This window comes from Devosia sp. LC5, from assembly GCF_000735585.1.
Classification (GTDB): Bacteria; Pseudomonadota; Alphaproteobacteria; order Rhizobiales; family Devosiaceae; genus Devosia.
Map to the genome: position 1 here is coordinate 1 of NZ_JNNO01000018.1, position 56,012 is coordinate 56,012.

Consider the following 56,012-nt stretch of genomic DNA (forward strand, 5'->3'; position numbering starts at 1 on the left):
GGTGGCGGGGCTGTTGAGCGTGGTCGATCTGCCCGAAGTGCGGCGCAGTTTTTATCTGCTGCGGCACAAGGAGCGCTATCGCACCAAGGCGGCGGAGGCGTTTCTGGCCCTGGTTGGCAGCGCGCAGGCAAACGGCTAGGAAGAGCCATGACCTCATCTCACTCACCCATGGATCTGGCGCTGGCTTTGGCCGAGGAGGCCGCTGCGCATGGCGAGGCGCCAGTGGGCGCGGTGGTGATGGAGGGCGATGTGGTGCTCGCCGCCGAGCGCAATCGGATGAAGGCGCTGAACGACCCCACCAGCCATGCCGAAATGCTGGCTATTCGCGTGGCTTTGGCCAAGCGGGGCAGTGGGCGGCTGGATGGTTGCGATCTCTATGTGACGCTGGAGCCCTGCGCCATGTGTGCGGGGGCGATTGCCCATGTGCGGCTGCGGCGGGTCTATTTCGCGGCCGAGGACATCAAAGCGGGAGCGGTGGAAAATGGCGTGCGGCTATTCGAGCAACCCACCTGCCACCATCACCCCGAAGTCATCGGCGGCATCGGCGCCAGCCGGTCGGAGGCGCTGTTGCGCGACTTTTTCCGGGGACTGAGAAGCGAGTAAGCCCGTCATCGCTCTAGCCCTGCGCCGTTTGGCGCGCTATTGGCAAAGCCAAGACCATTCGGAGCCCAAGCCCATGATCATCGAGCCCAAAATCCGCGGCTTCATCTGCACCACCGCGCATCCCGTCGGCTGCGCCACCAATGTTCAACGCCAGATCGACCATGTCGTGGTCAAGGGCGAGATCCCATCGGCCCGTCGCCGGGTGCTGGTGCTGGGCTGCTCGACCGGCTATGGGCTGGCTTCACGCATCGTCACGACCTTTGGCAGCGGCGCCGATACGATTGGCGTCTCGTTTGAAAAGCCGCCGGCGGAAAACAAGACTGCCAGCGCCGGCTGGTACAATAACCGCGCCTTCGAGCAGCGCGCCAAGGCCGCGGGCCGGCTGGCGCTGACCATTGAAGGCGATGCATTCTCAGACGCCATCAAGGCCGAGACGATTGAAGCGATCCGCAGCAATCTCGGCCAGGTCGATCTGATCGTTTATAGCCTGGCCTCGCCCGTGCGCACCGATCCGGCGACCGGGGAAACCTATCGCTCGGCCATCAAGCCCTTCGGCGCCGCCGTTGCCGCCAAGACGCTCAATACCGCCACCGGGGAAGTCTCCGAAGTGGTGATCGAGCCGGCGACGGACGAAGAAGCCGCCGCAACCGTCAAGGTGATGGGTGGCGAGGACTGGCAGCTGTGGATTTCGGCCCTGGCCGATGCCGGCGTGCTGGCCGATGGCTTCACCACGCTCAACTATACCTATCTGGGCAGCGAGCTGACCTGGCCGATCTACCACAAGGGCACGCTGGGCGTGGCCAAGGCCGATCTCGACCGTGCTGCCGGGGAAATCCGCGGCCGCTTTGGGGACACGAGTGCCTATGTCGTGGCGCTCAAGGCCGTGGTGACCCAGGCCAGTTCGGCCATTCCGGTGGTGCCGCTCTATGGCACATTGCTGCTCAAGGTGATGGCCGAGATGGGCCTGAACGAAGGCACGATCGAGCAGATCGACCGCCTGTTCCGCACCAAGCTGGCCGATCCGGTGATCGACGAAGCGCACCGCCTGCGTGTTGATGACTGGGAGCTGTCGCCGACCGTGCAGGCCGAAATGGTCCGCCGCTGGCCGCTGCTGTCGACCGAGACGCTGCCGGAGCTGGCGGATCTCAAGATGTATCGCGCCGAGTTCTTGAAGCTGTTCGGCTTTGGGCTGGGTGGGGTGGATTACACCGCGGATGTTGATCCGCGCGAGGTATAGGGCGGGTATCCTACCGTTCTATTCCAATCACCGGCTCTCCCTCGGGCTCGACCCGAGGCCTGCAAGGTTACGCACCATGCCCGGCGCAAGCTGTGAGGGGCCCTCGGGTCGAGCCCGAGGGAGAACGGTGGGTGGGGAGAGAGTAGTGGGAGTGTACGGGGGAGCGGGCACCCCTCAATTGCTCTCGATTACCGGCACCTTGCCCTGGATATAGGCCTCGATTTTCGTCTCCAGCATCCGCTTGAAACGCTCTTTCTCCGGCTCGGCATTGGCGACGATTTCGCGGACGCGCCAGAATTCCAGCGCGCCGAAATTGGTGACGTGGGGGCGGATATAGATGTCGGGGGGATAGGCCGCCATCATATGGGCGGTCAGCGAATGCATCATGATCTGGGCTGAGCCGAACCAGACGTCGAGCGGCTTGTGATCGGTCTTGGCAATGCCTTCGGACGGGTCGCCATTGACGTCGATGCCGATCAAAAAGTCGGTGTCGATATCGGCCTGGTCGAGAGGCAGCGGATTGACCACACCGCCATCGACCAGAATGTGGTTGGCATAGACCACGGGCCGGAACAGGCTCGGAATGGCGATCGAACCGGCGATGGCGGGGCGCAACAGGCCGGAATTGAACACGACCTGATGCCAGGACTGGAAATCGGTCGCCACCACATAAAGCGGGATCTTGAGGTCTTTGAACTCGCGCGGAAAATCGGCGGGGGTGAAGGCATCCACCACATGAGTGGCGTCGAGTTGCATCGAAATGCCGTTCTTGAGGATGCCGCTAATGCCCCGTATCTGGGTGGCCCAGAGCTTGCCGGCGATGATCTTCATCGTGCCCAGCACATTGAAGGAATGCTCGCGCAGCTCGGCACCGCTCATGCCGGCGGCCCAGCCGGCCCCGATCAGCGCGCCGATCGACGTACCCGAAATGACCGCAGGTTTGATCCCCAGCTCGTCCATCGCCTCGATATAGGGAATATGCGTCAGCCCGCGCGCCGACCCACCGCCAAGGGCTACTCCGATGCGTGGTCCGGCTGCCGTGCTCACTCTTGCCCGCTCCTTGCCATCGGGGCGAAGCCTGCCCGCCAGCGCCTTGCCCCGGATTTGCAGCGGGGTCAGCGGGCGTCGCGGCGGCATCTTCCCGGATGATAGATAGGGTAGGTGGAGCGGATTGCGAAAGAGTTCACGCCGATATGGTGGATTCCCTGGCAATTTGCCGCCAGCCGATATCCCGGCGGCAAAAGCCTTCTGGCCAAACAATCTGGTCCACGCCTGCGTAAGCACGCTGCTGCGCCTCTTTTACGGTCGAGCCCAAAGCGGTGACATTCAGCACGCGCCCGCCGGCAGCCAGTAAACGCTGGCCATCGCGGCGCGTTCCCGCATGAAAGACATGCAGGTCCGGTGTATTCAGGCCCTCGGCGTTTTTGATTTCGCTGCCCTTGCCGTAATCGCCGGGATAGCCATTGGTCGCCATGATGACGGTGAGCGCATATTGGTCTTTCCAGACCACGTCCTGCCCCGCCAGCGTACCCGTAGCAGTGGCAAACAGCAGCTCCAGCAGATCGCTCTCGAGCCGCATCATCATCACCTGCGTTTCGGGGTCGCCGAAGCGGGCATTGTATTCGACCAGCTTGGGACCGGTTTCGGTGAGCATCAGGCCGGCATAGAGCACGCCCTGATAAGGGGTGCCGCGCGCCGCGAGGCCGCGTACGGTCGGCTCGATGATGCGGGCTATGACGTCGTCATATTGCGCGCGGCTCATCACATCGGCCGGCGAATAGGCGCCCATGCCGCCGGTATTGGGGCCAGTGTCGCCATCGAATGCCCGCTTGTGATCCTGTGCGGTGGTCAGCGGCAGGATATTGGTGCCATCGCAGAGCACGAAAAGGCTGACTTCCTCGCCCTCCATGAATTCCTCGATCACCACTTCGGCGCCTGAAGCGCCGAATGCCCCGGCAAAGCAATCGATCACGGCCTCTTCGGCTTCCTCCACGCTCATGGCTACGGTGACGCCCTTGCCGGCGGCCAGGCCATCGGCCTTGATCACAATGGGCGCGCCATTTGTGTAGATATGGGCCAGCGCGGCGGCTTCGTTGTCGAAGCGGCCATAGGCGGCGGTGGGGATATCCATCTCGTCGCAAAGCGCCTTGGTGAAGCCCTTGGAGCCTTCGAGCTGGCCTGCTGCCTTGGACGGGCAGAAACAGGCAAAGCCGGCGGCGCGGATGTCATCGCCGAGGCCGGCGACGACCTGGGCATCGGGACCCACCACGACGAAGTCGATCTGGTGTTGGTGGCAGAGGGCAATCACGGCGTCATGGTCGGTGATGTCGACCGCTAGGTTTTCGGCCACTGCGTCAGTGCCGCCATTGCCCGGCGCGATGAACAGCTTGGTGAGCTTGGGCGACTGGGCGATTTTCCACGCCAGGGCATGTTCGCGCCCGCCTGAACCAATGACCAGAACCCGCATGCTTTGCCCTCCGCCGCTCTTGGCGGGGTGATGCACGAGATAGAGCGGGGAGGCAAGGGTTTTGGGTTTTTGGTACTCAATCCATCCCAATCACCGTTCTCCCTCGGACTTGATCCGAGGGAGAACGGTGGGTGTTGTGGGATTGGGGCAAGCCCCGGAACTACATCTCGGCTTCTTTGAAAATCCGGGTCAAATCGCCATTCCACTCGCCGTGGAATTTCTCGAGCCAGCGTTCGGCGGGGGATTTGGCGAGGCGGATGGTTTCTTCCAGCGGGGCCAGGTGGATGGTTTCGTCCTGGCCCTTGGCGTTGCGGCGATTGCGGCGCACAAGGCCCGCCTCGGCAATGCCGACGGCCTGGGCGGCCACATCGTAGAGGTTGGAGCGGTCATGCGGGGTATTGAGCGCCAGGCGCGGGACTTCGCGGCGCATATGCTCGCGCTCTTCGTCGGTCCAGGGCTCGATCAATTCATAAGCGGCTTCGAGCGACACATCGTCATAGAGCAGTCCGACCCAGAAGGCCGAGAGTGCGGTGACCGACTTTTCGTCGCCCATATCGGCGCCGCGCATTTCGAGGAACTGCTTGAGGCGCACTTCGGGGAAGATGGTGCCCAGATGGTAGTTCCAGTCGCGCCGTGTCGGCTTTTCGCCGGGCAGTTGCGGCAGCTTGCCCTCAAGGAAATCGCGGAAGCTCTCGCCGGCGACGTTGATGTAATGGCCATCACGGAGGACGAAATACATCGGCACATCCAGCGCATAATCGGCATATTGCTCGAAGCCGAAGCCTTCTTCGAACACGAAGGGCAGCATGCCGGTGCGGGCATTGTCGGTATTGAGCCAGATATGGCTGCGGAAGCTGAGATAGCCACTGTCCTTGCCATCGGCGAAGGGCGAATTGGCAAACAGCGCGGTGGCCACCGGCTGCAGGGCCAGCGAGACACGGAACTTCTTGACCATGTCGGCTTCGCTGGAAAAATCGAGATTGGTCTGCACCGTGGCCGAGCGGAACATCATTGATGTGCCGAGCGTGCCGACCTTGTCCATATAGGGCGCCATGATGCCATAGCGCGATTTGGGCATGACCTCGATTTCAGGCACGCTCCAGAGCGGGGTGACACCCAGGCCCAGGAAATGAATGTCGAGCGGGGCGCCGACCTCGCGGGCAACGCGCATATGTTCGGCAGTCTCGGCGGCGGTGGCATGCAGGTCCGGCTGCGGGGCACCGGACAGCTCGAACTGCCCGCCCGGCTCCAGAGAAATGCCGCCGTGAGTCTCCATATCCCAGAGGCCGATGGGATTGCCTTCGTCGAAAAAGGGCTCCCAGCCGGTGCGTTCTGCAACGCCGTCGAGCAGCGCGCGAATGCCATTGGGGCCTTCATAGGCCACCGGGCGGAGGGGATTGGTGTGGAACACGTGTTTTTCGTGCTCGGTGCCGATGCGCCATTGCTCGGCGGGCTTATTGCCCCGCGCCATGCCGTCGATGAGGTCGGCCCGCGATTCAATCAGGGGCGAATATGTGTCGGCGCCGGCCATTAAAGTCCTCTTGCGATGAGGGGGTCATTGTTGGGCGCGAACATAGCGAGGCGCAAGCCGAAAGCAATCGGCTTTTATCGCCAATCACCGATGGTCGCTTGAATCACGGCCAAAGCTGCCACCGCAGCGGTATCGGCACGCAGTATGCGGGGGCCGAGACTGACCGGAATGACGAAGTTTTGAGCGCGCAGCTTGATGCGCTCGTCGTCGGAGAAGCCTCCCTCGGGGCCGATCAATACGCCAATGGGCTGACCACGCAGCGCGGTGAGGGTCTCAAGCGGGGAGGCGGAGGCGGCGCTTTCATCGGCCAGGATCAGCTTGCGTTCGCCCTGTTCAGTCGCCCAGCCATCGACCAGACGGTCCAGCGTGATCTCGGCGGCGACCCTGGGAACGCTCAGCACTTCGCATTGCTCGGCGGCTTCGATGGCATTGGCCACCAGCTTTTCATGCTTGAGGCGGCTGACCTGGGTGAATTTGGTCAGGACGGGCTGGATGACGCCAGCGCCCATCTCGACGGCTTTTTGCACCACATAATCGAGCCGCTCGGTCTTGAGCGGAGCGAAACCATACCAGAGATCGGAGATTGGGGTCTGCGGGGCGATCTGTTCGACCAGATCAAGCGTCACCGATTTTTTGGAATCGCTGGCGAGGCGGGCCAGCCACGCCCCGTGCCGGCCATTGAACAGCACGACTTCATCGCCCACGCTTCTGCGCAAAACGGCGGCGAGATAGAGCGATTGGTCCTTGCCCAGGGTGAGTTGGGTATTGGCGGCAAGGTCGGGTTCGATGTGCAGGCGCGGCAGGGAAGCGTGGGTGCGGGGCATGGGCAGAGTGGCAATGTGCCACGACCTCGTGGTTCGACAAGCTCACCATGAGGTCTACTCTAAACGCGGCGAACGCAGTAGACCTGCAACGGAGTTAGCAACAGACCTCATCCTGAACCTTCTGAGCGTGTCGAAGGACGAAGGAGGCGGTCGTGGCACAGTGTCGAGAGCTGCGATGACCAATACTGACCAACCAAATTCCGCAACCGGCGCTGTGGCCGATGCAGAGGCCGGCAATTGGGTGGATCGCTATGCCCCCGACTGGCTCAAACCCTATGCGCGGCTGGCGCGGTGGGACCGGCCGATTCCGTTCTGGCTGCTGTTCTGGCCCTGCGGCTGGGGGTTGGGATTGGCTGCCGTGGCCAATCCGCAGCGCGGCTTTGACTGGATTGCCTGCATCCTGATGATCGTTGGGGCCCTGCTGATGCGCGGCGCCGGCTGCACGTTCAACGATATCGTGGACCGGGACATCGACATGGCGGTTGCCCGCACTCGCTCGCGCCCCATCCCCTCCGGACAGGTAAGCGCCAGAAGCGCACTGGTATTTCTGGCGGCGCAAGTGTTGTTGGGCGCCATTATCCTGTTTCAATTCAATCGCTTCACTGTCATCGCCGGGGTCGCGTCCCTCGTGATCGTGGTGATCTATCCGTTCATGAAGCGGGTTACCTGGTGGCCCCAGGCCTTTTTGGGCCTGGCCTTCTCCTATGGCGCACTATTGGGTTGGAGCAGCCAGACCGGCGGGCTTTCCGTGCCGATCCTGCTGGTCTATTTCGGCAGCATTCTTTGGGTCATCGGCTATGACACGATCTATGCGCTGCAGGATATCGAGGATGATGCGCTGATCGGGGTTAAGTCCACCGCCCGCCTGTTCGGCAGCAAAACGCAGCCCATCGTCGGTGGATTTTATGCGGCCGCCTATGTGCTGTGGCTTGCGGGGGCGACCATGGCGGGGACGGGCCTGCTGTTCGCGCTGCTCTCGCTGATCGCCGCCGGGGTGCTGGCCTGGCAGGTCTGGACGCTTGATGCCAATGAGCAAGGTAACCCTGTGGCCCGGTTCCGGAGCAACCACTATGTCGGTATCACACTGCTGCTGGCGCTGCTGGCGGAGTGGGTTTGGTAGGTTTGGGGGGGCTTCAGGGAATATGCAGTGATCCAGCGGCTCCATCGTCCCCTCGCCCCTCAGGGGAGAGGGACAGGGTGAGGGGTGCGATGCTGGTACATTGTAGAGTGTTGCAGCATCGCACCCCTCACCCGCCGGCTTCGCCGTCGACCTCTCCCCTGAGGGGCGAGGTGAGGCCCGTGCCATTTGCGATCGTTCCGACGAAGGGCACAACCTACCCCGCAACCACCGCACCCAAACGGCCAAAAAACGACAAAGGGGTTAGCCGCACCACTGGCTAACCCCTTTTGTCGTGCTTTGGAGGCAAGAAATCAGTTGGCTTCGCTCTGGCCGGGTTTGCGGCGGTTGAGGAAGCGGGGGCGGCGGTTGGCGTCGGCGGCGAGTTTGCGGCGGCCGGCCGAACTGCCCAGCATGACGCCGTCGACCTGCTGGCTATAGGGCATGTATTGGCCATCGCCCGCCTTGATGAACAGCGGCAGGCGCAGTTTCTTGCCCCAGTTCTGCCATTCGGCGACGACGTTGTGATTGCCCTGTTCTTCGAACACGCGGTAGTTCAGCTCGCTATCGGAATGGACCAGCTCGATCGAGCTCATCAGCACGCCTTCTTCGGAAATCGCGGTCGCCACGGCCACGCCGATGAATTCGGTGACGGGCACCTTGATCTTGATCGAGACGCCACTCTGTTCGAGCATTCTGCGAACGGTGACGGTTTTGACCGGATCCTTGGGACCATTGTCATTGGCGGCCACGAAGCGGCGATCTGCTATTGCCGGCTTGCCGAACGCCAGAACGACCGATGAACCTTCCATCGCCACGCCATGAACCATTTTTGTTCCGCCTTATACCTGTCAACTTCAAGAGCTGTTTTTTGCGCTCTCTTTTATGACCCCACCTTAGCGCGTCCCCTTACCTGCCTCCTTAATCGGTTCGGTTAAGTTTATCTTGTTTTCCGAGAGGGTTAGCAGGACCTGACTCGGTATAGGGAGCGATTAACCGATTGCGGAACGGGGTTGTTAACCAGCCCGATTTGGGCGCCCGGACCGCCAATTATGCCGCCGCGCTAAGCACTTATCCCGGGCGCTCGAAGCAATGTGTTCGCACTGGCCTTGTTCAAAACCGGCGGCCAGCCTAAAAGCGCGGGGAAAATGACCCTTGCTCCCAGCATTTATAGCGACGATCTCGAATTGCTCCGCTCTTCGGCGGTGGCCGCAGGTATTATTGCCAGCGGCTTTTTTCGTCGCGATGTAAAGAGCTGGACCAAGGACCATGATTCCCCGGTCACCGAGGCCGATATATTGGTCGACCGCTATCTGGCCGCGTCCTTGCTGGCCGCGCGGCCCCATTATGGTTGGCTCAGCGAAGAAACCGCTGACAATCCATCGCGGCTCGAATGCGAGCGGGTTTTCGTGGTTGATCCCATCGATGGCACGCGCGGCTTCCTGCGCGGAGAGGATAGCTGGACGGTGTCGCTGGCGGTGGTCGAGAACGGCGTGCCGGTGGCTGGGGTGGTTTATGCTCCTGTGCGCGACGAAATGTATGATGCCCTTAAAGGCGGCGGGGCGCGGCTCAATGGCAAGCCGATTGCACGCAGCCGCCGGGCTGGCGCGCCGCCGTTGATCCCGGCGCCAGGCGCAGTGCATCAGGAAATGCAATCGTCGGGCCTGCATTATTCCCGCGGGCCGATGTATCCCTCGCTGGCCTACCGGCTGGTGCAGGTGGCGACCGGCAAGCTCGATGCGGCCGTGTCGCGGCGGGGCAGCCAGGATTGGGATATTGCGGCCGCTGCATTGATCCTTGACGAAGCCGGTATCGGCTTTGCCGATGTGTGCACGGGGTTCCCACAATTTAACAAGCGAGATACGCGCCACGGAGCGCTTGCGGCGCTTGGCGACATGAGCCTAAAACCGCTCGTGCATGCGGCACTGATCAAGGTTTATGGCTGTCCGGCCGAAACCGAGGTGCCGCAGGAAACGACACTGACCTGACGGAGCGCCAAATGGCCGAAACACAAGAATCCAAGCAACTTCTGCACCTCGTTATCGGCGGCGAACTGTCCAGCATCGAGGACGTGACCTTCGCCGATCTCGACAAGGTCGACATCGTCGGCGTCTACCCCAATTATGCTGCAGCCTTTGCGGTGTGGCGGCAGAAGGCGCAGCAGACTGTCGATAGCGCCCAGACCCGGTATTTCATTGTGCATCTGCACCGGCTGCTCGATCCGGAGACGGATAAGAAGTAGGGGGCAAGAAGGGTGTGGTTTGCGCCATGCCCATTCCCCCACAGTGTCATTCCCGCGAAAGCGGGAACCTCCGTTTAGCGAAACAGGGGTTCCCGCTTTCGCGGGAATGACACTGTGGGTGTGACGCGTGCAGAGCTTTCCTCGTGTCGGTGAGGGGGCCTACTGCTCCATCAGCCGATCCAGCACGGCGTGGATTGCGCCAGGCCCGCCAATGCGCTCGCGGCCGATATTGGCCAGCCGCCGGCGTTCGCTGTCGTCTTCCAGCAAATGGCGCAGGGCCGCGCCGATGGCTGCCGGTTCCGGCGGCACGACCGTGCGGGCCTCCCCGAACAGCATCTGCTCATCGGTGAAGCGCGAGCGCCGGTCGCGGGGATTGACCACGGTTATGGCGGGCTTGCCCAGCCCCAGCGCCTGTACCGTTGCGGTGCCCGCTTGCGACAGCACGAGATCCGACGCCGCCAGAAGATTGCCCATGGCGCCGCCGCGGGCCATGTGAATGGTGAGGTCCCCATCCGACAGCTCGCCCATGTCGTCCGGTTCAGCGCTCAGCATCGAGGTGCGGTGCAGCCCGGTCTTTTTGGCGAGGTCATCGACATTGATGCTACCGGCGACGGCGAGGAAAATATCGGGCCGCAATTCGGGCGGCAGGGCGCGCAGGCCATCGACCTGCAGCGCAAAGCTCTCGGCCGTCAGCGCGCGGCTGCCCGGTAACAGCGTGACCGCATTTGGCCTGGTACGGCGGGAGCGGGCGTCGTAATCCCCGCTCGGAATGGTATCCATCATGATATTGCCGGCACAGCGGGCATCGACCCCGATATGCTCCAGCGTGCGGGCCAGATTGTCACTGCGGCAGAACACGGTCGCACAAGCCCGCTTGATGGCCCAGCGCTCGGGGCCGGAGTAAAGCCGGGCGGCGCCGGTTTTGTAGACATCGAGATAGATCAGGTCGCGATGGCCGGTGCCCAGGCACGCCAAGACCCCGACCATATCCCCGACCACGACGACGCGATCATATTTGCCGCGCATCTTGCGCAGGAAGGAGAGGGCGGGGGGCACGGTGCGCAAGCCGCCAGAGGCAAGGTCCCGCCGCAGTGAGCCCTTCACATTGCGCCAGCCCTCCGAAGCGAGACTAGCCCGTGGCCCGACAATGCGGCACACATTGGCATAGGCATTGCCTGCCCCGATCATCGGATAGGCTTCCGCTTCGATCCAATCAGGCAGACGCGCAATTGTGGCGGCGGAGATCCAATCCTCGCCGTGCCCATTGGAAATAAATAGATATCTGAGGCGGACTGACGCTTCCGCCACGATCAGGCTCCGTTGCCGTACCGCTCGAACGCCGCATGGGCGCTGGCCGCATCGGCATAGGCCTCCTGCCGGTCGACGTTCCAATAGGTCAATTCGTCGATGGGAATGGGCTTGCCGGAAATGGCGCAGCGCACAAAACTGCCGGGCTTGAGAACCACATAGTCTCCATCGAGATAGCGGATCACCGCTTCTGAGGGCACAAAGCCCTTGTCGAAAATGTTCATGGCCGATTTCCTGACAGTCTGTCTCTGGATATAGCGATCAAATTGCCGGCTCAAAAGAGGCTTTCCTGCGTACCACCATCCGATGGCGGACGCGGTTTCTTTTTGATGACCGGGCTGCCCGCTATTGTAGCCCCCACCGCACCGTCGGCAAACTCGATCGCCACCGCATCGCCGGGCGACAGCGCCGCCCTGTCCTGCACCAGATTGCCAGCCTCGTCCTTGATGACGGCATAGCCACGCGCCAGCACGCTTTTATAGCTGAGCGAGAGCAGGAGTTTGGACGATTGGCTGAGGGCGGAGCGGCGGCCGGCCATGGCCTGGTTGACGCTGGTGAGCAGATTTGCTGCCAACGGCGTCAATTGGCTGCGCGAATGGCGCAATTCGGCCCGCAGGGCATTGGGCGAGAGCTTGGGGCCGATGGCCTCGAGCAAGGCGCGCTTGCGTTCCACGAGGCGCAGCGCGGCATTGGCCAGCCGTTCGGCGCGGGGATCGTGGGTCAGCCGGGCACGTTCCACGGTTTTGCGCAGGCCCGCATCGCCGCGCAGGGCGAGATTACCCAGCCGCTCGGCCATTTCGAGTTGGCGGCGCGCCAGCAATTGCGGCACCAGCCGCGGCTCGATGCGCGAAAGTTGCACGCGCTGGGCCTGCACCGAATGGCGCAAGGCCGCGCCCAGATTGCTCGCCGCATGATCGAGGCGTTGGCGTTGGGTGGCGACGAGATCCGCCGGGCGGGGAAGCCCGGCCGTCGCCGCCCGCAACCGGTCGCGGGCGCTCAGCGTCAGCCGCCGCGCGGCCTGCCGCTGGCGGCCGCCCAGATCGTCGACATAGCCGATCAGCTCGGCCCGCACCGGCACGGTCGCCTCGGCGGCGGCGGTGGGGGTGGGCGCGCGCATATCCGAGGCGTAGTCGATCAGTGTCGTATCGGTTTCGTGGCCCACGGCCGAAATGATCGGAATGGCGCTGGCTGCAACCGCACGCACCACGGCTTCTTCGTTGAAGCCCCACAGGTCTTCGATAGAGCCGCCGCCGCGCGCCACAATCAGGATATCGGGGCGGGGAATGGGGCCATTGGGCAGCAGCGCATTGAAGCCCTCGATCGCATTGACCACTTCGGGCGCGCAGGTGTCGCCCTGTACGCGCACGGGCCAGACCAGCACATGGCTGGGGAAGCGGTCATTGAGGCGATGCAGGATATCCCGGATCACCGCGCCGGTGGGCGAAGTGACGACGCCGATGATGCGCGGCAGATAGGGTAGGTCGCGCTTGCGCTCGCGCGCGAAGAGCCCTTCGGCGAGGAGCTTCTTGCGGCGCTCTTCGAGCAGCGCCATCAGGGCGCCAGCGCCGGCCGGCTCGATATTGTCGATGACGATCTGGTATTTCGAGGAGCGCGGGAAGGTGGTCAGCCGGCCGGTGGCGATCACTTCGAGCCCTTCCTCGGGCTTGAAGGTCAGCTTGGCATAATTGCCCTTCCACACCACCGCGTCGATCGAGGCATTCTCGTCCTTGAGCGTGAAATAGGCATGGCCCGAGGAGTGCTGCCCGCGATAGCCGGAGATTTCCCCGCGCACCCGCACATGCCCGAATTCATCCTCAACCGTGCGTTTGACCGCCTGGGCGATCTCGGAAACGGTAAATTCGGCAGCATTGGTGAGGGCATCGGACATGCCACTCTGGTGCGGCAATTGGCGGAGGAGGTCAAGGGTCGCGTCATTTGGCGCGATGCTCTCCACATCCACAATTCTCCCTCGGGCTTGACCCGAGGGTCGCTCGCCGCTTGTGCCGGGTTGGGAGGGGCCCTCGGGTCAAGCCCGAGGGAGAATTGTGGGGAGGAGGGATATGGACCTGATAGGCCGTTGGATATGCGGCTACTCAGCCGCCTCGGCATGGGCGGGGGCGGGCTCCAGATTGCCCATGGACTGTACGATGTGGTTGGCCAGGGCGTCGTAGATGCCGCCATAGGCGTGGCTGGCGCGCATCAGGGCGATTTCGGCGTCGGCCAGGCGTGGCAGGCCCATATCTTCGCTGATCACGCGCATGCCCGGCTGCATGGCACTTTCCGGCAGGAAGCCCACGGCCAGGTCCGACAGCACCGCACTCGAAATGGCGGTGGCATTGGAGGAGGTATAGGCGACGCGATAATCGGTACCGTCGCGGTTCAATGCCTCCATGGCGCTTTTGCGCCAGATGCAGCCCGGCGAGCCGCAGGCAATGGCCAGGGGTTCGCTGGCCAGGGCCCGCCCACCATGGCTGGCCACCCAGTACATTTTCTCGGTGCGGAACAGTTCGCCGTAATTCTGCTCGGTGCCCTGGGTGAAGACGATGATGTCATATCGCCCCGATCGCATGCCCGAGAGCAAATCTTCGGACGCCATGCAGGCCACATCCACCGCAATCTTGGGATGGGTGCGCTGGAAGCTGGAGAGGATGACGGGCAAGAGGCGTACGGCGTAATCGTCCGGCACGCCGAAGCGGATCTGACCGGCCAGGTCCCCATCGGAGAAATGGTCGAGAATTTCGGCATTGGTGCGCAACATGCGCCGCGCCCGTGCATAGAGCGCTTCGCCCTGACTGGTCAAAGCGACCGTGCGGCCGTCGCGCGTCAGAAGCGGCTGGCCCAGCCGCTCCTCGAGGCGCTTGATCTGCATGGATACGGCCGACTGGGTCTTGTTCACCCGGCGGGCCGCCTCGGTGAAACTGCCGCAATCGGCAATGGCGCAGAAGCTCTGCAATTGGTCCAGATCGAGAGGGGCGGTCATTCCGATACCTCATCACTCAAATTGATAGATCGGATGAAATCTATTTGTTAGACGAATGGAAGTCCAGTGCGCTATTACATCACTATCGACGCGAAACGACACCGCGCCAGCCTCGCCGGCCTCCCTTCGGCAAAACCACATCTTGGAGACTTTTCATGGCTCTCTCGCTTTCCGGCGAGCGGTCAGTCGCGGCCGCCACGCCCTTTCGTCCCTTTGCCGCATTCATGCGCTGGATCGCCAAGGCGCAGGCAGCCCGAACCCGCCGGACCGCGCTGGCGAGCCTGCTTGAGCTGGACCATGCCCGGCTCAATGACCTGGGCATTACCCGCCAGGATGTTGTTGATGCCATGCACAAGCGCGGTCCGGCAGCAGGCCTGGCGCTCAATACGGCGCGCGCCAGCAACGCCCGGCGCTAGGATCGCGTAAAACCTGTTGCCATGTTTCGGACCAAATCTGAGCGGCAACAAGGAGATGGGGGTATGGGGTTCTGATTCCGTTTGAACCCGCGGTCCCCTGAAATTGCCTTTGCGCCGGCTACCCATGCGGCCGGCGCTATTCTGTTGGTACGGTCATTTCCTTTGGAGTGCGCGTGCCATCTCCCGGGCCGGTTTTGCCACCGGTCCCGTTTCCTGATGACTTGCCGGACAGTGCCGTGGCACTTGTCCGGCTTTTTTGTTTTAGGGATTGATCAGCCGAATTTGACGCCGATTTCGGTCGCGGTCTTCCAGGCGGTGGTGCAAGCATGCTTGCGGCCGTCGTCCATGACGAGTTCGAACGTGTCGGGAATGCCGATAATACTGGTGACCTTAAGCCGCGCGCCGGTTTCGGAAAGATTGCGCACGGTGCACTGAAAGGTCGAGAAACCGTCATTGATGACGATCTTGCCGCCCTTGAGCACACGCTGGCGCGGGGCGGCACGCTGTTCTTCGGTCATTCAAAACTCCAGATCAGGGGAGCTGGGCAAATCCGTCTTTGAAGCCGTTGAGCGACACCGGAATGCCGATGCCTTCCTCGGGGGTCTTGAACACCACGAAAATGGCGTCCTTGCCATTGGATAGCGTCTCGATCAGGCTGTCGTCCAGCACCACTTCGGCAACACAGCCATTGGGCAGGCAGCGCACGAAGGCAACGCGGCCCATATCCTTGCCATCGACATTAAGGCCCAGCCCATTGGGCAGCAGCACGCCGAGCGGGGCCAGGACACGCAGCAGGCGCGCTTCGCGGTCGGCGGTGCGCAGCACGATGACGGAGAGGCCCACATTGGGCTGATCTTCGGCCATCACATTCTGGATGATCGCGCATTGCTCAAAGCTGGCGCCTGGCGGGGTATCGCAGCTCATCTGCCAATCGCCATACTGAGCCTTGACCACACCCTGGCCCATGGAACTGCCCGCCGCGCCGGCAAGGGCGAGCAGGGCAAGGCCGCCAACGGCCAGACGCTTCAAATTCGGCTTCACTCTGTCACTTCTCCTGAACGAATCGGGCGTCCGCGTGAGGTTGTTCCTGTTTCCAACAGGGGAGGGTGCAAGTCAACCAAAGCCCGGATTCATTGGGAATATGGCTGCAAAACTGCGGCAAGGGTGAGGCGTTCTTGCGCTGAGGGGGAACATTATGACGCAGCGAGCGGCTCAATCGGGCCAATAGACTCCGTCATTCTGATGTGATTTAGGTCTGCGCAGAGTTTTTGCGCTCCGAGGTTGAGTCGGGGCGGCGTAGCTATGCCGCTGTTTTTTACCCCTCAATTCTTGGCGCGTGCGCACCAACGGCAGTCGATTAGGGGGTTAAGTGGTGACCGGACAGTTCTTCAAAGGGATGGGAGCCGTGTCGGCCGCCGCCATGGCGCTGATGCCTGCCCTTGCCGTTGCCCAGGAGGCAACGGGCGAAGCGGGTTTTGCGGCGGGACACCCTCTGCCCGGCCAGTACCATCTGCAGCGGTCGGTGACCCCGATCATGGATTCCATCACCGCGTTCCACGATGGCATCCTGATGTGGACGATCAGCCTGATCGTACTCTTCGTGCTGGCGCTGCTGATCGTCATTGTCGTCAGGTTCAACGCCAAGGCCAATCCGACCCCGGCCCGCTTCACCCACAATACGCTGGTCGAAGTGGTGTGGACCGTGCTGCCCATCGTGGTGCTGATCGTCATCGCCATTCCCTCGTTCGGCGTGCTCAGCGATCAGCTGACGACACCCGATGGCGAGCGCAAATATCTGGGTTCCAACATTTTCTCGTTCGGCGAAGTCGACGTGCCGGCGCCCGAATTGACCATCAAGGCCACCGGCCAGCAATGGTATTGGGATTATGAATATGTCGATCAGGGTCTCGCGCTGACCTCGCTGATGCTGAAAGAAGATGGCGACGATGGCCGTCTGGCGCTGAAGCCGAACCAGCCGCGCCTGCTGGCTGTGGACAATGAACTGGTCGTTCCGGTCGATACCACCGTACGCATGCAGATCACGGCCGATCCGACCGGCGTGATCCACGCTTTCGCGGTGCCCTCCTTCGGCATCAAGATCGACGCCGTGCCGGGGCGCCTGAACGAAACCTGGTTCAATGCGCGCGAAACCGGTGTCTATTACGGCCAGTGTTCCGAGCTGTGCGGCAAGGACCATGCGTTCATGCCCATCGCGGTGCGCGTCGTGACCAAGGAAGAGTTTGCGGCCTTTATCGCGGCCTTCGAGGGCGGCGATTATGCTGCCGCCAATGCGACGCTCGCGGCGCTCCAGTAAGGCTTAGGGGACACTAGCAAAAATGGCCGATACAGCTCACCTCGAAGCCCACGCCACGGGACACGACCACGCCCATGATGCGCACCAGCCGACCGGCTGGCGCCGCTGGGTCTACTCCACCAATCACAAAGACATTGGTGTGATGTACCTGATCTTCTCGATCGTCGCCGGCATTGTCGGCGGCCTGCTTTCGGGCGTCATGCGCCTCGAACTGCAGGAGCCAGGCATCCAGATTTTCCATGGCCTTGCCGCCATGACCTATGGCGTGGATGGCGATGCCGCCCTCGATGCCGGCAAGCACATGTATAATGTGTTCACTACCGCCCATGCGCTGATCATGGTGTTCTTCGTGGTGATGCCCGCGACCTTCGGCGGCTTCGGCAATTATTTTGCCCCGCTGATGATCGGCGCGCCCGATACCGCTTTCCCTCGCATCAACAATATTGCTTTCTGGCTACTGCCGCCCTCGTTCATCCTGCTGCTGATGAGCCTGTTCTTTGAAGGCGCTGGCGCTGGTGCCCTGGGCTTTGGCGGCGGCTGGACCATCTATCCCCCGCTTTCGACTTCCGGCCACCCCGGCCCGGCGCTCGACTTTGCGATCCTGGCGCTGCACGTCTCGGGTATTTCCTCGATCCTTGGCGCGATCAACCTGATCACCACCATCTTCAACATGCGCGCTCCGGGCATGACGCTGCACAAGATGCCGCTCTTTGCCTGGTCGATCCTGGTGACCGCCTTCCTGCTGCTGCTGGCCCTGCCGGTACTGGCCGGCGCCATCACCATGTTGCTGACCGACCGCAATTTCGGCACCGCCTTCTTTGCGCCCGATCAAGGCGGCGATCCGGTGCTGTTCCAGCATCTGTTCTGGTTCTTCGGTCACCCCGAAGTGTACATCATGATCCTGCCGGGGTTCGGGGTGGTCAGCCACATCGTCTCCACCTTCAGCCGCAAGCCGATCTTCGGCTACATGGCCATGGCCTATGCCATGGTGGCCATCGGCTTCGTGGGGTTCGTGGTGTGGGCGCACCATATGTACACCACCGGCCTCAGCCTGGATGTGCAGCGCTATTTCGTGGCTGCCACCATGGTCATCGCGGTGCCTACGGGCGTCAAGATCTTCTCCTGGATCGCCACCATGTGGGGCGGCTCCATCACCTTCCGCACGCCCATGCTCTGGGCCATCGGCTTCATCTTCCTGTTCACCGTTGGTGGTGTGACGGGCGTGGTGCTGGCCAATGCCGGTGCGGACCGTGCGCTGCACGACACCTATTATGTGGTTGCCCACTTCCACTATGTGCTGTCGCTGGGCGCCGTGTTCTCGATCTTTGCGGCCTGGTACTATTGGTACCCGAAGATGTTCGGCTGGATGTATAGCGAGAAGCTCGCCAATGCGCATTTCTGGGTTATGTTCATCGGCGTGAACCTGATCTTCTTCCCGCAGCACTTCCTGGGTCTTGCGGGCATGCCGCGCCGCTATATCGACTATCCCGATGCCTTCGGTTTCTTCAACCGCATCTCGTCTGTCGGCTATTACATCACCTTCGTGGCCATGCTGATCTTCTTCTACGCCATGTGGGAAGCCGCCCGGAAGAAGCGTCCGGCTGGTGACAATCCCTGGGGCGATGGTGCAACGACCCTGGAATGGACGCTGAGCTCGCCTCCGCCCTTCCACCAGTTCACCACCCTGCCCAGGATCGACTCGACTAACGCGCATTAGTCAGCGCGGCGAACCACCGGGCCGCGCAAGCGCGGCCCAATCCCGGATAAAGGCAGAGCCAGTGGCTTATATTCATGACAATCGGAAGGTGCCTGCAATGACAGGTGAAGCGCGCGTGGAGGACTACCTCGCGCTGCTGAAGCCGAACGTCATGCAATTGGTCGTCTTCACCGCCATTGTCGGCCTTGTGGTTGCCCCCGGCGGCATCAATCCGGTAATCGGCGTCATCGCCATCATCTGCATTGCCATCGGGGCCGGCGCCTCGGGCGCGCTCAATATGTGGTACGATGCCGATATCGACGCCATCATGAGCCGCACCGCCAATCGTCCGATCCCCGCCGGCCGCATCACCGGGGGCGAGGCGCTGGTCTTTGGCCTCGTGCTGTCGGTGTTTTCGGTGGCGCTGCTGGGCCTGGCGACCAATTGGGTCGCGGCGGGGCTTTTGGCTTTCACCATCTTCTTCTACGCCGTCATCTATACGATGTGGCTCAAGCGCTCGACGCCGCAGAATATCGTCATCGGCGGCGCGGCGGGCGCCTTCCCGCCCATGGTGGGCTGGGCCGCCGTCACCGGCACCATCTCGATGGAAAGCGTTGCGCTGTTCCTGATCATTTTCCTGTGGACCCCACCGCATTTCTGGGCCTTGGCGCTCTACAAGCAGAGCGACTATGGCGCTGCCGGCGTCCCCATGATGCCCAATGTGGCGGGCGAAGCCTCGACCAAATTCCAGATCCTGGCCTATACGGCGCTACTCGCGGTCTCCTCGCTCCTGCCCAGCTGGCTTGGCTTTGCCGGCATTATCTACTCCGTCGTGGCTGTGATCACCGGGGCCTCGTTCCTGTTCCTTGCCTGGCGCCTCTATCGCGCCAATGAGGATGTGCCGATGCGCAAAGCGGCACGCGTCGTCTTCAACTATTCGCTGAGCTATCTGTTCGTTCTGTTCTTTGCCCTGCTGGCCGACAACCTGCTCGCGCGTTTTGGAATGTTTTCCTGATGTCTGCCCCCGACGAAATCCACCAGGTCGTTATCCTGCCGCCCGAAATCGAGGCTGCGCGCGCCAAGGTGCGCCGCCGCCGCTCGATCGCGCTGGGATTGGGACTGGCGCTGTTTGCGCTGACCTTCTACCTGCTGACCATCATCAAGATGGGTCCGGCCCTGTTTGACCGGGCGCTGTGATGGCCGACCTGTCCCATTCCACCTTTGCCGATGCCGCGCGCCGCAACAAGCGCATCGGCATGCTGTGCCTGGGCCTGGTCGCCGGCATGGTTGGGCTCGCCTATGCCTCGGTGCCGCTCTACGCCATGTTCTGCTCGATCACCGGTTTTGGCGGCACGCCCGGCAAGGCCGAGAGCAATCCCAAGGGCGTCATCGCGCGCGAAATGTCGGTGCGGTTCGATTCCAACGTGTCCTCGGAACTCAATTGGACCGTCAAGCCGGCCGCCTCCGTCACCGACCGGATCGGGGCTGTCGATACCGTCAATTATGTGGCGACCAATCATTCCGACAAGCCGGTCACCGGCATGGCGATTTTCAACGTCTCGCCGGAACGGGCGGGCGTCTATTTCAACAAGATCGAATGCTTCTGCTTCACCGAGCAGACGCTGCAGCCCGGCGAGACCGTGGACATGCCGATCGTGTTCTTCGTCGATCCCGAGCTTGACGACAATTCTGAGCTCGACACCATCAAAGAGATCACCCTCTCTTATACCTTCTACGCTTCAGATAACGGGGGAAGCTGAACCATGTCGGCAATAGCCAAGAATCACGACTACCATATGGTCGAACCCTCGCCATGGCCCTTCGTCATGTCGGTGGGGGTACTCGTACTCGCCATTGGCGCAATCTCCTGGATGCACCAGTGGACCCCGTGGATATTCTTCATCGGCTTGGCCGTCGTGCTCTACACCATGTATGCCTGGTGGGCCGACGTGGTGAAGGAAGCCAATAACGGCGTCGACCACACCCCCGTGGTCCAGATGCACCATCGCTATGGCATGATGCTGTTCATTGCCTCCGAAGTGATGCTGTTCGTCGCATTCTTCTGGGCCTATTTCGATGGTTTCTTCCGCTTTGACGACGTCGAGCAATATGCCCGCGTCACGGCAACTGGCGGCCATTGGCCACCGGCCGGCGTTGAGCTGTTCGATGCCTTCCACCTGCCGCTTTTCAACACGCTGATCCTGCTGACCTCGGGCACGACCGTCACCTGGGCACACCATGCCCTGCTTGAAGGCGATCGCAAGGGCCTGCGTTGGGGCCTCATGCTCACCATTGCGCTTGGCCTGCTGTTCACCTGCGTGCAGGTGATCGAATATTCCGAGGCAGCCTTTGCTTTTGGCGGCGATGGCGCCACCATGTATGGCGCAACCTTCTTCATGGCGACGGGCCTGCATGGTTTCCACGTCGCCATCGGTACCATTTTCCTCATCGTGTGCTGGCTCCGCGCCGAGCGCGGCGACTTCACGCCCGAGCGTCACCTGGGCTTTGAATTCGCCGCCTGGTACTGGCACTTCGTGGACGTGGTCTGGCTGTTCCTATTCGCCTCGATCTATGTCTGGGGCTCGTGGGGCGTGGCGATCAACCACTAACAGAGCCGATCAGAAATTTAGGGGGGCGCGGTCTTATGGGCCGCGCCCCAATTTCTTCCGGGGACCATCATGACCCAAGTTTCGCCCTTCAAGGCTGGCCTGCTCTGCCGCTGCCCGCGCTGCGGGGAGGGCAAATTGTTCAAGGGCTATCTCAAGCTCGCCCCGAGCTGCACGGCCTGCGGCCTCGACCTTGCCTTTGCCGATAGCGGCGATGGCCCGGCCATTTTCGTGATCTTCCTCGTCGCGCCGCTGATCATCGCGCTGGCCATCGTGGTGGGCGCTCTTTTCAATCCGCCGCCCTATGTCCACCTGATCCTGTGGATACCGGCCACGCTGATCCTCTCGCTGGCGCTGTTGCCTCCGTTCAAGGCGACAATGGTTGCCCTGCAATACCGCCACGACGCCCATGAGGGCCACCAATGAGCACGCCGGCGCCAACCCGCTTGGGGCCGGTAATGACCTGGGCTTTCGCCGTGCTGATGCTGGCCCTGGCTGGCGTCTGCGTCTGGCTCGGCACCTGGCAGATGCAGCGCCTGGCCGAAAAGGAAGCGCTCATCGCCGCCGTCGACCAGCGGCTGACTGCGGCGCCGGTTCCCGTGCCAGATGCCCAGGACTGGGGCGATCTCGATCTTGAAGCGCTGAATTTCCAGCCCGTCTCGTTGACCGGCGCCTTCCGCTACAACCAGACGGTCACCGTCTTCACCAGCCTTGCCAATGCCCGTGGCTCCGCCTCCGGCCCCGGATATTGGGTGGTGACCCCCTTCGTGCTGGACAATGGCGGCACGGTTTTTGTCAATCGCGGATTCGTGCCCGAGGCGTTTCAGGAAGCAGCCGTCACCGATCCCGAAGGCGAAACCGGGCAGGTGACCATTACCGGCCTGTTCCGCCCCGGCGAAAAAGCCGGTTTCATGACGCCTGAGGCCAATACCTCGGACCGTATCGAATGGGTGCGCGATCCGGAGCGGCTGGCCAAGCTGGTCGATCCGGCATTGGCCCCTTTCGCGCCCTTCTATGTCGATCTGCCCGCCGGCGCGCCGGGGCAATTGCCGCAGGGGGGTGAGACCACGGTGGAGTTTCCCAACAACCATCTGGGCTATGCCTATACCTGGTACGGCTTTGCGATCGTTGCGGTGGTCATGCTGGGGTTTTGGTTGTGGCGGCAGCGGCAAGCACCAAAACCTCCTGAGACCTCATGGTGAGCCTGTCGAACCACGAGGTCGGGCGAGTGGAGGCATGTGTGCCACGCCCTCGTCCTTCGACAAGCTCAGGATGAGGTCTACTGGGACACCCCTCCATCAAACTTGCGGTTCAGGCCTCGTTTGACTAGGTTGCAACAATTCTAAAAAGGGCCTTCCCCTTCGATGCAGTTTGTTTCTACGCGCGGCCAGGCGCCGGCGCTCGGTTTCTCCGATGCAGTTCTGGCCGGTCTTGCCGCTGATGGCGGGCTCTATGTGCCGCAAAGCTGGCCCCAGCTCAGCGCCGCCGATATCGCCTCCTATGCCGGCAAGCCCTATGCCGATGTGGCGTTCGACATCATCAATCGTTTCGTTGATGGCGAAATCGCGCCCGCCAAGCTCAAAGCCATCATCGACGAGGCCTATGCCAGCTTCCGTCATCCATCTGTGACCCCGCTGGTGGAACTGGAGCCCAATCACTTCGTGCTCGAACTGTTCCACGGCCCCACGCTGGCGTTCAAGGACGTGGCTATGCAGTTCCTCAGCCGCATCATGGACCATATCCTGGCCGAACGCGGCCTGCGCGCCACCATTGTCGGCGCTACGTCGGGCGATACCGGCTCGGCCGCGATCGAAGCCTTCCGCGGCCGCGACACGACGGACATTTTCATCCTGCATCCGCTCGGCCGCACCTCCCCGGTGCAGCGCCTGCAGATGACCACGGTACGCGATGCCAATGTGCACAACATCGCGCTCGAAGGCACGTTCGACGATTGCCAGAACCTGGTCAAAGCCATGTTCAACAATCACCGCTTCCGCGACTCGGTGCGCCTGTCGGGCGTCAACTCCATCAATTGGGGCCGCATCGTCGCGCAGATCGTCTATTACGTGACGGCCGCCGTGTCGCTGGGCAGCCCCCGCCGCAAGGTCAGCTTCACCGTGCCGACCGGCAATTTCGGCGATATCTTTGCCGGCTATTGCGCCAAGGCCATGGGTCTGCCGATCGAGCGGCTGATCATTGCCACCAATGCCAATGATATCCTGCGCCGCACCATGGACACCGGCCGCTATGAGATGGAGGGCGTGTCGCCCACCATCAGCCCATCCATGGATATCCAGATCTCGTCCAATTTCGAGCGCCTGCTGTTCGAAGCGGCCGGGCGCGATGCGACTTCGGTTGTGCGCATGATGGATAGCCTCAAGCAATCGGGCGGCTTTGCCCTGCCCGAGACCGCACTGGCAAATATCCGCCGCGACTTTGCCGCCGGCACTACCGGCGAGGCGGAGACGCGCGCGACGATCGCCGCGACCCTCAAGAGTTCGGATTACCTGCTCGATCCCCATACCGCCGTCGGCGTGCATGTGGCCCGCGCGCAGGCCTGGTCGGCGACCCCTATGGTTACGCTGGCTACGGCCCATCCCGCTAAATTCCCCGCTGCCGTCAAGGATGCCTCGGGGATCGAACCGGCTTTGCCGGCCTGGCTGGGCGATCTTTATGGCCGCGAGGAGCGGCTGACCGTGCTTGCCAATGACCAGTCACTGGTCGAAGACTTCATCGCGGCGCGTACGCGCGCTGCCTAGGACGACTTTGGGGCACATGCGGCCTCCGGGTCGCGCCGTGCCAGGAGGACCCATTTGAGCCTGCAATCAACGACCCTCGACAACGGCATGGTGGTGCTGACCGACGACATGCCGCACCTGGAGAGCGCTTCGCTCGGGGTCTGGGTCAAGGCCGGTGCGCGCTGCGAGCGCAAGGCCGAACACGGCATTTCCCACTTGCTCGAACATATGGCCTTCAAGGGCACGACCACGCGCACGGCGCTCGAAATCGCCGAGGCCATCGAAAATGTCGGTGGCGATCTCAATGCGGCGACCTCGATCGAGCACACCGGCTATTTCGCCCGCGTGCTCAAGGAAGATGTGGTGCTGGCCGCCGATATCCTCTCCGATATCCTGCAGAATTCCCGCTTCGAGGAAGACGAGCTGACCCGCGAAAAGCAGGTCATCGTGCAGGAAATCGGCGCCGCCCGGGACAATCCCGACGATCACGTTTTCGACCTGTTCCAGGCTGCAGCTTTCCCCACCCAGCCCATCGGCCGCACCATTCTGGGCACGGTGGATTCGGTGCGCGAATTCAATCCCGATACCATCCGCAAATATATGAACCGCAATTATGTGGGCGACCATATGGTGATGGCGGCGGCCGGCAATGTCGATCATGACGAACTGGTCCATGTGGCCCAGCAGCGCTTTGCCGATCTCAAGCCCAATGGCGCCCCCGCGCCCCAGCGCGCCGAATATCAGGGCGGCGAAGAGCGGCTGATTTCCGACCACGAACAGGCCCATATCGTCATAGGCTTTGAAGGCCGTGCCTATAATGCCGACGGGTTCTACGCAGCCCAGGTGCTGGCCTCCATTCTGGGCGGCGGCATGAGTTCGCGCCTGTTCCAGGAAGTGCGCGAAAAGCGGGGCCTCTGCTATTCGGTCTATTCCTTCCACTGGGCCTTTGCCGATAGCGGCGTGTTCGGCGTGGCGGCAGCGACCGGCGAGGACGAAGTGGCCGACCTGGTCCCCGTCGTGCTGGACGAACTCAAGCGCGCCACCCAGTCTATCGCGGACGATGAAGTTATCCGCGTCCGCAACCAGATCCGGGCAGGCCTGTTGATGTCGCTCGAAAGCCCCTCCGCTCGCGCCGGCCAATTGGCGCGCCAGCAGATCCTGTGGGGTCGTCCCATCCCCATGCAGGAAACCGTCGATCGCATCAACGCCATCACGACCAAGCGCGTGCAGGAAGTGGCCGAGCAGATCTTCACCAGCGGCTTGCCGACCCTGGCGGGCATCGGGCCGGTTGACCGGCTGGTCGATGTCGGTGCCATCGGCGATCATCTCAAGCGATAAGCCTCATGCTCTGGCCCTGGTCATCGCCGGTCCCGTTGATCGCCCTGCGCGGCCGGCGGGTGCTGCTGCGCCTGCCGCAAATGGGCGATTACGAGGCCTGGCATGAACTGCGCCGGGGGAGTCGCGATTTCCTGCGGCCGTTTGAGCCGCGCTGGACTGAGGCCGATCTCAGCCGCCGGGTGTTCGCCGCGCGGGTCCGCCGGGCCCGCGAGGAAGCCGAGGAAGGGAGCGACTATTCCTTCTTCATTTTCACCGATGATGCGGCCACTTTGGTGGGCGGCATCACACTCTCCAATGTGCGCCGCCGCGCCGCCCAATTCGTCAATCTGGGCTATTGGATGGGCCAGCCCTTCGCGGGGCAGGGGCTGATGAGCGAAGCCGTCGCCACCAGTCTGCCCTTCGTTTTCGACACGCTCGACCTGCACCGCATCCATGCGGCATTCCTGCCCGGCAATGTCGCTTCGCGTCGCGTGCTGGAGAAGAACGCCTTCGTCGAAGAGGGTTTCGCGGAAAAGTACCTGCAGATCAACGGCCGCTGGGAAGATCATGTGCTGTTCGGCCTGACCAAGGAACGCTACGAAACCGCGCGCTATACCAGGCGCCTGGTTTGAGCGCCTCGACAAATCGCCACGCAATAAACTATCTATAAAATCATGGCGCAGCCCAAAGACGACACCATCGCCGTGCGGATCAGCAAGGTCCTGGCCGAGCGGATTATTGCGGGCAATCTCGAGCCCGGCGCCCGGTTGCGGCAGGATCATATCGCCGCCGAGTTTGGCGCCAGCCACGTGCCGGTGCGCGAGGCCTTCCGCCGGCTCGAAGCGCAGGGGCTGGCGATCAGCGAGCCGCGCCGTGGCGTCCGCGTCGCTGCCTTCGATCTGGCCGAGGTCAAGGAAATCGCCGAAATGCGCGCGGCGCTTGAAGTGCTGGCGTTGCGCCATGCTGCCCCGCATCTGACGCCGGCCATTCTCGAGGCAGCCGAGCAGGCGACCCATGCTGGCGACAATTCGCCCGATGTCGCCTCCTGGGAGGCCGCCAACCGGCTATTTCACCGCACTCTGCTGGCTCCCTGCGGCATGCCGCGTCTGCTCGGTGCCATTGATGATCTGCATGCCGTCAGCGCGCGGTTCCTCTTTGCCGCCTGGCAATCGGCCTGGGAGGCGCGCACCGATCACGACCATCTGGCGATCCTGGCTGCCTTGCGGGCCGGTAATGTCGAAGAGGCTGCGACGGTGCTGGCGCGGCACGTCCGTTGGATCGGGCAGAAGCCGGTTCGAACGGCGTCGGGGACGACGCGGAAGGTGTTCACTATCGTTGGGTGAGGCGGATCGGGAATCCAGATCGATGAGAATCCCTCCAATGCCCTTGCCTCGTCGTCCAAAAATCCGTTTAATAGATCGTCACTTAAAATTATCTATAATTGTCCGAGGATCTCCCATGAACACCGCTGCAACCACAATCCGGCCCAGCTTCAGTCCGCTTGGCCTGGCTGATCGCTCTGTCCTTTGGCAAGTCGCCGCTGTCGCCCTGGGCACGCTGTTCCTGGCGCTATCGTCCTATGTCGAAGTGCCCATGGTTCCGGTTCCCATGACCATGCAGACTTTCGCCGTTGCCATGGTTGGCGCGCTTTATGGCTGGCGCCTGGGCGGCGTGACCATTGTGGCCTGGCTCATCGAAGGTGCCGCCGGCCTGCCGGTCCTCTCGGGCGGCGCAGCGGGGGTGATCCACTTTGCCGGTCCCACCGCCGGCTATCTCTTCGCCTTCCCGATCGCCGGTGCCATTGTCGGCTGGCTGGCCGAACAGGGCTGGAATGGCAACAAGCCGGTACTGGCCTTTCTCGCTGCCATTGCCGGCAACCTTACCTGCCTCGCATTGGGTTGCGCCTGGCTTGCCGTGACGATCGGGGCCGAGCCGGCCTTTTTCCACGGCGTTGCGCCGTTCCTGCTTGGCGCTGTGCTCAAGTCCGCACTCGGCGCGGCGGCCTTGGCCGGCCTGCAGCGCGTGGCGGCCAAGCGTTGACCGTCAAGCTGCGGGCACACCATCTGCTCTGCATGCTCACCTATGTCGGCAGGGGGTATACCCCTGCCTTCACGGCCAATTACGATACCATCATTGTCCGGCTCGGCGCCGGGGAGACGATCGAATTGGTCGCCGGGCCCGACGATGTCTGTGCGCCTCTATTGGGTATCGGCCAGCCGCATTGCCACAATGATAGCGTGGTGGAACGGGATCGCCTCGCGCGCCTTGCCGTCGCCGATCTGCTGGTTGATATCGATCTGGCGAAGCCCTTTCATCTCGATCAAACCACGCTCATGGCCCTGCGCGTTGCGTTTTCCACCGGGCAGATCCGGCCCGCCTGTGCCGGCTGCGAATGGTCCGAGCTCTGCGATAGCGTGGCGCAGTCAGGCTATGCGGGCGCCTCCCTCGCGATGACTGCCTGTTAGCCCGGTACCCGTTGCCATTCGGCAACACTTCGGTAACCTTGTCGCCCGCATCATTCCCCGCTACCAAAGAGGGCTCCCGCCAAGACCATGCCGTTTCGGCGCGCGGGTCGTTAACGCGGCCGCGCTGGATCGCTGCCATAATGAAGCCTACCACAGGATATAGTCGGCCCTGATGCGTCCTTTCTTTGCACTCGCGGTGTGGCTTGCGTTCGCGCTTTTCACCATCGCGCCATCCGCCGCCTTTGAAGTCATTTCGGTCCCCGAAGACGTCAACGCCGTCAATCTGTCCGCCGTGGTGGAAATCACCCCGGGCGCGGATGGGCGCGTGCAATTGTCGACCGCACCGGGCGAAGACGGCATTATCCGCCGCATTGAGGTACTGGCGAGCGAGCAGGGGACCAATCCGAATTTCGCCCTGTTCGCGCTGCGCAATGAAAGCGACCAGCAGATCGAGCGCCTCCTGGTGGCGCCGTTCTTCCGCCTGCCCAATTCGGGCGTGTTCAATCCCGATCTGGGCAATGACCGCCTCGCCGCGCTGACGCCCAGTGCCGGCATCCGCCCGGTCAAGCTGGCCGATAGCGAAGCTGACGTCTTCGAAATTACCCTCGATCCGGGTGCCACAGTCACTTTCGTGGCCGAGCTCTCCTCGGCCGAATTGCCCGAGCTTTACCTCTGGCAGCCCAATCCCTACCGCGATTACGTGAACTCTTTCACCCTGTTCCGCGGCGTGGTGCTGGGCGTGGCCTCGCTGGCGGCGGTGTTTTTGACCATCATGTTCGTGGTCAAGGGGCGCGGCGTCTTCCCGGCCACGGCTGCCTTTGCCTGGGCCGTACTGATCTATCTGCTGATCGATTTTGGCGTTTTGGGCCGCCTGCTTGGCATTCCAGCCGGGGGCATGCAGCCTTTGCGCGCCGCCTCGGAGGCGGGTATAGCCACAACATTGGCCGGGTTCTTGTTCATCTATCTGAACCTGCACCGCTGGCATTTGCGTTTCATTCATCTGGCGCTTGGGCTGGCCGCTCTGTTCCTTGCGCTGTTTGCCTTTGCCTTCTTCCAGCCCGCCATTGCCGCCACCATTGCCCGGCTCGTGCTGGCCATGCTGGGTTTCTCCGGCTTCTTCCTCATCCTGCTGCTGGCACTGCGCGGTTACGATCGCGCCGTGCTGCTGGTGCCCACCTGGATCATCCTGATCTCCTGGTTGTTTTATTCCTGGCTGGTGATTTCAGGCCAGGTCTCCAATGACGTGGCTCAACCGGCTGTAGGCGGGGGGCTCGTACTCATCGTCATGCTGCTCGGCTTTACCGCGGTGCAGCACGCGTTTTCCGAAGGGCAGGTGTCGGTCGGCACCCTCTCCGAAGTGGAGCGCCGGGCATTGGCATTGACCGGGTCGGGCGATTTCGTTTTCGACTGGAACATCGAGCGTGACCGTGTCTCGGTCAGCGACGAATTGGCGACGCGCCTGGGCGAAAAGCGCGGGGCACTGCGCGGCGCCATCAAGCGCTGGCTCGACCGGGTCCATCCCGACGATCGCGACCGTTTCCGCACGGCTTTCGACACGCTGGTCGAGCTGCGTCGTGGCAAGGTTTCCGCCGATATGCGTATTGCCGGCCATGATGGCAGCTATCGCAGCTTCCGCATGCGGGTCAAACCCGTCCTTGGTGGCGATGGCCAGGTCAACCGCATCGTGGGTACGTTGCAGGACGTCACCGAAGACCGTGCTGCTCGTGAGCGCCTGCTGCATGACGCGGTGCATGATAGCCTGACGGGTCTGCCTAATCGCCAGCTTTTCCTCGATCGGCTGGAGCGTGCTCTGGTGCGCGCCAGAACCCCGGGGGGCACCAAGCCGGCAGTGTTCCTTATCGATATCGACCGCTTCATGGAACTGGAGGAACGTATCGGCCATTCTGCTGCCGATTCCGTGCTGCTGGCGATTTCCCGCCGTATTGCCCGCATCATGCGCCCGCTCGACACAGTGGCTCGCGTCACCGGCGACCAGTTTGCGGTGATCCTGGCCTCCGAACAGGCCGCCGGCAAAATTGCTGAGACGGCCGAGCAGATCCGCAAGGCGCTCAAGGCGCCGTTCAATTTCGGTGATCGTGATTTAACGCTGACCGCGTCGATCGGCGTCACCATCTATGACAGTGCCCCCGCCGACGCGCCCGATGTGCTGCGCGATGCTGAATTGGCCATGTATTACGCCAAGCGGCTGGGTGGGGACCGAATCGAGGCCTATCGCGCTTCGGCCCGCTCCATCTCGGCCTATAATCGCGCCAGTGAAGAAGACCTCGAACGCGGCATGAAACAGGGCGAATTGCATGTGCAGTTCCAACCGGTGATGGATATCCAGACCGGCCAGCTGGCCGGTGCCGAAGCCCTGATGCGCTGGGTGCATCCGACGCGCGGCGTGGTCAATCCCGACGAATTCGTGCCGCTGGCCGAACGCTCCGGCCAGATTGAAAAGCTCGGTCGCCTGGCCTTCGAGCAATCGGCGACGCAGACCAAGGACTGGATGACCTCGTTCGGCCTGCCCGAGGAATTTTTCATCTCGGTCAATCTGTCGCCCAGCCAGCTCGCCACCGAAACCCTGCTCAATGACATGCGCAACCTGGTCAGTCAGGACAAGGAATTGGCGCGGCACCTCAAGCTCGAAATCACCGAAAGCCAGGTTATGACCAATCCTGAGCACTCCGCCTATATGCTGCAGGCACTGCGCAATCTGGGCTTGGGTTTGGCACTGGACGATTTTGGCACCGGCCATTCCTCGCTGAGCTATCTGCACCGCTTCCCGTTCGACACCATCAAAATCCCCGCGCCCTTCGTGAAGATGGGCGAAGACAATGGCATCGCCCACACCCAGGCCCCGATCATCAAGGCTGTGGTGGGTCTGGCCGCTGATCTCGATCTGATGGTGATCGCCGAAGGCGTCGAAACGCTGGACGAAATCGAACGCCTCCGCCAACTCAACTGCCGCTATGCCCAGGGTTTTGCCTTTGGTGCGGCGATGACGGGTGCGGAGTTTGGCAAGAAGCTGGCGGCGCAATTGGCGCGGTAAGCGAGGAGCGCCCTAAGCGTGCCCAGCCTCGGAACTCAAAGTCGCCCGGGTGATATGCAGGCTCGCCAACGCCGCCTTGTAGCGCTCCTCCACCGGGGTTTCGAACACCAGGTCGCGCGAGAACGGGACGGTCAGCCAGCCATTGTCGCGGATTTCGTCTTCTAGCTGTCCTGCTCCCCAGCCGCAGCATCCCAGCGCAAATAGCGTTGCTTGCGGTCGTGGGCCGAAGGCCATGGCTTTGAGAATATCGAGCGTGGCGGTGAGATAAATCCCATCGCCGACCTTGTAGCTATTGCCGCTGGTGTAATCGGCCGAATGCAGCACGAAGCCGCGCCCCTTTTCCACCGGCCCGCCGCGCATCACCACGCCCTGGCGGATCGAGTCGGGCAGGCGGATCACGGCATCTGGGTCGCCCAGATCGAGTTCGTCGATAATGTCGGCAAAGCGCAGATTGGCCAATTCGTGATTGACCACGAGCCCCATCGCGCCTTCGCTGCCATGGCCAACAACCAGGATCACGCTTTCGGCAAAGCGTTCATCTTCCATATCTGGCATGGCCACCAGAAACTGGCCTTCAAGCGAATTCATAGCCTAATTGTAGGCGTCCCATCCGCATGCGACAAGGCTGGCCGCCTGCAAGAGGCCCATGCGGCCATCACGAAGGCCTGATTACCCGTCAGCTATTTCTTCATTTCCTGGTGCGCTAATGGCTGTGTTCATGCAGCTTCTATCCGCCCTTGCCCTTTTTGCCGTCACGCTCACGCCCGCCCTAGCGGGCGAAACGCCATGGCAGGAAGTCGCCCCCGGCGTGAAGCTGCGACTGATCAGCTCCGGCCTCGTCAAGCCCGATGGCAAGACGCTGCTTGGCCTTGAGATATTCATGCCCGAAACGACCAAGACCTATTGGCGCGTGCCGGGCGAAACCGGCCTGCCCACCACGCTCGATTTCACCGGCTCAACCGGGCTCGCCAATGACCGCATTGTCTGGCCCTATCCCAGGCGGGACGAGACTGACGGTTATCTCGACTATGTCTATTATGGCCCGCTGGTTCTGCCGATTGCCGTGACGGTGTCTGGGGACGCGCCCAACGCGGAAATCTTCGCCACCCTGGGTGTCTGCTCGGAAATCTGCATTCCGGCCCAAGCTCATTTTTCCCTGAGGCTGGACGATGCCGAGCCCGACCGGCCCAATGGCCTGCGCATCCGCCAGGCTATTGCCATGGCACCCATGCCTTGGGACGGCAAAGCCGCACCCATCGGCTCGGTGCGCTATCACAGTGCCGATCATATGCTCGCTATTGAGCTGGGCGATGCTGATGTTGACCCGGCCTCGCTGATCGTGGCGACGGCCAATGGCGAGCCGCTGTTCGGGGCGCCGCAAAAAAGCCCGGAACCCAACCTAGTCCTCATCCCGATCCTGGGTAAAAGCGAGCCAATCGACTTGGAAAACCAGGATATTCAGCTCACATTCATAACCGATATGGGAGCTTTCGAAGTCACGCGGACCATCAAGGGTGCGCTGGACTGACGAGACCCAGGGAACGGAGAGGCCAATAGGCCTTGTATGCGGCGCTAAAGCCGCATATCCGAAACACTGGACTATCAAGGGAAATGGCCGTCCACGGGCGGCGATAGGCATGGGGCATATCCTTTAATGATCGAACGTGGCAGTCCGGTTCCTTCCGTGCGGATCAAACTTGTTGGCGCAGATGGCGCCACTGATACCACCAGCGATGCTGTACTCGGCAGCGGCACTGTGGCCTTCTTCGCAGTACCCGGTGCCTTTACGCCCACCTGCCATGTCAATCATCTGCCCGGCTATCTGGCCAACCTTGGCAAGCTGGTTGCTGCCGGCGTCGACAAAGTAGTCTGTGCCTCGGTCAATGACCATCACGTGATGAAAGCCTGGGCCGAAGCCTCGGGCGCGCTGGGCAAGATCGAATTCATCGCCGACGGCAATGGCGACCTCGCCGAGGCCCTGGGCCTGGCCAAGGATTTTTCGGGTTCGGGCATGGGCAAGCGCTTTGCCCGCGCCTCGATCCTGTTCCGCAACGGCAAGGCCGATGCGGTTTTTGTCGAAGACGGCCCGGGCGTCAATGCCAGCGGTGCCCCTGCCATGCTGATGGCGCTCGAAACGGCCAATGGCTGATCCCCAGGCGCAAGGAGCCAATTCGATGACCAATTTCCTCCCCATGCTGCGCCTTTCCGCCGCCGCTCCCCTCGCCATTGTGCTGGCTGGCTGCTCCATGGGATCCATGTTTGGCGGCGGCCAGAGCGAGGCCGCCAGTCAGTCGCTCCAGAACGCCACGGCAAGCCCTGCTGCTATCGCCCAGGCCCAGTCCAACGCGCTGCCCGCCATCGCCACCCAATGCCCGCCCATCAAGGTGCGCGCGGGCTCGGAGGCCATGTATTATTATGGCGGCGGCCGCGTGGGTGACCCCAAGGCGCTGCAATATCAGGGCGTGATCGACGAAAGCTCGCGCAATTGCGTGGTCTCCAACGGCTTGATCACCGTCAATATGGGCGTGGTTGGCCGCGTACTGCTCGGCCCCGCAGGCAGCCAGAACAGCGTCAACGCCCCGATCCGCTTCGCGGTGGAACGCAATGGCGCCGCCGTATTCTCGGAAAAATACACCATTCCCGTCGCCATTACCCCGCCCGCCCAGTCGGCTGAATTCGTCAAGGTGATCGAAAACGTTGCCATTCCCTATCTGGGCGGCGAGGAGATCACCATCTGGGTGGGCTTCGATACCAAGGGCTGATTGCGCGCAGGGCGCTTCACATTTTGAGTGCGGGAGGGGATACCCCCTCCTAACCTCCCCCTGATAGGGGGAGGAATCTCTCCACTTTTGGGACTGGATCGAGGCACAGCCACCGGGCGGTTCCTCCCCCTTGTCAGGGGGAGGCCAGGTGGGGGTACTCCGGTGCCGCCTATTCCGCCGCCTTCAGCGTCTCCGCCGACCGCTCCCATTTCAGGATAGGCGAGCGAGCCGCCCGTGTCTCATCCAGACGGCGACGGGGTGCCTTCATCGGGGCGGCTGTAAACCGCTCGACATTGCCACTCTTGGCATCCACCGCCAGTTCTTCCATTACCTCACAGAAGCGGTCCAGCGTCTGCTTGCTCTCGCTTTCGGTGGGCTCGATCAGCATGGCGCCATGCACGACCAGCGGGAAATACATGGTCATGGGGTGGAAGCCCTCGTCGATCAGCGCCTTGGCGAAATCGAGCGTGGTGACGCCGGTTCCGGCCAGGAAACTGTCATCGAACAGCGCCTCATGCATGGTCGGGTAATCACCAAAGGGCACCGAGAAGGCGTGGGCGAGGCGGGCCTTGATGTAATTGGCGTTGAGCACCGCATCCTGCGCCGCCTGGGCGAGGCCATCGCCACCATGGCTGAGCATATAGGTGAGGGCGCGGACATACATGCCCATCTGGCCCTGGAAGGCGGTGATGCGGCCCAGGGCTTCACCCTCGGCATGTTCGACCAGCTCCAGCCCATTGCTGCCCTTGCGCACGAAGGGCACAGGCGCGAATGGCGCCAGAGCTTCCGACAAAACCACCGGACCGGCACCCGGCCCGCCGCCGCCATGGGGCGTCGAGAAGGTCTTGTGCAGATTGATATGCATGGCGTCGATGCCGAGGTCGCCGGGGCGGACGACGCCCATGATGGCGTTGAAATTGGCGCCATCGCAGTAGAAGAAGGCACCGGCGTCGTGAATAGCCTGGGCGATTTCGATCACCTGGGGTTCGAACAGGCCACACGTGTTCGGATTGGTCAGCATGATCGCAGCCACTTCGGGCGAGAGCGCATCCTTGACCGCCTGCACATCCACCGTGCCGTCTTCGCGCGCTGGAATCGGCTTCACCGAATAACCCAGGAAGGCGGCAGTGGCCGGATTGGTGCCATGGGCGCTTTCGGGCACTAGAACGATCTTGCGATGGCTCTGGCCAGCCGCGTCCTGTGCGGCCTTGATGGCCATCATGCCCAGCAACTCGCCATGCGCACCGGCCTTGGGCGTCAGCGCCACGGCGGCGGTATTGGTGAGGGTCATCAGCCAGTGCGAAAGCTGGTTCATCAACTCCAGCGCGCCTTGCACGGTCGAGACCGGCTGTAGCGGGTGAATGTCGGAGAAGCCGGGCAGGCGGGCCATTTTCTCGTTGAGGCGAGGATTGTGCTTCATCGTGCATGATCCCAGCGGATACATGCCGCTGTCGATCGAGTGGTTGAGGCGGGACAGGCGCACATAATGGCGCATGGCCTCGGGTTCGGTGAGGCCGGCCAGATCGAGCGGGCTCTTGCGCTCGAAGCCGCCGAGGCGGTTGGTCGAGATCGTCACATGGGGCAGATCGACGCCCGAATGCTCGGTGTCGCCGATCTCGAACAGCAATGGCTCATTGGGCAGCAGCGCCGAGCCCGAAGTGGAGGCAAAACCGGAAGTGCCCACGCCGGTGGGGCGGCCCTGATTGTTCATGCTCATGCCAGTTCCTCCGCCAGAGCGGTCGTCAACGCCGCAATGTCGGCGTCGGTGGTGAGTTCGGTGGCGGCCAATACGATGAGATTGACCACGGACGGGTCGGTCGGCTCCAGCCGGCTGACCGGCACGCCGGCCAGAATGCCGCGCTGGGCGAGGCGTTCGACAAGCGCCACTGCTGGCTGGGCGGTGCTTATGGTCATTTCGTTGAAGAAGGTCTTGTTGAGCACTTCAACGCCCGGCACCCCGGCCAGCGCATCCGCCAGCTTTGAGGCTTGCGCGTGGTTGAGGCGGGCAAGGCGGGTAAACCCGGCTTCACCCAAGAGACCCATATGGATCGAGAAGGCCAGCGCACACAGGCCCGAATTGGTGCAGATATTGGAGGTCGCCTTTTCGCGGCGGATATGCTGCTCGCGGGTGGACAGTGTCAGCACAAAACCGCGCTGGCCATCGGCATCGACGGTTTCGCCGCAGAGGCGGCCTGGCATCTGCCGGATGAATTCCTTGCGGGTCGCCATCAGGCCCAGATAGGGGCCGCCGAAGTTCAGCGCATTGCCGATCGACTGGCCCTCGGCCACCACGATATCGGCGCCCAAGGCGCCGGGCGCTTCGAGCAGGCCAAGCGAAACGACCTCGGTGATCACTACGATGAGCAACGCGCCCTTGGCATGGGCGGCGTCGGCGGCGGTCTTGATATTGCGCAGATGGCCGTAGAAGTCGGGCGTCTGCACCACGATGGCGGCGGTGGTCTCGTCGATATGATCGAGAATATCGCCCTGGCCTTCTGGCGAGGCCGAGAGGATTTGCAGATCCGCATCGTCCTTGAGATAGGCGCGCACCACGTCGCGATAGTGGGGGTGCAGGCCACCCGACAGCACGATCTTGTTGCGGCGGGTCAGGCGGCGGGCCATCAATACGGCTTCGGCGGTGCCGGTCGAGCCGTCATAGAGGGACGCGTTGGCCACATCCATGCCGGTGAGCTTGGCCGCCTGGGTCTGGAATTCGAACAGCATCTGCAGCGTGCCCTGCGAGATTTCCGGCTGGTAGGGCGTGTAGGCGGTCAGCCATTCCGAGCGCTGGATCAGGTGATCCACTGTCGCTGGCACATGGTGGCGATAGGCGCCCGCGCCGACAAAGAACGGGCCGTCTGCGCCTGCATGATTCTTGGCCGCGAGCGCCCGCATATGGGCTTCGACGAGAAATTCGGGGCTATGGGCGGGCAGGCCGAGATCGAAGCTCTTGAGCGCGCGCGCGGGCACGGCGCTGAATAGCGCATCGATATTGGCCGCGCCGATGACACCGAGCATTTCGGCGCGTTCGTGATCGGAATGGGGGAGGTAGCGCATGGGTCTCTCAGGCTTCCAGTTGGCGGCTTACCCCGGCCCTGGGAAGGGCCGGGGTCGGCGCGCTTTACTTCGTCAGTTCGGCGTAACCGGCATCATCGAGCAGGCCATCCAGCTCGCTGGCGTCGGCAATGGCGATCTTGAACATCCAGCCGGCTGCGGCGGGGTCCTGATTGACGAGGCCCGGCTCGCCAGTCAGCGTGTCATTGACCTCGGTGACCGTGCCCGAGACGGGCGCATAGATTTCCGACGCCGCCTTGACCGATTCAACGACGGCGGCTTCATCGCCCTTTTTGAACACTTTGCCGACGCTGGGCAGCTCGACAAACACGATGTCGCCCAAGGCTTCCTGGGCAAACTGGGTGATGCCGACAATTCCGGTGGCGCCCTCGACGCGGATATATTCGTGGTCAGGGGTGAACTTGGTGGTCATGGCGATCCCTCAACTGGATGTGGTTTTGCGGAAATAACGATGGGGTACGAAGGGCGTCGGCACGACTTCGGCGGCCTGGGCACGGCCGCGGATGCTGACCTGCAGCCTGGTTCCAATAGCAATATGGGCGGGCGGCACAAAGCCGAGCGCGATGGCCCTGCCAAGCGAGGGGGCAAAGCCGCCACTGGTAACAACGCCGATTACGGCGCCGGCGGCGTCAAGGATTTCGGCGCCTTCGCGGGCCGGAGCACCTTCGACGATAAGGCCGACGCGCTTGCGGGCGGGGCCATTTTCGCGCTCGGCCAAAATGCGAGCGGCGCCAGGAAAGTCAGCAGCCTCGCGGCGGCGCTTGGAAACAGCAAAGCCCAGATCCGCTTCAATGGGTGAAATGGTTTCGTTCAGGTCATGCCCATAAAGGGGCAACCCGGCCTCGAGCCGCAGGCTGTCGCGTGCGCCCAGGCCAATTGGCTTGACGCGCTCATCGGCCAGCAGCGTGTCCCAGAAGGTGGTGGCAATGCTGGCTGGCGCCAGGATTTCAAATCCGTCCTCGCCGGTATAACCCGACCGGGAAACGATCAGCGTGTGCCCGTTCCAGTCGAAGGGGCCATATTGCATGAAGCCCAGTTCCACCACGCCCGGCAGCAGCGCTGATAGTACATCAATGGCTTCGGGACCCTGCAGGGCCAGCAGCGCTCCATCATCAGCGCGGGTCAGCTTGGCGCGGTCGCCGGCGGCCTCAGCGATATGGGCGAAATCGGCATCCTTGGTCCCCGCATTGACCACGATATAGAGCGCGCCGGGGAAGCGGGGCGAGCGGGCGACCATCAGGTCGTCCATGGTGCCGCCTTGTGCATTGAGCAGCAGCGTATAGCGGATCTGTCCGGGCTTGAGCCCGGCAATGTCGCCGCAGATCAGCGGCTCGATAACAGCCGCGATGGCAGCGTGGTCGGCGTCGGCATCGCCGGTTTTGCTGCTGAGTTCGAGAAAACTCGGCCCCATATGGCTGACATCAAACAGGCCGGCATGCTCGCGGGTCCATTTGTGTTCGGTCATGATGCCCGAGGCATATTGCACGGGCAGGGAATATCCGCCGAACGGCACCATGCGGCCGCCGGCGGCAATATGCTGCTCATAAAGCGGCGTGGTCTTGAGAGTTTCGGCTGAGGTCTGGGCCATCAACGCTTCCCGGAAATGAACAAGGCGACACGACTACACTCGCCTCGCGGCGAATTCCGTGCCCCCTCTGTCCTCATCACCTGAGAGATTTCCCGGCTGAGCGCCGGTTGCTCCTTCGGTGGGACCTGGCACTGTGCCGGTCCGCTTTCCAGAGTTGTAGCTGTGCTGCGGTCCTTTTGCCTGAGAGTTTCCGGGGCGGTTGCTCCTTCGGCGCTGGAGAAAGTCCAATCTCTCCCGCAGTGAGGGCACCATGGTGGAGATTCTGAGGGGCGTCAATCGTCCTCGGGCCCTTTCCCTTCTCCCCTTGTGGGAGAAGGTGCCCGAAGGGCGGATGAGGGGTCTCTTTCTGTGCTTCTGGCATGGGCGAATGCAGTACCCCTCACCCTGCAATTTCTTCTGAACGAAGAAATTGCTGTCCCTCTCCCACAAGGGGCGAGGGTAGAAAGGAGCCCGGACCTCAAACAAAAAAGGGCGGACCCTGCGGCCCGCCCTCAAACTCAATCTAACTAACCCGAACGCCTCAGTTCAGCTTATTGCCCACATCGGCAATGGCGCGGTCGACGACTTGGCCGCCCTTCTTGGCCATTTCCTCGGTCAGCACGGCGCGGGCCGCTTCGATGGCGACATCGGCGGAGCGGGCGCGCACTTCGGCGATGGCTTGGGCCTCGGCCTGGGCGATCTTGGCTTCGACGGCGCGGGTGCGGCGGGTGACCAGATCGGCCAGCGAAGCCTGGGCTTCGGCGGTCAGACGCACAGCTTCTTCCTTGGCAGCGGCAATGATGCCCTCGGCTTCGGATTCGGCAGCGACGCGCTTCTGCTCATATTCTACCAAGAGGGCCGCGGCTTCTTCGCGCAGCTTCTTGGCGGCTTCGAGTTCATCTGCGATCTGCTGGATGCGCTTGTCGAGCATCTTGCCGATAACACGCGGCACGCCAAAATAGGTGATCAGCGCCAGGAACAGAACAAGCCCGACAGTGGCCCAGAAGCTATTGTCCATCCATTCCATCATGCTTACTCCTTGCTCGCCTTGGCCACGGCGGCCTTGACGCTCTCGCTCGGAATATCGCCGACGAGCTGGGTGACGACGGTCTGCGCCGTTTCAGCGGCAATCTCGTCGACATGGGTCATCGCTTCGGCCTTGGTCGAGGCGATGCGCGCTTCGGCAGTCGCAACCTTGGCGGAAAGATCGGCTTCCACGGCCTGGCGCTTGCTGGCCAGTTCGGTCTTGATCGCGTCGCTGGTCTGGGCGGCAATGCCCTGGGCCTTGGACTTGGCGTCGGCGAGAGCTGCCTCATAGGCGGCAATGGCGGCGTCGGTCTTTTGGCGGCTCGCATCGGCCGCGGCGAGATCTGCATCGATCCGAGCCTTGCGGTCGGCCAGGAGGGAGCCGACGCGGGGCAGGGCTACCTTGCTCATCAGCAGGTAAAGCGCGGCAAAGCAGATCGCCAGCCACAGCAATTGCGACGGGAAGGTCGCCGGGTCGAATGGCGGGAAGATATCCGAGCCATGCTCGCCGCCATGCGCCTCGGTGGTGGCATGGGTATCGGCGGTCGGGTCGGCGTGCGCCGGATCGGCATGGGTCGCATCGACCGCGCCATCGACATGTTCTTCAGCCGGGGCTGCTGCCTCTTGGGCGTAGGCTTGCGTTACCATCAGGTGAGGTCCCGTTAAATCCGGTCAGCCGGCGGAAAGCCGGACGATAGAATGCAGCCGGGTTGGCCCCGGCTGCAGAATGCACGCAGTCGCGCCGCTATTAGGCGACGAACAGCAGGATCAGGGCAACCAGGAACGAGAAGATGCCCAGAGCTTCGGTCATGGCCATACCGAAAATCAGGTTACCGGTCTGGCTCGGAGCAGCCGACGGGTTGCGCAGGGCGCCCGACAGGAAGTTCGAGAAGATGTTCGACACGCCAAGCGCAGCGCCGGCCATACCCAGAGTTGCAATACCAGCGCCGATGTACTTTGCGGCTTCAGCTTCCATTTTTGTAGTCCTTTCAAGGGTCGTAGTTTGCCGGCGGGGCCCGCCGTTGAGGGACTCAACGCTCAGTGTGAAGGGTGAACCGCGTCGTTGAGATACATCGAAGTCAGAACTGCAAACACATAGGCCTGCACTGCTGCAACGAGGAATTCGAGGGCTGTCAGCGCCACTGTCATGAACAGCGGCAGGATCGCACCCAGCCAGCCGAGGAAACCGGCTGCACCCAGGCTCACCACGAAACCGGCGAACACCTTGAGGGTGATATGGCCAGCCAGGATATTGCCGAACAGTCGGACAGACAGGCTGATCGGGCGGGACAGGAAAGAGATGATTTCAATCGGCACCACGATCGGCAGCACATAGGCCGGCACGCCCGAGGGCACGAAGAGCTTGAGGAATTTGAAGCCGTGACGGACAAAACCGTAGATCACGACCACGCTCATCACCAGCAGAGCCAGCGCCACGGTGACGATGATGTGGCTTGTGACGGTAAAGAAGTAGGGGATCATGCCGAACATGTTGGCGGTCAGCACGAAGGCGAACAGCGAGAACACGAAGGGGAAGAATTTCATGCCTTCGGTGCCGGCCGAGCTGCGCAACATATTGGCCACGAATTCATAGGCCAATTCGCCCGTCAGTTGCAGCCTTGAAGGCACCAGCTGCTTGCGGCTCGAGGCCAGCAGCACGAAAGTGGTGATCGCCAAAACCGTCAGCACCATAAAGAGCGACGAATTGGTGAAGGACAGGTTCAGCCCGCTGCCTGCGGTGCCATCGCCACCTACATGGATGGGGATCATGTCCTCGATGACAAACTGGTGGATCGGGTCAGTACCGGCCAAAACAGAGCCCCTTGCGCGTCGTCATCAGTGTTCAATCCGCTTGTCGTCTTCCGCGTCAGGCTTTGTAGGCCCAGGCGGGGGAGGCGATGCGGCATTCAATTCGGCCACCGCTCGGGTGACATTGAGTATTCCAGCGGCAAAGCCCATCATGAACATGATGAGCAATCCCCAGGGGCTGGTGCCCAGTCCAAGATCGATCAGGTAGCCGAGAATGCCCCCTATCACGATCGCCGCCACGAATTCGGTGCCGATGCGCATGCCGCGCGCCATACCGCTCGTGTCGTGGGAACCATTCGCCAAGGCTCTGTTGTCCTCGGCTGCGCGGCTCCGCTTGGCAGAGGCAATACGCGATGCGAGATCGCGCGTCACCCCATCAGCGCCACTATCCTGGCCTTTGGTATCTTGCGGTTTTGCCATCCGCTCGCTCCCCTCGGCCCGGCTTTGACCCGGGGTTAATCCGGGGCGCCTTTTAAGTCGCGCGCAACATAGTGGTGGGGTAACACAGTGTCAAGATTCGTCGCGGCGCCATAATTCGTTGATTCAAAACGTCTTTTTGGCTTTGAGCGGGGGTGCGGCATGCTGTCCACACCCAAGCATGGCAAAGTGGAGGCAGGGACGGGGGGATTCTGGGCAATTTTGGGTTACCGGCGGCGGGGTACCCCCAGACCCAAAACCTCAAACCGCCTCAAGAAATGTCTCGGCCGTGGTCAAATCCACCGATACCAGCTGGCTTACGCCGCGCTCGGCCATAGTCACGCCGAACAGCCGATCCACCCGGCTCATGGTGATGGGGTTATGGGTAATGACCATGAAGCGCGTATTGGTGCGCTGGCGCATGGAATCGAGCAGGTTGCAGAAGCGCTCCACATTGGCGTCGTCCAGTGGCGCGTCCACTTCATCGAGTACGCAGATCGGCGCCGGATTGGTCAGGAACACCGCAAAGATCAGGCTCATCGCCGTCAGCGCCTGCTCGCCTCCCGAGAGCAGCGTCATGGTCTGTGGCTTCTTGCCGGGCGGGCGGGCTATGATTTCGAGGCCCGCTTCGAGCGGATCGTCGCTTTCGACAAAGGTCAGTTCCGCCGTGCCGCCGCCGAACAGGGTGGTGAACAGCTCCTGGAAATGCTCGTTGACCTTGACGAAGGCCTCATTGAGCCGCGCGCGGCCCTCGCGATTGAGCGACTGGATGCCGGTTCGCAGCTTGGCAATGGCCTCGATCAGGTCGTCTCGATCTTTGACCATGGTGTCAAGCTTTTCCTGAACCTCTTCGGCTTCCTTTTCCGCCGACAGGTTGACCCCGCCCAGCCGCTCACGCTCGGCCTTGAGCCGGTCCACCTTCTGCTCGATGACGCTTTCGGCCGGCAGGGCCTCCTCGGGCTTGATGCCTGAGACTTCCAGCGTTTTGCTGGCGGGAATATCGAGCGTTTCCTCGATCTGCCGCTCGATCTGCTGGCGCTGGGCGATAATGCCCTTGATGCGCTCCTCGACGCGGGTCAGCTCGATCCGCGCATTGGCCAGAATATCGCTGGCGCCCTTGAGCGCCTTATCAGCTTCACGATAGCCGGCCTGGGCCAGGTTCAGCCGGTCGCCAGCGGCTTTGTGCTCGATGGTGGCGGTTTCGATCTGGTCTTCCAGCTGCGCCCGGCGGGCGGCAAAACCGTCCGGCGTTTCGGTGACGCTGGTCAATTGCGCTGTGACTTCGGCGCTGCGTTGATCGAGCGTGGCCAATTGCGCCATCGCGCCGTCGCGGCGGCGGGTCCAGGCCATGCTGTCGCGCTGCAATTGGCTGAGGCGATTGTCGCGCATGCGCGCCGCGGTCTCAAAACTGCCCAGCTTGAGGCGGGCCTGATCGGCCTTTTCCCGCGCGGCACTAAGCGCCGCCCGCAAATCCTCGGCCATTTCAGTCGCTTCGCCTTCTTCGCCCGCTTCTTCCAATAGACTCTCGGCCTGCTCGCGCATCGCCTCGGCCTCGGTAAGGCTGGTTGCAAGGCGCGCGCGGGCTTCCTCCAGCGCCGATTGACGCGTGGTCAGATCGCCAATAGCCCGCTGTGCTCGATCGACTTCGGCCTGCGCCGCGCCAATGGCATGCTGGGCCATGCGCCAGCCTTCGCGCTGGCTCTTTTCGTCCTGCCGCGCGGTGGTGAGGGCCGCGGTCAGCGCCTCGACATCGCGTTTGGCCGCATTGCGCTCGCCCCGGGCGCGGGTGATTTCGGCATCGAGCTCGGCCAGACGATTGCGCTGCGCCAAGCGCTGTGCGGCCGGGCTTGGCGCATCGGCCGCAGCCACAAAACCATCCCAGCGCCATAGTGCGCCGTCCAGCGTCACCAGCCGCTGGCCGGGCTTGAGCGCATGCATGAGCGCGGGGCCATCCACGGCATCGACAATGCCGATCTGGTCCAGCCGCCGCTTGAGCAGCGCATTGCCCGTCACATAGCGCGACAGGGGCTCGGCCGCTTGAGGCAGGGCCGGATCAATATAATCCTCGATCGCCACCGACCAATGCATTGGCGCGCCCGCGTCGGATGACGCTTCAAGGTCATCCCCCAAAGCAGCACCGAGTGCGGTTTCGTAGCCCGATTGTACGCTGAGCTGGTCGACAATGGCCGGCCAGAGGCTCGCCCCCACATTGAGCATCTTGCCCAGGGTAGAGGCTTCCGACTCCAGCCGCGTCAGCGCCGCTTCGATTTCGGCCAGCCGGGGCTGTGCATCATCGAGCTGTGTCTGGGCATCTGCGGTTGCTTCTTCGGCCGTGAGAGCCATTTCTTCGGCCGTCGCGGCACTCGCCTGCGCTTCTTCCAATGCCGCGCGCTTCAGGGTCAGCGTCGCATCGGCATCGAGCTTGGCGGCGATCGTATTGGCTTCCTGCTCGACTTCTGCAAGCTGCTGGCCAAGTCGGGCAATCCGCCCGGCCGCATCTTCAGCACTGCGTTGCGCCTGGCCACGCCGTGCCCGCACCTGCGCCAGCGCATCGGCGGCGGCACGCGCCCGCGCGTCGGCGGCACTCACCGCCGCACTTGCCGCCTCGGATTCGCCGCGGGCGCGGTCGAAATCGGTCTGTGCTGCCTCGCCCTCTTCGGCCAACAGCACCAATTCTTCTTCATAGGCGGCGAGCGTGACTTCGCTTTCTTCCACTAGCAGGCGCTCGCGCTCGCCATCGGCGGCGAGCTGGCGGATACGGTCTTCCAGTTCCGCGCGGCGGCTGCTGGCGCGGCGGGCTTCTTCGGCCAATTGTTCGTTCAAAATCGTATAGCGCTGCAGCACCGCCCCGGTCACCGCCTCGCGGTCGCGCAAGGGCTGCAGCGCCGCATCGGCCGCTTCCAGCGTCTTTTGCGCCTGCAATTCGAGATGGGTCGCATCCGCCAATTCGCGGATTAGCACGGCCTGTTGTGCCTCAGTTTCCTTCTCGGCAAAGCGCGCCGCAACCCAGCGGATATGAAACAACGTGGCTTCGGCCCGCCGAATATCGCCCGAGAGCGAGCGGTAGCGATTGGCCAGCCGCGCCTGGCGCTTGAGCGTTTCGAGCTGAGTGTCGATCTGACCGATAATGTCATCGACCCGCTCAAGATTGCCTTCGGCCGCCCGCAGGCGCAGTTCGGCCTCATGCCGGCGCGAATGCAGCCCTGAAATACCGGCCGCTTCTTCGAGCAAGGCCCGGCGTGCGGTCGGCTTGGCGGCAATCAATTCGCCAATCTGCCCCTGCCGCACCATGGCGGGCGAATGGGCGCCGGTCGAGGCATCGGCAAACAGCAATTGCACGTCGCGGGCACGCACTTCCTTGCCATTGACGCGATAGACCGATCCGGCCTCCCGCTCGATCCGGCGGGTGACTTCCAGCACATCGGCATTGTTGAGAGCGGCGGGCGCGGTGCGGTCGGTATTGTCGAGCACGAGCGTGACTTCGGCAGTATTGCGGGCCGGGCGGTTGCCGGAGCCCGAAAAGATCACGTCATCCATGCCCGAAGCGCGCATGGCCTTGTATGAGCTTTCGCCCATCACCCAGCGCATGGCTTCCACGAGATTGGATTTGCCGCAGCCATTGGGCCCGACAATGCCCGTCAGCCCCGGCTCCATGACGAGCACGGTTTCATCGCTGAACGATTTGAAGCCATGCAGCTTGAGGCGGGAGAATTTCATGGCCGCCCCGCCCAAAGGGCGACCTCCCCCGGGAGGGGGAGGCGCAGATTGAGGGCGTTACTGCGCAGGGGCAACCGGCGTTGCCGTCTCGGCTGCGGGAGCAGCCGGAGCCATCGTGTCGGTTGCGGCAGGAGCAGCAGGCGTTGCTGCCGGCGCGGCAGGGGCTGCAGCAGTGGGCTCCGTCGGCACGAAATCGGCAGGCACCAGCGGATCGATTTCAGCAGCGAGCTGCTCGAGCGTCTTGTCACCGGTGAGCGTCTTGCCATTGACATAGAAGGTCGGGGTGCCCTGCAGACCGAAGTCATTGAGCGCCTGATCGCGCATGGCTTCCATCCCGGTGAACAGCGCCTGATTCGTCAAGGCAGCGTCGAAGGTTTCCTGGGTAAAGCCGAGCTGCTTGGCGATTTCGAGGATCTTGTCGCGCGGGGCTTCCGAAGCTGCCCAATCGTTCTGGGTCTTGAAATAGGTCGCCAGCACATTGTCATAATTGGTCGGGCCCGCGGCCTCGGCCAGCATGAACACTGCCGCATCCAGCACATTGCGTACGAAGGGGCGGGTGATCAGCCTGACCTTGCCGGTATTGACATAGGCCGCAACGAAATCGGGCTTCACCGTATTGGCGAAGGTCGCGCAATGCGGGCAGGTGGGCGAAGCATATTCGATAACAGTGACCGGAGCAGTATCGCTGCCCTGCATATGGTCCGTCATGCCGCCGGCGGGCGCCATCAGCTTGGCCTGGTCAACCACGTCGCCTTCCGCGGCATTGGCCGTGGCGACGCCGCAAAGGCTTAGCGCCGACGCGGCGGCGGCAAGGATCAGGGTGTCACGGCGGGTAAATTTCACGGCAAACGCTCCTTTTATGGTGTGCGGGACACTACACGGGCACAAGGTGTCGGCAAGTGGGCACATTCATCACTAGCGGGTGAACGCACTATTTGCCATTTCGCTCCGACCTGCTGGAGAGCGCGAGGCCCAATGCCCGCAACGCTTCCCGCAGACCGTTATCTTCTATATTGGCCACCTGGGCCCCGACCTTTGCTTGCACGCTCTGGCTCGGTTGAATGGTTTTTTGCTCTTTGGCCCCTGAACCGGGGGTGAACGGCTCGGCCGATAGCCGGATTTGCCCCACCAGCACATAGCCGAAATAGCGGTTGACCGCCGCGGCAATGGCCTGCCCCTCATGGACAATGGCCAGCGCATGGCCGGGCGCACAGCGCAGATAGAGCGTTGCCCCCTCCGCGCTTCGCTCCCCGCGCGGCCAGGCCAGCTTGTCGGGTATCGCCACCTTGTCATAGGGCGGGGGCGTCATCGCCCGCCAATGGGTAATAATGTCCCGGCTGGCAAAGCCGCGCTTTTTCAGCACCGGATCAAGCGCGCCGGTGATCGCATCGCCCAGCGTCACCGAGCGATTGCGGCGCTTGGGTTCCATCTCGGCTTTGGGTTTGCTGGCTTCACTCATTAGCCCAGCTTTAGCATTTGCGTCGGGGTGGCGGTAGGTTCGGGCTTGCACGAAATCCAGCCTTCCCCCAAATCTGCGCCATGCACCTGCCAAACCCCGCCCCCATCGACACCGCCGCAGTTCTCGCCTGGTATGACAACCATGCCCGCAACCTGCCCTGGCGCATCTCGCCGGCCGACCGGGCAAAGGGCATAGCGCCCGATCCCTACCGGGTCTGGCTTAGCGAGGTCATGCTGCAGCAAACCACCGTCGCCGCGGTAAAAGCCTATTTCCTGCGCTTCACCGGCCTCTGGCCGACGGTTTTTGACCTCGCGGCGGCTCCGCTCGACGCCGTGCTCAAGGAATGGGCCGGGTTGGGCTATTACGCCCGAGCCAGAAATTTGCATGCTTGCGCGCAGGCCGTAGTCAACGAGCATGGCGGCAAATTCCCTACGACGTCCGAGGCCCTGCAAACCCTCCCCGGCGTCGGCGCCTATACCAGCGCTGCCATCGCCGCCATCTGCTTTGACGAGCCGGTCGCCGTGCTCGATGGCAATCTCGACCGCGTCCTCACCCGCTATTACGCACTGCCCGTCCCGGTCCGCGACGCCAAGGAAGAATTGCGCGGGGCTCTCCAGGCTTCAGTGCCGAAAAGGGCAGGGGATTTCGCCCAGGCCATGATGGATCTGGGCGCCACGATCTGCGCGCCACGCACCGCCATCTGCATGCTCTGCCCCATCCAGCCCGGCTGCATCGGCGCCAAGACGGCGGATCCCACGCGCTATCCGCTCAAAGCCGCCAAGACCGAACGGCCGGTGCGCAAGGGCCACGCCTTCGTCATGACCGACCCCGCTGGCGACGTGTACCTACAAACCCGCCCCGACAAGGGGCTGCTCGCCAAAATGACCGAAGTCCCGACCTCCGACTGGGCGGTGGATCTGCCCGCGGTTGCCTATCCGGTTGAAGGGGATTGGTATCATCGCGGCCAGGTCATCCACGTCTTCACCCATTTCCGCCTCGAACTCGAAATCTGGTCCGCGGCGGTCGCTTCAGCGGGGTTGGATAAGGGCTGGTGGGCCGAACCCAAGGCGCTCAAGGGTGAAGCCCTGCCGACATTGTTCCGCAAAGTGCTGGCGGTGGCTGGGTTGGAGTGAAACTGGAGGCGGGCCGCGAGACCCGCCTTTGCCAAGCTAAGCTGCAGCCCGCGCCATCAAACGTCCGGCAATGCCGAAGGCAATCTTGCCGACTGGCATCGACAGGCAGAATGCTATTGGCCAGGCCATGATGAATCCTTTGGACCATGCAGCAAGCCACTCGGTGGTGGCGCCAAAGGGCAGGAAAGTGAAAATTCCGGTCATGCAGAAAGCCATCATCAGGCTTATCAGCGCTTGTGCCAGGATCAGGGTCTTCTTGTTGGTCATGTCTGTCTCGCTGTCATGGATGGTGATGACAGGGTCGCCGGGACCCAGACAAGCACCATCCTTTCGTAAGGAACTGGTGCCGTGGGTTCGCACTATGCGACTTGATCCCGCTTTCGCAGGGGCCGGAATAACCAACCGGCCGATAACTTTTCGACCGTCATCGCCTAAGGGATGGGGACGAAAACGTCAAGACAGGGACGGCAGAGCGAGCCCGCCAACCTACTCATTGGCCAAAAAACAAAAAGGCCGCCGGGGCAAACCGGCGGCCAGGAGTAGAGCCTGAGAGTGATTGGAGGTCAGGATCAGGCGGAAATCAAATCAAGTTTTTGTCGAATATCGCTGCGCAGATCATCGATCGGCACGCTGCGGCCGTCATTGTCATGGTGCCAGAATGTCCACCCGTTGCAGGACTCGGCGCCTTGCACCAGCGCTCCCACCTTGTGGATGGAGCCCTGATGCGTGCCCGAGACGAGTGAGCCGTCTGCACGAACCATGGCCGAGTAACGGCGCCCCGAGTCGAAAAGTTGCGCGCCCGGCTCGATCACGCCCTGCTCGACCAGCGAACCGAACGGAATGCGGGCCTCCTTGCGCTTTGGCGTCACCGATTGCAGCGCCTCGAACACGCCGGGGCGGATGGTGGCGATGCGCTGCAGGGCGGCATTGATATAGCTCTGCTCGCGCTCGATACCGATGAAATGCCGGCCCAGCTTGCGGGCTACGGCGCCGGTCGTACCGGTGCCGAAGAACGGGTCGAGCACGATGTCGCCCGGCTTGGTCGTGGCGTTCAAAATGCGGAACAGCAGGGCCTCCGGCTTTTGCGTCGGATGCACCTTGCCGTCGTCTTCGTCCTTGAGGCGTTCGGCCCCGGTGCAGATGGGAAACAGCCAATCGCTGCGCATCTGCGTATCGTCATTGGCCAGCTTGAGCGCTTCATAATTGAAGGTCACCCGGCTTTTCTGGCTGCGCGCTGCCCAGATCAGCGTCTCATGCGCATTGGTGAAGCGCGTGCCGCGGAAATTGGGCATGGGATTGGCCTTGCGCCAGATCACGTCGTTCAGCATCCAGTAGTCGAGATCTTGCAGTGCAGTCCCGACCCGGAAAATATTGTGGTAACTGCCAATGACCCACAATGCCCCATCGGGCTTGAGCAGCCGGCGCGCGGCTTTCAGCCAGGCGCGGGTAAATTGGTCGTAATGGTCAAAGCTCTCGAACTTGTCCCAGTCGTCATCCACCGCATCCACCTTGGACTGGTCGGGGCGGGTAAGGCCCTGTTCCAGTTGCAGGTTGTACGGTGGGTCGGCAAAAATCAGGTCAACCGAGCCGGCCGGCAGGGCATTCATGTGGTCGATGCAATCACCCACAAGGATGGTATCGATGGGGAGGCGTTTTGCCTCCTCCGCAGCGGCTACAGGAGCCGTACGCGCGGTACGCAACATACACTTAACCCTAACGCAGTACTAACGCGTCCTTTGTAGCGCCGCAGGAGTTAAAAGAGCGTTCGTAATGGGTTAGCGGGGAGTTAAGAGCCTCAGTTTGCCACTGCGAGCCGCAGCCGCGCCTCGGCCACCGGGGCAAATTCGGCGCGGTGGTGCCGGCAAGGGCCATGGGCCGTCAGCGCCCGCAAATGCTGGGGTGTGCCATAGCCCTTATGCCCGGCAAAACCAAAGTCGGGTGCATCGCAATCCATGATCGCGCACATACGGTCCCGCGTCACCTTGGCGACGATCGAGGCTGCCGCAATCGACACGCTGCGCCCATCGCCACCGATCAGCGCGGTGCCGTCGCAGGGCAGGCCCATGGGCACATCGCGCCCATCCACCAGCACCCGATCGACCGCCACGCCCAGGCTGTTGACCGCCCGTGCCATCGCCCACAGCGTTGCCCCGCGAATATTGCGGCTCAAGATAATCGAGGGCGGCGCCACCACCACTGCCACATGGGCCGACGCGACGATCAGCGCAAACAGCGCCTCGCGCTGCTCTTCGCTCAGCTTTTTGGAATCGTTGAGCCCATCGGGAATGCGGAGCGGGTCTAGCACCACGGCCGAAACCACCACCGGCCCAGCCAGCGGTCCGCGGCCGGCTTCATCCACCCCGGCGACGAACCGGGCCCCGCGCGCCTGCATGGCGCGCTCATGCGAATAGTCGGGAACAGTCTGCGGCGAATCGATCAACATGCCGCCAGCATCGCCGGGCTCTTGCCCGATCACAAGCGTTCCAGCAGCGCCTGCCGGTCTGGCACAAACATGTGATGGCCGATTCGATTGGTTTCCACGACGAATGCGTTCAGCGCCGCGCTGGCCGCAACCGCCGCCGAAATATCGCCTAGCACGACCAGCCGGCAGCCATAATTCTGCAGCTTCTGGATGAAGGCGCCCGCCATTCCGGTTCGCAACTGCAGGAAATCCGGCAAGAGCCGGGCCGCCGGGATGACAATCACGCTTGCCTCGGTTCCGTAGGTTTGGCTCAGAATGTCCAGAGCGTCCGCCTCCGTGCCCAGCAGCGGGCCTTTATCGGCAAGCTCAAGAAACGCACGACCATTGCTAGTGCTTATCGACGTCATGATTTCTCCTTTGCCAGCAGTTATATACGGTCTGAGTGTTGGCAGGACTTCTGCTATGGTCAACATCTGGGGCAGGGGAGTGAGGAGCCATTGCACTTGATATCGATGCAGTCACCGCTCTTTTGGGTGGCTCTCACATTAGCGCTTTTCGCGATGCCCGCTGCCGGCGAACCGTTCCATCATCCCTCCGGAGAATGGCGCGAATATAACAGCGACTGGCTCGCCGCATGCCCCGACAAGATCGATGAGGATGCCGCCACCTATTATGGCTATTCCTGCTTTGCCAGCGCTGGCAGCCAGGAGCTCAATAGCGCGGGCCTGCCCGCCTGGAAGCTGACCCTGATCCACAATAGGTTGACCGGCGACGTTGATGTCGCCTTCACGGGTTCCGCTGACGATGCCGAAGTCGACACCCGCCGGCCGCTCAATATCGAATTCACCGGCGCCATGCCGCAAACCTTCGATTTCACGACCGATCTGGAGACCCGCTTCAACACTACCAATCAATGGTTTGTGGCCAACGAAGCCCGCCGTGACGCGCTGATCGCGCAGATGAAGATGCGCAACGCGATCACCTTGGGCGTGCCGCTCACCACTGCTGACGAGCCTGTCCGCAAGGTGCGGTTTTCGCTGCGCGGCGTTCTCGCCTCGCTCGATTTCATGGCGAGTTATGCGCGGCGGGTTTCGCAGTACTAGACCGGTCCCAAGGGCGGCAGGCGCCGTTTCACCGGTTGTGCCTTCACGATTGCCGTGCTGGTTTCGGCTTTGTCTGCAATGCGGTCCAAGATGCCATCCAATTGCTCGATCGAACGCAATTGCAGCCGCGCGACAAAGCAATCGTCCCCCGTTACCTTGTCGCATTCGGTGATCTGCGGAATCTCCTCGATCAACTGCTGCACGATATGCAGCTTCCCCGGCAGCGGCTTGATCCGCACGATTGCCTGTAGCGAATAGCCAAGCGCCTTGGAGTCGAGATCGAGGGTAAATCCCCTTATCACGCCGCGCTCCTCCAGCCGTTTCAGCCGCTCCGATACGCTGGGCGACGACAGTTCCACCCGCTGCGCCAATTCCTTGATCGACAGCCGTGCATCCTGCGACAAGGCTTCGATTATATGGCGGTCAATGTCGTCGATCATTTTTGTTTTCTGAGGTAAATCGGAAAATCAGACGAACAATATAAAGCAGAAGGCGCATTCGCCTTTCAAGTCCTATGGATGGTCGCCCCCGCTCCGGGCTATCTTTCATCGAGACAATGAGGGCAGACGATGACGACTACGACTACACGCGGCGCCATAGAGATGACAGCGGCCATGGCCATTTCCGGCACCATCGGCGCTTTCGTCCTGTTTTCCAATCAACCGGTAATCGATGTGGTGTTCTGGCGCTGTGTGTTCGGCGCCGTGCCCCTGCTTATCGCCTGTGTGGCGCTGGGCCTGTTCCGGCGCGACACCATCACCCCGCGCCAATTTCTGCTGGCCACGCTTGGCGGCGTCGCCATCGTCGCCAATTGGCTTCTGCTGTTCGCCGCCTATCCGCGGGCCTCGATCTCTATCGCCACGGCGGTCTACAATACTCAGCCCTTCATGCTGGTGGCCTTTGGCGTGCTGTTTCTCGGGGAGCGATTGACCGCCCATAAGCTGGGTTGGCTCGCGATTGCTTTTGCCGGCGTCGTGCTGATCGCCAATGGCAAGACCGGCAGCGGTGGCAGCGATTATCTGGGAGGCATCCTGCTCTCGCTCGGCGCGGCCTTTTTCTACGCCATCGCTGCGCTGGTCACCAAACAGCTCAGAGGCATACCGCCTCATCTCATCGCACTGATCCAGGTCGGTGTTGGCATGCTCATGGCTGCGCCCTTTGCCGGTTTTTCAAGCCTGCCCACCAGCGCGGCTACCTGGGGGAGCCTTGCCGCAATCGGCGTGGTGCATACCGGGTTGGTCTATATCCTGCTCTATGGTGCCATCCAGAAATTGCCCACGCCCCTGATTGGCGCGCTCTCCTTCATTTATCCGGTCGTGGCGATCCTGGTGGATTTCATCGTCTTCGGCCACCGGCTTGGCGGCTGGCAATTGCTCGGCGCTGCCGCCATCCTCGTCGCCGCCGCTGCCATGACCCTGGGCTGGGAGCCGTTCGGCCGGCGCATGATCAGCGCGCGCTGGCCGCCCAAGCCTCAACGGCCGCTATCATGATCGCGTGCGTTTCGGGGCTTCCTGTCTCCTGCGCCAATTCCCACAGCCGATGCGCTCCGGTGGTCAGGTGAATGCGCTCGCGGTCGAGCTGTTTGCCCGTCTCGGTCTCATAGCGCCGCACGATCCGTCCGGTCAGGTCCGCCGACACAAAGCTCGAATAAGTGAATTCCTCATGCAGCGGTCCAAACCCGGAATCGGCAAAGTCATAGACCCCATTGAGCGTGGCGCTGGCATGGTCGAACGCCATGTTCCATCCATGCCCGTCGAAAAAGCCGTAGGTTTCGCCATAGGGGTCCGGCGTCAGCGCCGCCCAGCCCGCCAGTGCCTGTTCGGCCAGGGCCCGAAGATGATCCGGCAGTATCGGCAGCGCGCCTGCCGCAATTGCGTCCGCCGTGGCAATGGCCTCGATTGGGGCTGCACCCGCTGCCCGCAATGGCGCGGGGTCGATGGCATGTAGCTGCGCGTAAAACACCCCGAGCTTGTCGGCGAGCCGCTGGCGTTCGCCTTCGCTCAGCCGACCATAATGCTCGGTCAGTAAATGCTCGCCTGCCAGCTTGGCGTGGCGCGAATAGATCAGCGGCGTCTGGTGGATCGTCAGTTCCGGCACCGGCATTGCCACTGCCGGCCGAATGACGTCCAGCAGCCGGGCTTCCATCATCAGCGCCGCTTCGGCCCGCGGTTCGCGCGGAAATTTGAAGATCAGCCGGTCATCGACATCCACCGCCACACTGTCCCAGCCTTCGGTGAGCAGGCTGAAGCGACCACCGCGTGTCTCGGGGTGGCCGGCGACGATGATGTCGCGCAATTGGTCAAGGCTAAGGGGCGCGGCGGCAATGGGCACGGCAGGCTCGTTGAAAAATCAATTGAAGGCCCAGACTAATCGACATTCCGTTGGCGCGGCAAATCTGCTGGCGATTGACTAAGCAGCCGAATTGCTATGCTTTCCGCACCGGCCAGTTTTCGGATTATCCCATGACCATCAAGCCCGCCGCCGCTCTGCTGTTTGATATCGACGGCACCTTGGCCGACACCGATCCGCTACATCTGGAAGCCTTCAACCGCACCTTCGCGCCTTATGGCGAGCAGTTCGACAAAGCCCGCTTCGCCCTGGAATTGCAGGGTCTGGCCAATGAGGCCATCGCGCGCCGCTTCGTGCCGCATCTGTCGCCAGAAGCGGGGATGGAAGTGATGCGCGGCAAGGAGGCGACATTCCGCGATCTGGCCCGCTCGGACATTCACGCCGTGCCGGGCCTGATGGACTTATTGGAGCGCGCCGACGCCATGGGGCTGCCCATGGCTGCCGTTACCAATGCCCCGCGCGCCAATGCCGATCTCATTCTGGATAGTCTGGGCATCCGCCATCGCTTCAAGGCGCTGGTGATTGGCGAGGAGCTCGCCCATGGCAAGCCCCATCCCTTGCCCTATCTTGAAGGGCTGCGTCTGCTCGGCGCCCGGCCGGAGCATTCCATCGCCTTCGAGGATTCCCGCACCGGTATTGCCTCAGCCACCGGGGCAGGGCTGGCCACCGTGGGCATCCGCACCAGTCTTGGCCATGACGAACTGATCGCCGCCGGCGCCAGCACGAGTGCTGCAAGCTATGCCGATCCGGCCTTACTCGATTTCATCCTGGCCCGCGCCGCTGCTGTAGCTGCCTAAAACAGGCTCATCTGCTTGTCTTCGAGCTTGGGCGCCACGAACAAATCCGTGCGCAGCCCCGGCAGTTTTACGTCCAGCCCATAGCGCTCCCGCGCCTTGTCGAGCCGCTGGCGCAACAGTGTGGCATAGGGACCTTCGCCGGTCATGCGGGTGCCCCAACGCGCGTCGTAATCCTTGCCACCACGCGTGTCGCGGACCAGCGCCAGCACGTGCCGCACCCGGTCGGGGAAATGGCGTAGCAGCCATTCGCGGAAAATGTCGCGCACTTCGCCCGGCAGCCGCAGCAGGATCATCGAAGCACTCCTGGCCCCCTGCGCCGCCGCTGCATCCAGTATCCGTTCCAGCTCCATATCGTTGATCGCCGGGATCATCGGGGAGGCAAACACCGCCACCGGCACCCCCGCTTCGCTGAGCAAGCGGATCGCTTCCAGCCGGCGGGCGGGGGAGGAGGCACGCGGCTCCATCTTGCGGCTGAGCTTGTGGTCCATCGTGGTCATCGAAATGGCCACTTTGACCAGGTTGAGCTTGGCCAGCTCAGTCAGGATATCCAGATCGCGCACGATCAGGGCCGATTTGGTGGTGATCATCACCGGGTGCCGGGTTTCCAGCATCACCTCCAAAATGCCCCGCGTCAGCTTATGCTTGCGCTCGGACATCTGATAGGGATCGGTATTTGTGCCCATTGCAATCGGCTTGGGCTTGTAATTCCTGGCACCCAGCTCGGCCCGCAGGGCCTCCACCGCATTGACCTTCACATAGATGTCGCGCTCGAATTCGATGCCGGCCGAATGCCCCAGAAAGGCATGCGTCGGGCGCGCGAAGCAGTACGAGCAGCCATGCTCGCAGCCACGATAGGCGTTGATCGAACGCTCGAAGCCAATGTCGGGGCTGTCATTGGTCGTGATGATGGTCTTGGCGCGCTCGACATGCTCCACCGTCTCGAAGATCGGAAGCGGCTCGACATTGTCCCAGCCATCATCGAACCCCTCGCGCTTCTGCTTTTCAAACCGGCCACTGATATTGGACTGCGCCCCCCGACCCCGGATGCGGTCCGGGTTAAGCAGTTCGCGGCGTGCCAGATCGGCATCGCGACTGCGGCTGAGCTTTTCCAGGGCTTCGAAAGACGGGGCCTGATAAAGGGCCATGAGAGTTCTCCTGCCGACGCGCCACAGTCGAATCGTGACCGCGAGCACATCGCAAGATGTAGCAGCTCAGTGAGAACAAAACAAGAACTAGACTGCTCACCTGGATTCCATATGGGTGCTGGCGAGGTGCCGCGGAAGAGTCGGGAAAGCGATTTTGCAGCCCAGATTTGCATTTGCGAGGGTGGACCGGTGGCGCCCTCAGGGCGTACAAGCAGCACCCTTTCGCGCGCCCATCTCGCGATAAACGCTTAAGCGAATAATTTAGTATTGACCTGCCGCGACGTCGGGATTACTAAAGCCAACGCCTAACCATCTGCT

The 56,012-nt window shown here is 62.4% G+C and carries 59 protein-coding genes and 1 riboswitch; of the genes, 28 read left to right on the top strand and 31 right to left on the bottom strand.

The genetic code is table 11. The features are described 5' to 3' along the window. The first annotated feature begins 147 nt into the window (after positions 1-147). Complete coding sequence (locus FF80_RS10960) at positions 148-603, top strand: nucleoside deaminase (protein WP_035100251.1); 456 nt, start codon at positions 148-150, stop codon at positions 601-603. Positions 604-676: 73 nt separating this feature from the next. Continuing rightward, complete coding sequence (gene fabV / locus FF80_RS10965; protein WP_035100253.1) at positions 677-1,840, top strand: enoyl-ACP reductase FabV; 1,164 nt, start codon at positions 677-679, stop codon at positions 1,838-1,840. Positions 1,841-2,014: 174 nt separating this feature from the next. Here the strand turns inward: fabV and FF80_RS10970 are convergent, their stop codons facing one another. The 4 genes from FF80_RS10970 to FF80_RS10985 form a co-directional block, all read right to left on the bottom strand. Continuing rightward, positions 2,015-2,887, bottom strand: a complete 873-nt coding sequence (locus FF80_RS10970; RefSeq protein WP_035100339.1) for a patatin-like phospholipase family protein — start codon at positions 2,885-2,887, stop codon at positions 2,015-2,017. A gap of 136 nt (positions 2,888-3,023) precedes the next feature. Continuing rightward, on the bottom strand, positions 3,024-4,307 hold the full coding sequence (purD, locus tag FF80_RS10975) for a phosphoribosylamine--glycine ligase (RefSeq protein ID WP_035100255.1): 1,284 nt from the start codon (positions 4,305-4,307) through the stop codon (positions 3,024-3,026). A 160-nt stretch (positions 4,308-4,467) separates the two neighbouring features. Next, positions 4,468-5,838, bottom strand: coding sequence for a glutamate--cysteine ligase (locus FF80_RS10980; RefSeq protein ID WP_035100257.1), 1,371 nt, complete (start codon positions 5,836-5,838; stop codon positions 4,468-4,470). Positions 5,839-5,912: 74 nt separating this feature from the next. Then, entirely contained in the window at positions 5,913-6,662 is a 750-nt protein-coding gene (locus FF80_RS10985; RefSeq protein WP_035100258.1) for a 16S rRNA (uracil(1498)-N(3))-methyltransferase, read from the bottom strand. Between the two features lie 175 nt (positions 6,663-6,837). Here FF80_RS10985 and ubiA point away from each other — a divergent pair, with 175 nt between their 5' ends. Then, positions 6,838-7,782, top strand: coding sequence for a 4-hydroxybenzoate octaprenyltransferase (gene ubiA, locus FF80_RS10990; protein ID WP_035100259.1), 945 nt, complete (start codon positions 6,838-6,840; stop codon positions 7,780-7,782). A gap of 311 nt (positions 7,783-8,093) precedes the next feature. Here the strand turns inward: ubiA and FF80_RS10995 are convergent, their stop codons facing one another. Continuing rightward, entirely contained in the window at positions 8,094-8,609 is a 516-nt protein-coding gene (locus tag FF80_RS10995) for a DUF6101 family protein (protein WP_035100260.1), read from the bottom strand. A 318-nt stretch (positions 8,610-8,927) separates the two neighbouring features. Here FF80_RS10995 and FF80_RS11000 point away from each other — a divergent pair, with 318 nt between their 5' ends. Further along, on the top strand, positions 8,928-9,767 hold the full coding sequence (locus FF80_RS11000; protein ID WP_081917390.1) for a 3'(2'),5'-bisphosphate nucleotidase CysQ: 840 nt from the start codon (positions 8,928-8,930) through the stop codon (positions 9,765-9,767). A gap of 11 nt (positions 9,768-9,778) precedes the next feature. After that, on the top strand, positions 9,779-10,021 hold the full coding sequence (locus FF80_RS11005; RefSeq protein WP_035100261.1) for a DUF4170 domain-containing protein: 243 nt from the start codon (positions 9,779-9,781) through the stop codon (positions 10,019-10,021). 159 nt (positions 10,022-10,180) lie between these two features. Here the strand turns inward: FF80_RS11005 and FF80_RS11010 are convergent, their stop codons facing one another. The 4 genes from FF80_RS11010 to FF80_RS11025 all read right to left on the bottom strand — a co-directional run bounded on the left by FF80_RS11010 (position 10,181) and on the right by FF80_RS11025 (position 14,309). Beyond that, positions 10,181-11,329 (bottom strand): glycosyltransferase, encoded by a 1,149-nt coding sequence (locus FF80_RS11010; RefSeq protein WP_035100262.1) that lies wholly within the window; start codon positions 11,327-11,329, stop codon positions 10,181-10,183. Between the two features lie 2 nt (positions 11,330-11,331). After that, positions 11,332-11,553 carry a DUF2093 domain-containing protein gene (locus FF80_RS11015; protein ID WP_035100264.1) on the bottom strand — a complete coding sequence of 74 codons (222 nt, stop codon included), beginning with the start codon at positions 11,551-11,553 and terminating at the stop codon, positions 11,332-11,334. 50 nt (positions 11,554-11,603) lie between these two features. Further along, on the bottom strand, positions 11,604-13,217 hold the full coding sequence (xseA, locus tag FF80_RS11020) for an exodeoxyribonuclease VII large subunit (RefSeq protein WP_035100341.1): 1,614 nt from the start codon (positions 13,215-13,217) through the stop codon (positions 11,604-11,606). A gap of 201 nt (positions 13,218-13,418) precedes the next feature. Further along, positions 13,419-14,309: a LysR family transcriptional regulator gene (locus FF80_RS11025; RefSeq protein ID WP_035100265.1), complete on the bottom strand. Its 891-nt coding sequence runs from the start codon at positions 14,307-14,309 to the stop codon at positions 13,419-13,421. A 155-nt stretch (positions 14,310-14,464) separates the two neighbouring features. On the opposite strand from FF80_RS11025, the gene FF80_RS11030 reads away from it, so the two are divergent. After that, positions 14,465-14,725, top strand: coding sequence for a hypothetical protein (locus tag FF80_RS11030; RefSeq protein WP_035100267.1), 261 nt, complete (start codon positions 14,465-14,467; stop codon positions 14,723-14,725). 272 nt (positions 14,726-14,997) lie between these two features. Here FF80_RS11030 and FF80_RS11035 read toward each other — a convergent pair whose 3' ends face one another. After that, positions 14,998-15,243, bottom strand: a complete 246-nt coding sequence (locus tag FF80_RS11035) for a PilZ domain-containing protein (protein WP_035100269.1) — start codon at positions 15,241-15,243, stop codon at positions 14,998-15,000. Positions 15,244-15,256: 13 nt separating this feature from the next. Further along, on the bottom strand, positions 15,257-15,766 hold the full coding sequence (locus tag FF80_RS11040; RefSeq protein WP_052153421.1) for an invasion associated locus B family protein: 510 nt from the start codon (positions 15,764-15,766) through the stop codon (positions 15,257-15,259). Between the two features lie 388 nt (positions 15,767-16,154). Here FF80_RS11040 and coxB point away from each other — a divergent pair, with 388 nt between their 5' ends. The 15 genes from coxB (at position 16,155) to FF80_RS11115 (ending at position 30,913) form a co-directional block, all read left to right on the top strand. Further along, entirely contained in the window at positions 16,155-17,039 is an 885-nt protein-coding gene (gene coxB, locus FF80_RS11045; RefSeq protein ID WP_035100344.1) for a cytochrome c oxidase subunit II, read from the top strand. Between the two features lie 22 nt (positions 17,040-17,061). Then, positions 17,062-18,756 (top strand): cytochrome c oxidase subunit I, encoded by a 1,695-nt coding sequence (gene ctaD, locus FF80_RS11050; RefSeq protein ID WP_035100271.1) that lies wholly within the window; start codon positions 17,062-17,064, stop codon positions 18,754-18,756. A 97-nt stretch (positions 18,757-18,853) separates the two neighbouring features. Further along, entirely contained in the window at positions 18,854-19,750 is an 897-nt protein-coding gene (locus tag FF80_RS11055; protein ID WP_035100273.1) for a heme o synthase, read from the top strand. Beyond that, on the top strand, positions 19,750-19,932 hold the full coding sequence (locus FF80_RS11060; RefSeq protein ID WP_035100275.1) for a hypothetical protein: 183 nt from the start codon (positions 19,750-19,752) through the stop codon (positions 19,930-19,932). The genes FF80_RS11055 and FF80_RS11060 overlap by 1 nt, the downstream gene beginning before the upstream one ends. Next, entirely contained in the window at positions 19,932-20,495 is a 564-nt protein-coding gene (locus FF80_RS11065) for a cytochrome c oxidase assembly protein (protein WP_035100277.1), read from the top strand. The genes FF80_RS11060 and FF80_RS11065 overlap by 1 nt, the downstream gene beginning before the upstream one ends. A gap of 3 nt (positions 20,496-20,498) precedes the next feature. Next, entirely contained in the window at positions 20,499-21,344 is an 846-nt protein-coding gene (locus tag FF80_RS11070; RefSeq protein ID WP_035100278.1) for a cytochrome c oxidase subunit 3, read from the top strand. A gap of 69 nt (positions 21,345-21,413) precedes the next feature. Continuing rightward, positions 21,414-21,767, top strand: coding sequence for a DUF983 domain-containing protein (locus FF80_RS11075; protein ID WP_035100281.1), 354 nt, complete (start codon positions 21,414-21,416; stop codon positions 21,765-21,767). A gap of 32 nt (positions 21,768-21,799) precedes the next feature. Beyond that, positions 21,800-22,543, top strand: a complete 744-nt coding sequence (locus FF80_RS11080; protein WP_160172826.1) for an SURF1 family protein — start codon at positions 21,800-21,802, stop codon at positions 22,541-22,543. A gap of 162 nt (positions 22,544-22,705) precedes the next feature. Beyond that, on the top strand, positions 22,706-24,100 hold the full coding sequence (thrC, locus tag FF80_RS11085; protein ID WP_035100283.1) for a threonine synthase: 1,395 nt from the start codon (positions 22,706-22,708) through the stop codon (positions 24,098-24,100). 54 nt (positions 24,101-24,154) lie between these two features. Then, entirely contained in the window at positions 24,155-25,417 is a 1,263-nt protein-coding gene (locus FF80_RS11090) for a pitrilysin family protein (protein ID WP_035100285.1), read from the top strand. 5 nt (positions 25,418-25,422) lie between these two features. Further along, a complete protein-coding gene (locus FF80_RS11095) occupies positions 25,423-26,028 on the top strand; it encodes a GNAT family protein (RefSeq protein WP_200877191.1) in 606 nt (201 codons plus the stop codon). A gap of 42 nt (positions 26,029-26,070) precedes the next feature. Beyond that, positions 26,071-26,739, top strand: a complete 669-nt coding sequence (locus tag FF80_RS11100; RefSeq protein WP_035100289.1) for a GntR family transcriptional regulator — start codon at positions 26,071-26,073, stop codon at positions 26,737-26,739. A gap of 115 nt (positions 26,740-26,854) precedes the next feature. Then, entirely contained in the window at positions 26,855-27,436 is a 582-nt protein-coding gene (locus tag FF80_RS11105) for a biotin transporter BioY (RefSeq protein WP_035100291.1), read from the top strand. After that, the gene (locus tag FF80_RS11110) at positions 27,433-27,861 is read left to right on the top strand and encodes a DUF1284 domain-containing protein (RefSeq protein ID WP_035100293.1); all 429 of its coding nucleotides are present in this window, start codon (positions 27,433-27,435) and stop codon (positions 27,859-27,861) included. The genes FF80_RS11105 and FF80_RS11110 overlap by 4 nt, the downstream gene beginning before the upstream one ends. A 172-nt stretch (positions 27,862-28,033) precedes the next feature. After that, positions 28,034-30,913 carry an EAL domain-containing protein gene (locus FF80_RS11115; protein ID WP_035100294.1) on the top strand — a complete coding sequence of 960 codons (2,880 nt, stop codon included), beginning with the start codon at positions 28,034-28,036 and terminating at the stop codon, positions 30,911-30,913. A gap of 12 nt (positions 30,914-30,925) precedes the next feature. Here FF80_RS11115 and FF80_RS11120 read toward each other — a convergent pair whose 3' ends face one another. Further along, positions 30,926-31,501 carry a YqgE/AlgH family protein gene (locus FF80_RS11120; RefSeq protein ID WP_035100295.1) on the bottom strand — a complete coding sequence of 192 codons (576 nt, stop codon included), beginning with the start codon at positions 31,499-31,501 and terminating at the stop codon, positions 30,926-30,928. A 130-nt stretch (positions 31,502-31,631) separates the two neighbouring features. Here FF80_RS11120 and FF80_RS11125 point away from each other — a divergent pair, with 130 nt between their 5' ends. From FF80_RS11125 to FF80_RS11135, 3 genes are all read left to right on the top strand, one after another. Next, complete coding sequence (locus FF80_RS11125) at positions 31,632-32,441, top strand: protein-disulfide reductase DsbD domain-containing protein (RefSeq protein WP_160172827.1); 810 nt, start codon at positions 31,632-31,634, stop codon at positions 32,439-32,441. A 126-nt stretch (positions 32,442-32,567) separates the two neighbouring features. Further along, positions 32,568-33,062 (top strand): redoxin family protein, encoded by a 495-nt coding sequence (locus FF80_RS11130; protein WP_035100297.1) that lies wholly within the window; start codon positions 32,568-32,570, stop codon positions 33,060-33,062. A 25-nt stretch (positions 33,063-33,087) separates the two neighbouring features. Next, on the top strand, positions 33,088-33,675 hold the full coding sequence (locus FF80_RS11135; RefSeq protein ID WP_152558346.1) for a hypothetical protein: 588 nt from the start codon (positions 33,088-33,090) through the stop codon (positions 33,673-33,675). A 169-nt stretch (positions 33,676-33,844) separates the two neighbouring features. Here FF80_RS11135 and gcvPB read toward each other — a convergent pair whose 3' ends face one another. The 12 genes from gcvPB to FF80_RS11195 form a co-directional block, all read right to left on the bottom strand. Next, a complete protein-coding gene (gene gcvPB, locus FF80_RS11140) occupies positions 33,845-35,392 on the bottom strand; it encodes an aminomethyl-transferring glycine dehydrogenase subunit GcvPB (protein ID WP_035100299.1) in 1,548 nt (515 codons plus the stop codon). Beyond that, on the bottom strand, positions 35,389-36,732 hold the full coding sequence (gcvPA, locus tag FF80_RS11145; protein WP_035100301.1) for an aminomethyl-transferring glycine dehydrogenase subunit GcvPA: 1,344 nt from the start codon (positions 36,730-36,732) through the stop codon (positions 35,389-35,391). The genes gcvPB and gcvPA overlap by 4 nt, the downstream gene beginning before the upstream one ends. Positions 36,733-36,796: 64 nt before the next feature. Further along, positions 36,797-37,162 (bottom strand): glycine cleavage system protein GcvH, encoded by a 366-nt coding sequence (gene gcvH / locus FF80_RS11150; protein WP_035100303.1) that lies wholly within the window; start codon positions 37,160-37,162, stop codon positions 36,797-36,799. A gap of 9 nt (positions 37,163-37,171) precedes the next feature. Next, the gene (gene gcvT / locus FF80_RS11155; RefSeq protein WP_035100304.1) at positions 37,172-38,338 is read right to left on the bottom strand and encodes a glycine cleavage system aminomethyltransferase GcvT; all 1,167 of its coding nucleotides are present in this window, start codon (positions 38,336-38,338) and stop codon (positions 37,172-37,174) included. Between the two features lie 158 nt (positions 38,339-38,496). Next, positions 38,497-38,585, bottom strand: a riboswitch (glycine riboswitch). 273 nt (positions 38,586-38,858) lie between these two features. After that, entirely contained in the window at positions 38,859-39,347 is a 489-nt protein-coding gene (locus tag FF80_RS11160) for an ATP F0F1 synthase subunit B (protein ID WP_348270327.1), read from the bottom strand. Between the two features lie 2 nt (positions 39,348-39,349). Beyond that, a complete protein-coding gene (locus FF80_RS11165) occupies positions 39,350-39,991 on the bottom strand; it encodes a F0F1 ATP synthase subunit B (RefSeq protein ID WP_035100306.1) in 642 nt (213 codons plus the stop codon). Positions 39,992-40,091: 100 nt separating this feature from the next. After that, a complete protein-coding gene (locus tag FF80_RS11170; protein ID WP_035100307.1) occupies positions 40,092-40,319 on the bottom strand; it encodes a F0F1 ATP synthase subunit C in 228 nt (75 codons plus the stop codon). A 62-nt stretch (positions 40,320-40,381) separates the two neighbouring features. Then, positions 40,382-41,155 carry a F0F1 ATP synthase subunit A gene (locus tag FF80_RS11175; RefSeq protein WP_035100309.1) on the bottom strand — a complete coding sequence of 258 codons (774 nt, stop codon included), beginning with the start codon at positions 41,153-41,155 and terminating at the stop codon, positions 40,382-40,384. Between the two features lie 24 nt (positions 41,156-41,179). After that, positions 41,180-41,572, bottom strand: a complete 393-nt coding sequence (locus tag FF80_RS11180; RefSeq protein WP_052153423.1) for an AtpZ/AtpI family protein — start codon at positions 41,570-41,572, stop codon at positions 41,180-41,182. A gap of 258 nt (positions 41,573-41,830) precedes the next feature. Beyond that, a complete protein-coding gene (locus FF80_RS11185) occupies positions 41,831-45,286 on the bottom strand; it encodes an AAA family ATPase (protein ID WP_035100351.1) in 3,456 nt (1,151 codons plus the stop codon). Positions 45,287-45,343: 57 nt separating this feature from the next. Then, positions 45,344-46,129, bottom strand: coding sequence for a thioredoxin domain-containing protein (locus FF80_RS11190; protein ID WP_052153424.1), 786 nt, complete (start codon positions 46,127-46,129; stop codon positions 45,344-45,346). Positions 46,130-46,217: 88 nt separating this feature from the next. Further along, entirely contained in the window at positions 46,218-46,745 is a 528-nt protein-coding gene (locus FF80_RS11195) for a DciA family protein (protein ID WP_035100311.1), read from the bottom strand. 104 nt (positions 46,746-46,849) lie between these two features. Here FF80_RS11195 and FF80_RS11200 point away from each other — a divergent pair, with 104 nt between their 5' ends. After that, positions 46,850-47,878 (top strand): A/G-specific adenine glycosylase, encoded by a 1,029-nt coding sequence (locus FF80_RS11200; protein ID WP_035100355.1) that lies wholly within the window; start codon positions 46,850-46,852, stop codon positions 47,876-47,878. Positions 47,879-47,914: 36 nt separating this feature from the next. Here the strand turns inward: FF80_RS11200 and FF80_RS11205 are convergent, their stop codons facing one another. The 4 genes from FF80_RS11205 to FF80_RS11220 all read right to left on the bottom strand — a co-directional run bounded on the left by FF80_RS11205 (position 47,915) and on the right by FF80_RS11220 (position 50,707). Further along, positions 47,915-48,145 (bottom strand): DUF2798 domain-containing protein, encoded by a 231-nt coding sequence (locus FF80_RS11205; RefSeq protein WP_035100313.1) that lies wholly within the window; start codon positions 48,143-48,145, stop codon positions 47,915-47,917. A 302-nt stretch (positions 48,146-48,447) separates the two neighbouring features. After that, positions 48,448-49,581: a site-specific DNA-methyltransferase gene (locus FF80_RS11210; RefSeq protein WP_035100315.1), complete on the bottom strand. Its 1,134-nt coding sequence runs from the start codon at positions 49,579-49,581 to the stop codon at positions 48,448-48,450. A gap of 92 nt (positions 49,582-49,673) precedes the next feature. Continuing rightward, the gene (locus FF80_RS11215) at positions 49,674-50,321 is read right to left on the bottom strand and encodes a ribonuclease HII (protein WP_035100357.1); all 648 of its coding nucleotides are present in this window, start codon (positions 50,319-50,321) and stop codon (positions 49,674-49,676) included. A gap of 29 nt (positions 50,322-50,350) precedes the next feature. Beyond that, on the bottom strand, positions 50,351-50,707 hold the full coding sequence (locus tag FF80_RS11220; protein ID WP_035100318.1) for a DUF4180 domain-containing protein: 357 nt from the start codon (positions 50,705-50,707) through the stop codon (positions 50,351-50,353). A 153-nt stretch (positions 50,708-50,860) separates the two neighbouring features. On the opposite strand from FF80_RS11220, the gene FF80_RS11225 reads away from it, so the two are divergent. Then, a complete protein-coding gene (locus FF80_RS11225) occupies positions 50,861-51,403 on the top strand; it encodes a hypothetical protein (protein ID WP_152558347.1) in 543 nt (180 codons plus the stop codon). Here the strand turns inward: FF80_RS11225 and FF80_RS11230 are convergent. Then, positions 51,400-51,843 (bottom strand): Lrp/AsnC family transcriptional regulator, encoded by a 444-nt coding sequence (locus tag FF80_RS11230; RefSeq protein WP_035100321.1) that lies wholly within the window; start codon positions 51,841-51,843, stop codon positions 51,400-51,402. The two genes, FF80_RS11225 and FF80_RS11230, sit on opposite strands and share 4 nt — an antisense overlap. A 129-nt stretch (positions 51,844-51,972) precedes the next feature. Between FF80_RS11230 and FF80_RS11235 the strand changes: the two genes are divergently transcribed. After that, a complete protein-coding gene (locus tag FF80_RS11235) occupies positions 51,973-52,893 on the top strand; it encodes a DMT family transporter (protein ID WP_035100323.1) in 921 nt (306 codons plus the stop codon). Here FF80_RS11235 and FF80_RS11240 read toward each other — a convergent pair. Beyond that, positions 52,850-53,734 (bottom strand): aminoglycoside phosphotransferase family protein, encoded by an 885-nt coding sequence (locus FF80_RS11240; protein WP_152558348.1) that lies wholly within the window; start codon positions 53,732-53,734, stop codon positions 52,850-52,852. The genes FF80_RS11235 and FF80_RS11240 overlap by 44 nt on opposite strands. 131 nt (positions 53,735-53,865) lie before the next feature. Here FF80_RS11240 and FF80_RS11245 point away from each other — a divergent pair, with 131 nt between their 5' ends. Next, the gene (locus FF80_RS11245; protein ID WP_035100361.1) at positions 53,866-54,549 is read left to right on the top strand and encodes an HAD-IA family hydrolase; all 684 of its coding nucleotides are present in this window, start codon (positions 53,866-53,868) and stop codon (positions 54,547-54,549) included. Here FF80_RS11245 and FF80_RS11250 read toward each other — a convergent pair. Then, positions 54,546-55,694 carry a PA0069 family radical SAM protein gene (locus FF80_RS11250; protein WP_052153426.1) on the bottom strand — a complete coding sequence of 383 codons (1,149 nt, stop codon included), beginning with the start codon at positions 55,692-55,694 and terminating at the stop codon, positions 54,546-54,548. The two genes, FF80_RS11245 and FF80_RS11250, sit on opposite strands and share 4 nt — an antisense overlap. Positions 55,695-56,012 lie beyond the last annotated feature (318 nt).

Coding starts and splice junctions, on each gene's coding strand:
- FF80_RS10960 (WP_035100251.1), top strand. CDS start 148: ATGACCTCATCTCACTCACCCATGGATCTGGCGCTGGCTTTGGCCGAG.
- fabV (WP_035100253.1), top strand. CDS start 677: ATGATCATCGAGCCCAAAATCCGCGGCTTCATCTGCACCACCGCGCAT.
- purD (WP_035100255.1), bottom strand. CDS start 4,307: ATGCGGGTTCTGGTCATTGGTTCAGGCGGGCGCGAACATGCCCTGGCG.
- FF80_RS10980 (WP_035100257.1), bottom strand. CDS start 5,838: ATGGCCGGCGCCGACACATATTCGCCCCTGATTGAATCGCGGGCCGAC.
- FF80_RS10985 (WP_035100258.1), bottom strand. CDS start 6,662: ATGCCCCGCACCCACGCTTCCCTGCCGCGCCTGCACATCGAACCCGAC.
- ubiA (WP_035100259.1), top strand. CDS start 6,838: ATGACCAATACTGACCAACCAAATTCCGCAACCGGCGCTGTGGCCGAT.
- FF80_RS10995 (WP_035100260.1), bottom strand. CDS start 8,609: ATGGTTCATGGCGTGGCGATGGAAGGTTCATCGGTCGTTCTGGCGTTC.
- FF80_RS11000 (WP_081917390.1), top strand. CDS start 8,928: ATGACCCTTGCTCCCAGCATTTATAGCGACGATCTCGAATTGCTCCGC.
- FF80_RS11005 (WP_035100261.1), top strand. CDS start 9,779: ATGGCCGAAACACAAGAATCCAAGCAACTTCTGCACCTCGTTATCGGC.
- FF80_RS11015 (WP_035100264.1), bottom strand. CDS start 11,553: ATGAACATTTTCGACAAGGGCTTTGTGCCCTCAGAAGCGGTGATCCGC.
- xseA (WP_035100341.1), bottom strand. CDS start 13,217: ATGTCCGATGCCCTCACCAATGCTGCCGAATTTACCGTTTCCGAGATC.
- FF80_RS11025 (WP_035100265.1), bottom strand. CDS start 14,309: ATGACCGCCCCTCTCGATCTGGACCAATTGCAGAGCTTCTGCGCCATT.
- FF80_RS11030 (WP_035100267.1), top strand. CDS start 14,465: ATGGCTCTCTCGCTTTCCGGCGAGCGGTCAGTCGCGGCCGCCACGCCC.
- FF80_RS11035 (WP_035100269.1), bottom strand. CDS start 15,243: ATGACCGAAGAACAGCGTGCCGCCCCGCGCCAGCGTGTGCTCAAGGGC.
- coxB (WP_035100344.1), top strand. CDS start 16,155: ATGCCTGCCCTTGCCGTTGCCCAGGAGGCAACGGGCGAAGCGGGTTTT.
- ctaD (WP_035100271.1), top strand. CDS start 17,062: ATGGCCGATACAGCTCACCTCGAAGCCCACGCCACGGGACACGACCAC.
- FF80_RS11055 (WP_035100273.1), top strand. CDS start 18,854: ATGACAGGTGAAGCGCGCGTGGAGGACTACCTCGCGCTGCTGAAGCCG.
- FF80_RS11060 (WP_035100275.1), top strand. CDS start 19,750: ATGTCTGCCCCCGACGAAATCCACCAGGTCGTTATCCTGCCGCCCGAA.
- FF80_RS11065 (WP_035100277.1), top strand. CDS start 19,932: ATGGCCGACCTGTCCCATTCCACCTTTGCCGATGCCGCGCGCCGCAAC.
- FF80_RS11070 (WP_035100278.1), top strand. CDS start 20,499: ATGTCGGCAATAGCCAAGAATCACGACTACCATATGGTCGAACCCTCG.
- FF80_RS11075 (WP_035100281.1), top strand. CDS start 21,414: ATGACCCAAGTTTCGCCCTTCAAGGCTGGCCTGCTCTGCCGCTGCCCG.
- FF80_RS11080 (WP_160172826.1), top strand. CDS start 21,800: ATGACCTGGGCTTTCGCCGTGCTGATGCTGGCCCTGGCTGGCGTCTGC.
- thrC (WP_035100283.1), top strand. CDS start 22,706: ATGCAGTTTGTTTCTACGCGCGGCCAGGCGCCGGCGCTCGGTTTCTCC.
- FF80_RS11095 (WP_200877191.1), top strand. CDS start 25,423: ATGCTCTGGCCCTGGTCATCGCCGGTCCCGTTGATCGCCCTGCGCGGC.
- FF80_RS11100 (WP_035100289.1), top strand. CDS start 26,071: ATGGCGCAGCCCAAAGACGACACCATCGCCGTGCGGATCAGCAAGGTC.
- FF80_RS11105 (WP_035100291.1), top strand. CDS start 26,855: ATGAACACCGCTGCAACCACAATCCGGCCCAGCTTCAGTCCGCTTGGC.
- FF80_RS11115 (WP_035100294.1), top strand. CDS start 28,034: ATGCGTCCTTTCTTTGCACTCGCGGTGTGGCTTGCGTTCGCGCTTTTC.
- FF80_RS11120 (WP_035100295.1), bottom strand. CDS start 31,501: ATGAATTCGCTTGAAGGCCAGTTTCTGGTGGCCATGCCAGATATGGAA.
- FF80_RS11125 (WP_160172827.1), top strand. CDS start 31,632: ATGCAGCTTCTATCCGCCCTTGCCCTTTTTGCCGTCACGCTCACGCCC.
- FF80_RS11130 (WP_035100297.1), top strand. CDS start 32,568: ATGATCGAACGTGGCAGTCCGGTTCCTTCCGTGCGGATCAAACTTGTT.
- FF80_RS11135 (WP_152558346.1), top strand. CDS start 33,088: ATGACCAATTTCCTCCCCATGCTGCGCCTTTCCGCCGCCGCTCCCCTC.
- gcvPB (WP_035100299.1), bottom strand. CDS start 35,392: ATGAGCATGAACAATCAGGGCCGCCCCACCGGCGTGGGCACTTCCGGT.
- gcvPA (WP_035100301.1), bottom strand. CDS start 36,732: ATGCGCTACCTCCCCCATTCCGATCACGAACGCGCCGAAATGCTCGGT.
- gcvH (WP_035100303.1), bottom strand. CDS start 37,162: ATGACCACCAAGTTCACCCCTGACCACGAATATATCCGCGTCGAGGGC.
- gcvT (WP_035100304.1), bottom strand. CDS start 38,338: ATGGCCCAGACCTCAGCCGAAACTCTCAAGACCACGCCGCTTTATGAG.
- FF80_RS11160 (WP_348270327.1), bottom strand. CDS start 39,347: ATGATGGAATGGATGGACAATAGCTTCTGGGCCACTGTCGGGCTTGTT.
- FF80_RS11165 (WP_035100306.1), bottom strand. CDS start 39,991: ATGGTAACGCAAGCCTACGCCCAAGAGGCAGCAGCCCCGGCTGAAGAA.
- FF80_RS11170 (WP_035100307.1), bottom strand. CDS start 40,319: ATGGAAGCTGAAGCCGCAAAGTACATCGGCGCTGGTATTGCAACTCTG.
- FF80_RS11180 (WP_052153423.1), bottom strand. CDS start 41,572: ATGGCAAAACCGCAAGATACCAAAGGCCAGGATAGTGGCGCTGATGGG.
- FF80_RS11185 (WP_035100351.1), bottom strand. CDS start 45,286: ATGAAATTCTCCCGCCTCAAGCTGCATGGCTTCAAATCGTTCAGCGAT.
- FF80_RS11195 (WP_035100311.1), bottom strand. CDS start 46,745: ATGAGTGAAGCCAGCAAACCCAAAGCCGAGATGGAACCCAAGCGCCGC.
- FF80_RS11205 (WP_035100313.1), bottom strand. CDS start 48,145: ATGACCAACAAGAAGACCCTGATCCTGGCACAAGCGCTGATAAGCCTG.
- FF80_RS11210 (WP_035100315.1), bottom strand. CDS start 49,581: ATGTTGCGTACCGCGCGTACGGCTCCTGTAGCCGCTGCGGAGGAGGCA.
- FF80_RS11215 (WP_035100357.1), bottom strand. CDS start 50,321: ATGTTGATCGATTCGCCGCAGACTGTTCCCGACTATTCGCATGAGCGC.
- FF80_RS11220 (WP_035100318.1), bottom strand. CDS start 50,707: ATGACGTCGATAAGCACTAGCAATGGTCGTGCGTTTCTTGAGCTTGCC.
- FF80_RS11225 (WP_152558347.1), top strand. CDS start 50,861: ATGCCCGCTGCCGGCGAACCGTTCCATCATCCCTCCGGAGAATGGCGC.
- FF80_RS11230 (WP_035100321.1), bottom strand. CDS start 51,843: ATGATCGACGACATTGACCGCCATATAATCGAAGCCTTGTCGCAGGAT.
- FF80_RS11235 (WP_035100323.1), top strand. CDS start 51,973: ATGACGACTACGACTACACGCGGCGCCATAGAGATGACAGCGGCCATG.
- FF80_RS11245 (WP_035100361.1), top strand. CDS start 53,866: ATGACCATCAAGCCCGCCGCCGCTCTGCTGTTTGATATCGACGGCACC.
- FF80_RS11250 (WP_052153426.1), bottom strand. CDS start 55,694: ATGGCCCTTTATCAGGCCCCGTCTTTCGAAGCCCTGGAAAAGCTCAGC.